At 71.0% G+C, this 55704-nt stretch carries 52 protein-coding genes and 1 riboswitch (2 of these 53 only partly in view); of the genes, 23 read left to right on the top strand and 29 right to left on the bottom strand.

The genetic code is table 11. From position 1 onward, the window contains the following. On the top strand, positions 1-1918 hold the 3' portion of the coding sequence (locus tag AB0I94_RS01305; RefSeq protein WP_363307294.1) for an MMPL family transporter. Its footprint begins 275 nt before the window's first position; only the last 1918 of its 2193 coding nucleotides appear in the window; its start codon lies off the left edge, out of view; the stop codon is at positions 1916-1918. Between the two features lie 114 nt (positions 1919-2032). On the opposite strand, the gene AB0I94_RS01300 is transcribed toward AB0I94_RS01305, so the two are convergent. The 5 genes from AB0I94_RS01300 to AB0I94_RS01280 form a co-directional block, all read right to left on the bottom strand. Further along, the gene (locus AB0I94_RS01300; protein ID WP_363307293.1) at positions 2033-3028 is read right to left on the bottom strand and encodes an NAD-dependent epimerase/dehydratase family protein; all 996 of its coding nucleotides are present in this window, start codon (positions 3026-3028) and stop codon (positions 2033-2035) included. Positions 3029-3113: 85 nt separating this feature from the next. Then, the gene (locus AB0I94_RS01295) at positions 3114-3704 is read right to left on the bottom strand and encodes a winged helix-turn-helix domain-containing protein (protein WP_363307292.1); all 591 of its coding nucleotides are present in this window, start codon (positions 3702-3704) and stop codon (positions 3114-3116) included. Between the two features lie 88 nt (positions 3705-3792). Further along, positions 3793-3993 (bottom strand): hypothetical protein, encoded by a 201-nt coding sequence (locus AB0I94_RS01290; protein WP_363307718.1) that lies wholly within the window; start codon positions 3991-3993, stop codon positions 3793-3795. A gap of 50 nt (positions 3994-4043) precedes the next feature. Next, the gene (glnII, locus tag AB0I94_RS01285) at positions 4044-5063 is read right to left on the bottom strand and encodes a glutamine synthetase (protein WP_363307291.1); all 1020 of its coding nucleotides are present in this window, start codon (positions 5061-5063) and stop codon (positions 4044-4046) included. Between the two features lie 176 nt (positions 5064-5239). Then, positions 5240-5608, bottom strand: a complete 369-nt coding sequence (locus tag AB0I94_RS01280) for an arsenate reductase family protein (RefSeq protein ID WP_363307290.1) — start codon at positions 5606-5608, stop codon at positions 5240-5242. A gap of 152 nt (positions 5609-5760) precedes the next feature. On the opposite strand from AB0I94_RS01280, the gene AB0I94_RS01275 reads away from it, so the two are divergent. Continuing rightward, positions 5761-6066 carry a hypothetical protein gene (locus AB0I94_RS01275; protein WP_363307289.1) on the top strand — a complete coding sequence of 102 codons (306 nt, stop codon included), beginning with the start codon at positions 5761-5763 and terminating at the stop codon, positions 6064-6066. A gap of 69 nt (positions 6067-6135) precedes the next feature. Next, entirely contained in the window at positions 6136-7056 is a 921-nt protein-coding gene (locus tag AB0I94_RS01270; RefSeq protein WP_363307288.1) for an alpha/beta fold hydrolase, read from the top strand. Positions 7057-7137: 81 nt separating this feature from the next. On the opposite strand, the gene AB0I94_RS01265 is transcribed toward AB0I94_RS01270, so the two are convergent. Further along, positions 7138-8280, bottom strand: coding sequence for a haloacid dehalogenase-like hydrolase (locus AB0I94_RS01265; RefSeq protein WP_363307287.1), 1143 nt, complete (start codon positions 8278-8280; stop codon positions 7138-7140). A gap of 217 nt (positions 8281-8497) precedes the next feature. Between AB0I94_RS01265 and AB0I94_RS01260 the strand changes: the two genes are divergently transcribed. The 5 genes from AB0I94_RS01260 (at position 8498) to AB0I94_RS01240 (ending at position 12974) form a co-directional block, all read left to right on the top strand. Further along, positions 8498-9364: a helix-turn-helix domain-containing protein gene (locus tag AB0I94_RS01260; RefSeq protein WP_363307286.1), complete on the top strand. Its 867-nt coding sequence runs from the start codon at positions 8498-8500 to the stop codon at positions 9362-9364. Positions 9365-9369: 5 nt separating this feature from the next. Further along, a complete protein-coding gene (locus AB0I94_RS01255) occupies positions 9370-9849 on the top strand; it encodes a VOC family protein (RefSeq protein ID WP_363307285.1) in 480 nt (159 codons plus the stop codon). Between the two features lie 7 nt (positions 9850-9856). After that, positions 9857-10043: riboswitch (cobalamin riboswitch) on the top strand. Positions 10044-10141: 98 nt separating this feature from the next. Then, complete coding sequence (locus AB0I94_RS01250; protein WP_363307717.1) at positions 10142-11161, top strand: ABC transporter substrate-binding protein; 1020 nt, start codon at positions 10142-10144, stop codon at positions 11159-11161. Beyond that, complete coding sequence (locus tag AB0I94_RS01245) at positions 11158-12195, top strand: iron chelate uptake ABC transporter family permease subunit (protein ID WP_363307284.1); 1038 nt, start codon at positions 11158-11160, stop codon at positions 12193-12195. The genes AB0I94_RS01250 and AB0I94_RS01245 overlap by 4 nt, the downstream gene beginning before the upstream one ends. Further along, positions 12192-12974: an ABC transporter ATP-binding protein gene (locus tag AB0I94_RS01240; protein ID WP_363307283.1), complete on the top strand. Its 783-nt coding sequence runs from the start codon at positions 12192-12194 to the stop codon at positions 12972-12974. The genes AB0I94_RS01245 and AB0I94_RS01240 overlap by 4 nt, the downstream gene beginning before the upstream one ends. A gap of 106 nt (positions 12975-13080) precedes the next feature. Here the strand turns inward: AB0I94_RS01240 and glnA are convergent, their stop codons facing one another. Continuing rightward, positions 13081-14490: a type I glutamate--ammonia ligase gene (glnA, locus tag AB0I94_RS01235; RefSeq protein WP_363307282.1), complete on the bottom strand. Its 1410-nt coding sequence runs from the start codon at positions 14488-14490 to the stop codon at positions 13081-13083. Positions 14491-14707: 217 nt separating this feature from the next. Here glnA and AB0I94_RS01230 point away from each other — a divergent pair, with 217 nt between their 5' ends. Continuing rightward, positions 14708-15175: an RDD family protein gene (locus AB0I94_RS01230; protein WP_363307281.1), complete on the top strand. Its 468-nt coding sequence runs from the start codon at positions 14708-14710 to the stop codon at positions 15173-15175. A gap of 100 nt (positions 15176-15275) precedes the next feature. Here the strand turns inward: AB0I94_RS01230 and AB0I94_RS01225 are convergent, their stop codons facing one another. From AB0I94_RS01225 to lipB, 4 genes are all read right to left on the bottom strand, one after another. Then, positions 15276-15977 (bottom strand): DUF4191 domain-containing protein, encoded by a 702-nt coding sequence (locus AB0I94_RS01225; RefSeq protein ID WP_363307280.1) that lies wholly within the window; start codon positions 15975-15977, stop codon positions 15276-15278. 30 nt (positions 15978-16007) lie between these two features. Continuing rightward, the gene (locus AB0I94_RS01220; RefSeq protein ID WP_363208335.1) at positions 16008-16211 is read right to left on the bottom strand and encodes a hypothetical protein; all 204 of its coding nucleotides are present in this window, start codon (positions 16209-16211) and stop codon (positions 16008-16010) included. Positions 16212-16542: 331 nt separating this feature from the next. Beyond that, positions 16543-17508 (bottom strand): lipoyl synthase, encoded by a 966-nt coding sequence (locus tag AB0I94_RS01215; protein ID WP_190081291.1) that lies wholly within the window; start codon positions 17506-17508, stop codon positions 16543-16545. A gap of 137 nt (positions 17509-17645) precedes the next feature. Next, entirely contained in the window at positions 17646-18530 is an 885-nt protein-coding gene (lipB, locus tag AB0I94_RS01210; RefSeq protein ID WP_363307279.1) for a lipoyl(octanoyl) transferase LipB, read from the bottom strand. A gap of 220 nt (positions 18531-18750) precedes the next feature. Between lipB and AB0I94_RS01205 the strand changes: the two genes are divergently transcribed. Then, positions 18751-20196, top strand: a complete 1446-nt coding sequence (locus AB0I94_RS01205) for a regulator (RefSeq protein ID WP_363307278.1) — start codon at positions 18751-18753, stop codon at positions 20194-20196. 84 nt (positions 20197-20280) lie between these two features. Here AB0I94_RS01205 and AB0I94_RS01200 read toward each other — a convergent pair whose 3' ends face one another. The 3 genes from AB0I94_RS01200 to AB0I94_RS01190 form a co-directional block, all read right to left on the bottom strand. Next, the gene (locus AB0I94_RS01200; RefSeq protein WP_363307277.1) at positions 20281-22404 is read right to left on the bottom strand and encodes a family 20 glycosylhydrolase; all 2124 of its coding nucleotides are present in this window, start codon (positions 22402-22404) and stop codon (positions 20281-20283) included. A gap of 293 nt (positions 22405-22697) precedes the next feature. Continuing rightward, positions 22698-24038 (bottom strand): NAD(P)/FAD-dependent oxidoreductase, encoded by a 1341-nt coding sequence (locus AB0I94_RS01195; RefSeq protein WP_363307276.1) that lies wholly within the window; start codon positions 24036-24038, stop codon positions 22698-22700. Positions 24039-24300: 262 nt separating this feature from the next. Further along, entirely contained in the window at positions 24301-25236 is a 936-nt protein-coding gene (locus AB0I94_RS01190) for a TIGR01777 family oxidoreductase (protein WP_363307275.1), read from the bottom strand. A gap of 62 nt (positions 25237-25298) precedes the next feature. Between AB0I94_RS01190 and AB0I94_RS01185 the strand changes: the two genes are divergently transcribed. Together AB0I94_RS01185 and AB0I94_RS01180 are read left to right on the top strand one after the other, a co-directional pair. Continuing rightward, entirely contained in the window at positions 25299-25787 is a 489-nt protein-coding gene (locus AB0I94_RS01185) for a GNAT family N-acetyltransferase (RefSeq protein ID WP_363307274.1), read from the top strand. 117 nt (positions 25788-25904) lie between these two features. Next, positions 25905-27038: a PP2C family protein-serine/threonine phosphatase gene (locus AB0I94_RS01180; protein ID WP_363307273.1), complete on the top strand. Its 1134-nt coding sequence runs from the start codon at positions 25905-25907 to the stop codon at positions 27036-27038. Positions 27039-27065: 27 nt separating this feature from the next. On the opposite strand, the gene AB0I94_RS01175 is transcribed toward AB0I94_RS01180, so the two are convergent. Beyond that, positions 27066-27752 carry a TetR family transcriptional regulator gene (locus tag AB0I94_RS01175; protein ID WP_363307272.1) on the bottom strand — a complete coding sequence of 229 codons (687 nt, stop codon included), beginning with the start codon at positions 27750-27752 and terminating at the stop codon, positions 27066-27068. A gap of 145 nt (positions 27753-27897) precedes the next feature. Here AB0I94_RS01175 and AB0I94_RS01170 point away from each other — a divergent pair, with 145 nt between their 5' ends. Beyond that, the gene (locus tag AB0I94_RS01170; RefSeq protein ID WP_363307271.1) at positions 27898-28683 is read left to right on the top strand and encodes an SDR family NAD(P)-dependent oxidoreductase; all 786 of its coding nucleotides are present in this window, start codon (positions 27898-27900) and stop codon (positions 28681-28683) included. An 81-nt stretch (positions 28684-28764) separates the two neighbouring features. Continuing rightward, entirely contained in the window at positions 28765-29631 is an 867-nt protein-coding gene (locus AB0I94_RS01165; protein WP_363307270.1) for a peptidoglycan recognition protein, read from the top strand. Between the two features lie 50 nt (positions 29632-29681). On the opposite strand, the gene AB0I94_RS01160 is transcribed toward AB0I94_RS01165, so the two are convergent. Next, positions 29682-30206: a DUF4240 domain-containing protein gene (locus tag AB0I94_RS01160; RefSeq protein WP_363307716.1), complete on the bottom strand. Its 525-nt coding sequence runs from the start codon at positions 30204-30206 to the stop codon at positions 29682-29684. 154 nt (positions 30207-30360) lie between these two features. On the opposite strand from AB0I94_RS01160, the gene AB0I94_RS01155 reads away from it, so the two are divergent. After that, a complete protein-coding gene (locus AB0I94_RS01155) occupies positions 30361-31332 on the top strand; it encodes an SDR family oxidoreductase (RefSeq protein ID WP_363307715.1) in 972 nt (323 codons plus the stop codon). 56 nt (positions 31333-31388) lie between these two features. Further along, on the top strand, positions 31389-32360 hold the full coding sequence (locus AB0I94_RS01150) for a YafY family protein (RefSeq protein ID WP_363307269.1): 972 nt from the start codon (positions 31389-31391) through the stop codon (positions 32358-32360). A 116-nt stretch (positions 32361-32476) separates the two neighbouring features. Here the strand turns inward: AB0I94_RS01150 and aceE are convergent, their stop codons facing one another. The 6 genes from aceE to AB0I94_RS01120 form a co-directional block, all read right to left on the bottom strand. Then, positions 32477-35173, bottom strand: a complete 2697-nt coding sequence (aceE, locus tag AB0I94_RS01145) for a pyruvate dehydrogenase (acetyl-transferring), homodimeric type (protein ID WP_363307268.1) — start codon at positions 35171-35173, stop codon at positions 32477-32479. A 289-nt stretch (positions 35174-35462) separates the two neighbouring features. Beyond that, entirely contained in the window at positions 35463-36086 is a 624-nt protein-coding gene (locus AB0I94_RS01140; RefSeq protein WP_363307267.1) for a GntR family transcriptional regulator, read from the bottom strand. A gap of 150 nt (positions 36087-36236) precedes the next feature. Further along, on the bottom strand, positions 36237-38048 hold the full coding sequence (gene sucB / locus AB0I94_RS01135; RefSeq protein WP_363307266.1) for a 2-oxoglutarate dehydrogenase, E2 component, dihydrolipoamide succinyltransferase: 1812 nt from the start codon (positions 38046-38048) through the stop codon (positions 36237-36239). A gap of 99 nt (positions 38049-38147) precedes the next feature. Beyond that, positions 38148-39536 carry a dihydrolipoyl dehydrogenase gene (gene lpdA, locus AB0I94_RS01130; RefSeq protein ID WP_363307265.1) on the bottom strand — a complete coding sequence of 463 codons (1389 nt, stop codon included), beginning with the start codon at positions 39534-39536 and terminating at the stop codon, positions 38148-38150. A gap of 302 nt (positions 39537-39838) precedes the next feature. Next, entirely contained in the window at positions 39839-41380 is a 1542-nt protein-coding gene (locus AB0I94_RS01125) for a leucyl aminopeptidase (protein WP_363307264.1), read from the bottom strand. 168 nt (positions 41381-41548) lie between these two features. Then, positions 41549-42331 (bottom strand): adenosylcobinamide-GDP ribazoletransferase, encoded by a 783-nt coding sequence (locus AB0I94_RS01120; RefSeq protein WP_363307263.1) that lies wholly within the window; start codon positions 42329-42331, stop codon positions 41549-41551. Between the two features lie 313 nt (positions 42332-42644). Here AB0I94_RS01120 and AB0I94_RS01115 point away from each other — a divergent pair, with 313 nt between their 5' ends. Then, positions 42645-43403 (top strand): hypothetical protein, encoded by a 759-nt coding sequence (locus AB0I94_RS01115; protein ID WP_363307262.1) that lies wholly within the window; start codon positions 42645-42647, stop codon positions 43401-43403. Here the strand turns inward: AB0I94_RS01115 and AB0I94_RS01110 are convergent. Genes AB0I94_RS01110 through cobT form a run of 3 tightly spaced genes read right to left on the bottom strand, consistent with a single transcriptional unit; the run spans position 43349 to position 47093 of the window. Then, complete coding sequence (locus AB0I94_RS01110; protein ID WP_363307261.1) at positions 43349-44083, bottom strand: hypothetical protein; 735 nt, start codon at positions 44081-44083, stop codon at positions 43349-43351. The two genes, AB0I94_RS01115 and AB0I94_RS01110, sit on opposite strands and share 55 nt — an antisense overlap. After that, entirely contained in the window at positions 44080-45828 is a 1749-nt protein-coding gene (locus tag AB0I94_RS01105; RefSeq protein ID WP_363307260.1) for a phosphatidylglycerol lysyltransferase domain-containing protein, read from the bottom strand. The genes AB0I94_RS01110 and AB0I94_RS01105 overlap by 4 nt, the downstream gene beginning before the upstream one ends. A 56-nt stretch (positions 45829-45884) precedes the next feature. Then, a complete protein-coding gene (gene cobT / locus AB0I94_RS01100; RefSeq protein WP_363307259.1) occupies positions 45885-47093 on the bottom strand; it encodes a nicotinate-nucleotide--dimethylbenzimidazole phosphoribosyltransferase in 1209 nt (402 codons plus the stop codon). A 241-nt stretch (positions 47094-47334) separates the two neighbouring features. Here cobT and AB0I94_RS01095 point away from each other — a divergent pair, with 241 nt between their 5' ends. Then, positions 47335-48072, top strand: a complete 738-nt coding sequence (locus AB0I94_RS01095) for a class I SAM-dependent methyltransferase (RefSeq protein WP_363307258.1) — start codon at positions 47335-47337, stop codon at positions 48070-48072. Positions 48073-48081: 9 nt separating this feature from the next. Here AB0I94_RS01095 and AB0I94_RS01090 read toward each other — a convergent pair whose 3' ends face one another. Further along, complete coding sequence (locus AB0I94_RS01090) at positions 48082-49281, bottom strand: bifunctional adenosylcobinamide kinase/adenosylcobinamide-phosphate guanylyltransferase (RefSeq protein WP_363307257.1); 1200 nt, start codon at positions 49279-49281, stop codon at positions 48082-48084. Between the two features lie 90 nt (positions 49282-49371). On the opposite strand from AB0I94_RS01090, the gene AB0I94_RS01085 reads away from it, so the two are divergent. Beyond that, entirely contained in the window at positions 49372-49596 is a 225-nt protein-coding gene (locus tag AB0I94_RS01085; RefSeq protein ID WP_363307256.1) for a hypothetical protein, read from the top strand. Between the two features lie 54 nt (positions 49597-49650). On the opposite strand, the gene AB0I94_RS01080 is transcribed toward AB0I94_RS01085, so the two are convergent. The 3 genes from AB0I94_RS01080 to AB0I94_RS01070 all read right to left on the bottom strand — a co-directional run bounded on the left by AB0I94_RS01080 (position 49651) and on the right by AB0I94_RS01070 (position 52286). Continuing rightward, a complete protein-coding gene (locus AB0I94_RS01080) occupies positions 49651-50706 on the bottom strand; it encodes a trypsin-like peptidase domain-containing protein (RefSeq protein WP_363307255.1) in 1056 nt (351 codons plus the stop codon). A 171-nt stretch (positions 50707-50877) separates the two neighbouring features. Next, positions 50878-51585, bottom strand: a complete 708-nt coding sequence (locus AB0I94_RS01075; protein ID WP_363307254.1) for a class I SAM-dependent methyltransferase — start codon at positions 51583-51585, stop codon at positions 50878-50880. 74 nt (positions 51586-51659) lie between these two features. Further along, positions 51660-52286: a DUF3043 domain-containing protein gene (locus AB0I94_RS01070; protein ID WP_363307253.1), complete on the bottom strand. Its 627-nt coding sequence runs from the start codon at positions 52284-52286 to the stop codon at positions 51660-51662. A 267-nt stretch (positions 52287-52553) separates the two neighbouring features. Between AB0I94_RS01070 and AB0I94_RS01065 the strand changes: the two genes are divergently transcribed. From AB0I94_RS01065 to AB0I94_RS01050, 4 genes are all read left to right on the top strand, one after another. Further along, positions 52554-53348, top strand: coding sequence for a PspA/IM30 family protein (locus AB0I94_RS01065; protein ID WP_363307252.1), 795 nt, complete (start codon positions 52554-52556; stop codon positions 53346-53348). A gap of 51 nt (positions 53349-53399) precedes the next feature. After that, entirely contained in the window at positions 53400-53678 is a 279-nt protein-coding gene (locus AB0I94_RS01060) for a hypothetical protein (protein ID WP_363307251.1), read from the top strand. Between the two features lie 216 nt (positions 53679-53894). Beyond that, a complete protein-coding gene (locus AB0I94_RS01055; RefSeq protein ID WP_363307250.1) occupies positions 53895-55133 on the top strand; it encodes a sensor histidine kinase in 1239 nt (412 codons plus the stop codon). Further along, a protein-coding gene (locus AB0I94_RS01050) for a response regulator transcription factor (RefSeq protein WP_363307249.1) crosses the window boundary here: on the top strand, positions 55130-55704 show its 5' portion. The gene runs 106 nt beyond the window's last position; the window shows 575 of its 681 coding nt (coding positions 1-575); its start codon is at positions 55130-55132; the stop codon falls past the right edge of the window. Before AB0I94_RS01055 ends, AB0I94_RS01050 begins: the two co-directional genes overlap by 4 nt.

The raw sequence follows: 55704 nt of genomic DNA, 5'->3' as shown, positions 1-55704 counted from the left end.
GGCGCTGACCGCGACCGGCGAGACACGGGAGATGCAGGCGCCGCTGCCCTCCGAGGACGGCAAGGACGCGCTGCTCCGTTTCGAGATGAAGGGCAAGTCCGACGAGGCGACCGACCGCGTCCAGCCGGTGCTCGACGCCGTCCAGAAGGCGAAGGACGAGGGGGTCTCACACGGCATCTCCGTCTACCAGTTCGGGGACGCCAGCTCCGAGAAGCAGCTCAGCGACCTGCTCTCGGACGACCTCACCAGGGCCGAGTTCACCGCTGTGCCGCTGGCGCTCGGCATCCTCCTGGTCGCCTTCGGTGCCGTGGTCGCGGCGCTGCTGCCCGTAGGGCTCGCGCTGACGGCGTGCGTGGCGGCCTTCGGCCTGCTCTCGCTCGCCAGCCACCAGCTGCACCTCTTCGAGACGACGTACTCGGTGATGTTCCTGATGGGCCTCGCGGTCGGCGTCGACTACTGCCTGTTCTACCTGCGGCGCGAGCGGGACGAGCGGGCGGCCGGACATGACGCCGAGACCGCGCTGCGGATCGCGGCGGCCACCAGCGGGCGCGCCGTCCTTGTCTCAGGACTGACGGTGATGGTCGCGATGGCGGGCATGTTCCTGTCCGGACTCCTGCTCTTCAAGGGCTTCGCGGTCGCCACGATCCTGGTGGTGTTCGTGGCGATGCTGGGCTCGGTGACGGTGCTTCCCGCGCTGCTCTCCGCGCTCGGCGACCGGATCAACGCGGGACGCATCCCCTTCCTCAACCGCAAGGGCAAGAAGGGCACGCACGCCAGCGGCGGCATCGCGGGCAAGCTCCTTCGCCCCGTCCTCGCCAAGCCGAAGTTCTTCGCCGCCGCTTCCGCGGTCCTGCTCCTCGCGCTCGCGGCTCCCGCGCTCGGCATGAAGACCGAACAGCTCGGCCTGGAGAAGCAGTTCGGCTCGGACGCCCCGCTGTCGGTCTCGTTCCGCGAGATCACCGACGAGTTCCCCGGCGGCCCCGCGCCGGCCCAGGTGGTCGTCAAGGCGGACGACGCGGGCGGCATCGAGTCGAAGGAGATGCGGGACGCGCTGGCCGCGGTGGTACGGGAGGCGGGCAAGGGCGCCGAACTCACGGTCCACAAGAGCGCCGGCGTGGCCGAGATCGACGTACCGCTGCCCGGTGACGGCAGTGGCGCGGAGTCCAAGAAGGCGCTGGGCGAGCTGCGGGACGACGTGGTCCCCGCCGCCTTCGACGGCCTGGACGCGGACGCGTACGTCGGCGGCGACCTCGCCTCGTCCGAGGACTTCAGCGACCAGCTCAGCAAGGGCATCGTGCCGGTGTTCGCCTTCATCGCGGCGGTGACGTTCCTGCTGATGCTCTTCAGCTTCCGCTCCGTGGTGATCGCGGTGACGTCCATCGGCCTCAACCTCCTCTCGGTGGGCGCCGCCTACGGCGTGATGACCGCGGTCTTCCAGCACGGCTGGGGCGCGGAGCTGATCGGCTCCGAGCAGGTGGGCGCGATCGAGAACTGGATGCCGCTGTTCGTCCTCGTGGTCCTCTTCGGCCTGTCGATGGACTACCACGTGTTCGTCGTCTCGCGGATCAGTGAGGCGCGGGACCGGGGCCTGGACAACCGGGCGGCGATCCGCGAGGGCATCACACGGACCGCGGGCGCGGTGACGGGTGCGGCGGTGATCATGGTGGCGGTCTTCGCGGTCTTCGGCACCCTGTCCATGCAGGACATGCAGCAGATGGGCGTGGGCCTCGGCGTGGCGGTGCTGCTGGACGCGACGGTCGTGCGGATGGTGCTGCTGCCGTCCCTGATGACGCTCCTGGGCGAGCGGAACTGGCGTACACCGCGGTGGCTCTCGTGGTTGCCGAAGGTCTCGCACGGCGAGGAGCCGGCCCCCTCGGCCGAGGGGGCGCCCCGGCCGGTCCCTTCGGCCGTGCGGTAGCTCTTCGGGGCGTACGGGGGCGTACGGGGGCGTACGGGGGCGTACGGGGGCGAACGGGGCGGCGGCCGGACTGGAAACCTCCAGTCCGGCCGCCGCTCCGTCACTCGTCCCCCGTCAAAGGCCCAGCGCCTTCGCCTCCACCTCGGGGTCGACGCCCTTCGCCCCGCGGTCGTGGCGCTGCGGGGCGACCCCGCCGAGGGACCGCATCCAGGTCCACGTGTCCGCGATCGTCTCCGCCACCGGCCGCGCACGCAGCCCCGCGGCCACCGCCTTCTCCGTCGAGGTGCGGTGCATGGTGTCGTGCAGTTCGCCCGGCGGGAGCCACACCGGGAGCTGCGACCACGGCTCGATGCCGTGCTCCGCGATCACCGCGGGATCGGTCCACCGCAGCTCCACGTCGGCCGCGCCGGCCACGGCCACGCACGCCTCCAGGAACTCCTCCATCGTGGTGTGCGCGATGGGGGAGATGATGTTGTACGGGCCGTGGAGACCCGCGGAGGCGGCGTCCAGGACCCACTCCGCGAGGTCCCGCACGTCGATGTACTGAAGGTCCAACTCCTTCGGCCCCGGCGCCAGTACGGGCCCGCCGCGCGCGACCCGGTTCAGCCACCACGGCAGCCGCCCGACGTTCTCGTACGGACCGAGGATCAGCCCGGCACGGGCGAGCACCGTGCGCTCGGCCCCGAACTCCGCGACCGCCGCGAGCTCCCCGCCCCGCTTGTTCTCCGCGTACGCCACCGAATCCGCGTCGGGATCTCCCTCGACCAGCGGGTAGTCCTCGTCCGAACCCGCCACCCCCGGATACCGGTACACGGAGCCGCTCGACACGTACACATACCGTCCGGCGCGCCCCGCGAGCAGCCGCGCCGACTCCCGCACCACACGCGGCGCCTCCGACCAGGTGTCGACGACGACGTCCCACTCGCCGTCGGCGGCGGCGAGCGCGTCCAGGCCGCCCTCCGCCGTACGGTCGCCGAACAGCGACACCGCACCCGCGGGCGCCTCGTGCTGCCCGCGGTGGAAGACCGTCACCTCCCAGCCACGCGCCAGCGCCGCCTCGACGACGCCCCGTCCCACGAACTGCGTACCACCCAGCATCAGAAGTCTCATGACGGAGACTCTGCACGCTCCGAGCCACCGGGGGAACCGGATTCTGCTGGCGGCAGAGCCCGGCCCACCCCCGGGAAACCCGAGGTCAGCGGGGCGCCGGCGGCGCGTACTTGTAGCCCACCCGCCGCACCGTCTGGATCGTCTGGCGGTGCTCGGCGCCCAGCTTGCGCCGCAGCCGCGCGATGTGGACGTCCACGGTGCGCCCGTCGCCCACATGCCCGTACCCCCACACCGTGTGGACCAACTGGTCGCGCGTGTGCACCCGGTGGGGATGGGCCACGAGGTGCGCGAGCAGCTCGAACTCCAGATACGTGAGGTCGAGGGGGCGGTCGCCGACCCGTGCCGCACGCTGCACGGCGTCGATCCACACGGGACCGCCGGACACCGGCTGCGACGGCTCGGGCCGCAACAGCTCGGGCTCGGTGGCGCGGGGCTCCTGCCCGGCCGGTACGAGGACCAGGTAGCCGATCATCGGCGGCTGTCCCGGCAGCGTGGGCAGCGTGTGCTGGGGCGCGGGCAGCCAGGTCGCGCCCGGCGGCAGGAAGTCGGTGAGCTGCGCCACCTCGTCCGGCGCGACGGCTCGCAGCCGCCCCCGGCCGGGGGCGGCCTGCGGCGGGGCGGTGGCGGTGGCGGCGGTCGAAGCGGTGGATACCGGGAAGGAACGGGAGTTCGCCATGGAAGTCAGCTCTTTCGCGCGAAGGAGTCGTCAGTCGTCGAGGACGTACGTACGTCGTGCGCGTCAGGCGAAGGCCGGGTGAACGGCTTTAGCGGGCCTGCGCGTTCATCGCGCGGCAACACACCCGGTCGAAGTCATGGTGCTGACGGGAAGGCCAGAACGGCTCCAGGTCGTGGTGACGACCCGTCGCGGTGTTCCCGTGGCTGTCCATGACCCCATTGAAGCAGACGGGAGAGTCGGCGGTCGTTCCCTCTCGCACGCTGGTACGCGGAAGGGGGCGCCCACCGATTCGGTGGGCGCCCCCTTCCGGAACGTGCGAGGCACGTGCGAACACCGCGATCAGACCTGGCCGGCCTTCTCCAGGGCGGTGCAGCACGTGTCGACGATCAGCCGCGTCACGACGTACGGGTCGACGTTCGCGTTCGGGCGGCGGTCCTCGATGTAGCCCTTCTGCTCCACCTCGACCTGCCACGGGATGCGGACCGACGCGCCGCGGTCGGAGACGCCGTAGCTGTACTCGTTCCACGGGGCGGTCTCGTGCAGGCCGGTGAGACGATCGTCGATGCCCGCGCCGTAGTTCTTGACGTGGTCCATCGGCTTGGAGCCCTCGCCGAGGGACTCGGCGGCGGTGATGATCGCGTCGTAGCCTTCGCGCATCGCCTTCGTCGAGAAGTTCGTGTGCGCGCCCGCGCCGTTCCAGTCGCCCTTCACCGGCTTCGGGTCGAGCGTGGCCGACACCTTGAAGTCCTCGGCGGTGCGGTAGAGCAGCCAACGGGCGATCCACAGCTGGTCGGAGACCTCGAGCGGCGCGAGCGGGCCGACCTGGAACTCCCACTGGCCGGGCATGACCTCGGCGTTGATGCCGGAGATGCCGAGGCCCGCCTTGAGGCAGTTCTCCAGGTGCGCCTCGACGATGTCACGGCCGAAGATCTCGTCGGCGCCGACACCGCAGTAGTAGCCGCCCTGCGCGGCGGGGAAGCCGCCGACGGGGAAGCCGAGCGGGCGGTCGCCCTCGAAGAAGGTGTACTCCTGCTCGATGCCGAAGATCGGCTCCTGCGAGCCGAACCGCTCCGCGATTTCGGCGAGCGCGGCACGCGTGTTGGACTCGTGCGGCGTCATGTCCGTGTTGAGGACCTCGCACAGCACGAGTACGTCGTCGCCGCCGCGGATCGGGTCCGGGCAGCTGAAGACCGGCTTGAGGACGCGGTCGGAGGCGTGACCCTTGGCCTGGTTGGTGCTGGATCCGTCGAAGCCCCAGTTCGGGAGCTCGGCACCGTCCGTCATGATCTTCGTCTTCGAACGGAGCTTGGCGGTCGGCTCGGTGCCGTCGATCCAGATGTACTCAGCCTTGAAGGTCACGGGGTCCATCCTCTAAACGCTCGGTACGGCGCAGAACGTGCGGGTGCTGCGGTGCCGTGGTGATGCCGCGCAGCCTGCCAACGCGCGATTTCCCGTCCATTGCTCGCATGTGAACCCCGTGTTACCTGCGGTGGTTGTGGCCCAGCTCACTTGATGACGGTGGCCATGACGGCGGCCTACCGGGACATCGCGTCCCGCACCGCCTCCTCCGTGCGTCCCACCACCGCGGTGCCGTCGTCGGCGGTGATGATGGGCCGCTGGATGAGCTTCGGGTGCTCGGCGAGCGCGGTGATCCAGCGGTCGCGGCCGGAGGCGTCGCGGGGCCAGGCCTCGCGGTCCTTGAGGTTCAGCTCCTTGGCGGCGTCCTCCTGGGTGCGCGTGATGTCCCACGGCTCCAGGCCGAGCCGCTCCAGAACGCCGCGGATCTCCTCCTCGGTGGGGACGTCGTCCAGGTAGCGGCGGACGGTGTAGTCGGCGCCCTCCGCGTCGAGCAGCGTGAGCGCGCCACGGCACTTCGAGCAGGCGGGATTGATCCAGATCTCCATGCCGTACACGCTACCCGCGACTCACCCGCGACCCACCCGTCACACGGCCTCAAACACCGTCTGGCCAGCGGCGATTGTCAGTGCCGAGCAGTAGAATTGAAGCAATGTTCGAGGGTTCCCGACGGGGTCCTGATCGCGACAGGAGGATGCCTGTGCCCGCTGCCGCACTCACATCGAAATCGAAGCGCAACGCTTCCCGGCCCGTGCTGATCGACCCGACGTACGCACCACTGGAGAAGCGACCGCTCCCGGCCGGCCGGCCGCGCGAGTGGTACATCACGCACAACCGGCGCCTGAAGGCCATGCGCCTGGCGATAGCCCTGCTCGACTCGGGCGTCTATCTGCCGAACCAAGCCGGCAACACCAGGATCCGCAGCATGGCGGAGGACGTGGGAATCCATCCGCCGTCGGACATCACCTGCCACATGGTGCGCGCCCTGATGCGGTACAGCCGCTGAACCGACGTGCGCGGGCGTACGGGCGGGGCCCAAGGGCCGCCGCCCGTACGCGTGGTTCATGCTGTCCGCATGACTCAGCCGGAATCCGCCCCCACCCAGCAGGAGCCCGCGGACGAGCTGCCGCTGCTCGTCACCGCCCGACTCCCGGACGGTGCCCGGTTTCCCGTCCGCGGCCTGCGCGGGAGCGAGGCCTCGCCGCGCCCCGCGCCGGCCGTCCTGACCCTCCCCGCCATGGGAACCCCCGCCCGCTACTACCGCGCGTTCGCACGCCAGTTGCACGCCGAGGGCCTCACCGCCCTGACCGTGGACATGCGGGGGCAGGGGGAGAGCACACCGCGTGTGACGGACGCGGACGCCCTCGACCACGGCTACGGCACGATCGTGGAGCAGGACCTCGCCGCCGTCGTCGACGCGATACGCGCCGAACTGGGCGCGGAGCCACCGCTGTACCTCCTCGGCCACAGCATGGGCGGCCAACTCGGCCTGGTGTACGCGGCGTTGGGGAAAGGGCCCAGCGTCGACGGGGTCGCCCTCGTCGCCTCGGGCTCCGTCTGGTTCCGGGCGTACGGCCCCCTGCGCGGGCCCCTGCTGCTCGTCGGCGAGCTCTTCGCCGCGGCCACGTCGACGCTGCTCGGCCGGTGGCCGGGCGCCCGGCTCGGCTTCGGCGGCAACCAGCCCAAGGGCGTCATGCGGGACTGGGCACGCCAGGTACGTACGGGCCGCTACTCGTCCCCCGGCTCCCCGCACGACTACGAGGCGGCCCTGCGCACCCTCACGCTGCCCGTCCTCGCGGTCTCCGTCGAGGGTGACACCTTCGCCCCCGTGGCCGCCCTCGACCACCTGCTCGGCAAGGTGCCCGCGGCCCGCGTCACCCGCCTGCGGTACTCCGTGCGCGAGGCGGGCGCCCGCCTCGACCACTTCGTGTGGACGCGGGCGGGAGAAGCGCTGGCCAAGAGGGTGGCGGCATGGGCGGTGGCGGGCGGATGCTGAGGAGCCCGGGGGCGCGTGGGGGATCGCCTGCGGCAGTGAGGTCTTGAGGGCCAAAGGGAGTGCCTCCGGCCCCGCGACCGCCTAGCGGATCTCGTCCGGCACCACGGTCAGCCACCGCTTGTCGGCGGTCACCCGCTGCCCCAACTCCCGCTGCCGGTCGGCGTTCTTCCGCTTCATCCCGTCCAGCTCCTTCATGTACGAGTCCTTGCGGTTGACCCAGACCCGCGCACCGCCGTGCTCCACGTCCGCCGAGTGGAACAGCATCGGGCCGTCGCTCTTCGGGGTGTCGCCGGCCACCAGGACGGGCTTCTTCCACTCGTCGATGTACGTGTTGATGGCCGCGGGCTTGCCCTGGTACCAGGTGAGCGGCGCCCACAGGTTCGGCGTCAGCTCGTGCTTGGCGAGCTTCTTCTGGTCGAAGCGGCCCTCCGCGATCTCCTTGCGGGAGCTGGTGACCTCACCGGTCTTGCGGTCCTTGAGCTGCAGGCCGACGCCTATGACGTTCTCGGGCTTCACGTCGTAGCCGTACTTGGGGTCGGAGAGGACCATGCGTACGAGATCCTCGCTGGCCGCGCTGACGACGTACACCTCGATCCCGTGCTTGCGCAGCGACGCGTGGAGCTCCTGCATGCCGGTGAAGAACTCGGGCGGCTTCACCTCGGTCTTCGTCAGCTTGCCGTCCTCGTAGTACTCGGCGGGGATCGGCTTGCCGTGGGCGAGGAGTTCGTCGACGTACCCCTTGAGCTCCTTCAGCGTGAAACCGGAGAAGATCTGCGCGACCCACGGGTAGCAGACCTGGTCATCGACCTCGCAGAGCCGGTTGTAGTAGCTGTAGAGGCTCTCCTTGTGCTTCGCCGTGTCCTTGAAGGGGATGATCTTCAGCGACGGGTCCATCGTCTTGCGCGTCAGCACCCCCTTCATCTCCAGGAAGGGCAGGAGTGACTCCTCCAGGTCGTTGCGGTACGTCGTGTTGTCCGCGTCGAAGACGGCGTACGCGCCCTTGTGGTCGTTCTTCGCGATGACCTTGCCCAGCTTCTTCGCGACCGGCTTGGGCCAGTGCTTCAGCTCGGACGTCGCGATCTTCGCCGTCCTCGCCGTCTTCGCGGAGGCGTCGGAGGCCGTCGCGTCCGTGCTCGGCCAGAGCGCCGTGCCCGCGAGGACCGCCGCGGTGAGCGCGCCCGCCGTGCCGATGACGGCCGGCTTGCCCTTTACCTTTGATGCCATGGTTCTGTGCCCCCTGAGAGCGGTCTGCGCCCCGTCCGGAGCGGCGGGTCATCGTATGAGGTCACACCGCGGATTCCCATGATCGATATCACTGGACGGAACGGGCATGGGACCTCTGCGCACGGGTAGGGGAAGCGGACGCCCGCTACTCCTTCGGTCCCGTTCCGGCACGCCCGCGCGCCTGCTTCGGAGCGTCGCCCAACGCATACTGGAAGGCATGGAGAGCGTCTCCCGGGAGTTCGTGCGGGCCAGCCCGCGGCTCGACGGCATGGTGGTGTCCGCCGTCGGCTACCGCACGCGGGGCGAGCGGCCCGGCCTGCACCGCGGCCTGCCGTCCCCGTACCTGACGCTGATCTTCTCCCTCGACGGCCCCGTCGTCACCGGCCCCACCCCCGAGCAGGCGGGCGGCCGCGACGCCGACCGCACGGACATCGTCCTCGGCGGCCTCCACCAGTCCCCGGCGTACGTCGTACGGCCCGAGCACGAGGCGGGCATCCAGCTCGCCGTGCACCCGCTCGCCGCCCGCGCCCTGCTCGGCGTACCGGCCGCGGAACTCGCCGGTGAGCTGGTGACGCCCGGCGCCGAGGTGCTGGGGCGCCGCGCCGCGGATCTGCGGGAGCTGCTGTGCGAGCAGGGCGGCTGGGAGGAGCGGTTCGCCTCGCTGACCGCCTACTTGAGGCAGCGCGCCGCGTCCGACGCCTCCGGCGGCTCCGTACGGCCCGAGGTCGCCGAGGCCTGGGCCTGGCTGGCCCGGCACCAGGGGACGGGCACCCTGCGCGGGCTCTCCCGGCATGTCGCGCTCAGCGAACGGCGCCTCACCACGCTCTTCCGCGCCGAGACGGGCCTGAGCCCCAAGCAGGCAGGGCGCCTGATGCGTTTCCAGCGCGCGCGGAACGCCGTCGTACGCCCCGTCGCGGCGGGCGCCGCCCCCGACCTGGCCCGCGTCGCCGCCGACTGCGGCTACTACGACCACTCCCACCTGGTGCGGGACTTCCGGCAGTACACCGGCGCAAGCCCCAGCGCCTGGCTGGCCGAAGAGTGCCGGAATATCCAAGCCGGGAGCTATGGCGGGGGCGAAGAGTAGGAGCCATGAACACCACCGAGAAGCAGCAGAAGCCCCAGTCCGCCTCCACCGCTACGCCCGCCACCACCGCCACCTCCGCCGGGCGCGCCCCCGATGTCTGGCCGACCCTCCAGGCGCATGACGCCCCCGCCCTGATCGACTTCCTGGTCGGCACGGTCGGCTTCCTGCGCACCGCCGTCTACGAGGACGGCGACCGGGTGGCCCACGCCGAGCTCGACTGGCCCGAAGGCGGCGCGATCATGCTCGGCTCGTACGACGAGAAGTCCCAGGCCTGGTGCCTGAAGCCGGGCACCTTCGGCGCGTACGTCGTCACCGACCGCGTGGACGACCTCTACCAGCGGCTCAGCGCCGCGGGGGTCGAGATCATCCGCGAGATCGAGGATCAGCCGTACGGCAGCCGGGAGTTCGGGATCGCCGACCCCGAGGGCAACAAGTGGTCCTTCGGCACCTACCGCGGCGCACCGAGGCCCGAGCAGCCGTCCTGACCTCGCGTGATAGCTTGCGCACGCCAGTCAACCCACACCAGGGCCAGGGAATCCGGTGCGAATCCGGAACTGACGCGCAGCGGTGAGGGGGAACGGGCGGGGCCACGGCCACTGGGCGTCCACGGACGCCTGGGAAGGCGCCCCGCCCGGCCGATCCCCGAGTCCGAAGACCTGCTGGCACCTTCGTCCGCACACCGGGCGGCGGAGGTGACGAAGCAGGCCAGGCTCCGCGTATGAGCCGTGAGACTCAAGGGATCGTGTGTCCTCCACCGCCCGTCGTGTACGTGTCCCCATGCTCATCGGCGTGGCCCTCGCCACCACGCTGACCTCCTGCGGAGGCAGCCCGTCGACCGCTTCCGGCGGGGGCGGGAAAGCCGCGGGCTACCCGCTGACTCTCGCCTCCTGCGGCCAGCAGGCGGAGATCGAGGCGCCGCCGCGGCGGGCCGTCTCCCTCGACCAGGGCTCCACGGAGATCCTGCTCTCCCTCGGCCTCGCGGACCGCATGGCCGGCACCGGAACCTGGACGGACCCGGTGCTCGAGGGGCTTGAGAAGGACAACGCCAAGGTCGACCGGCTCGCCGACAGCTACCCCTCCTTCGAGAAGGTCCTCGCCGAGGAACCGGACTTCGTCACCGCCTCCTTCCTGGCGACGGTCAGCAAGGGCGGCGTCGCCGACCGCGCCAAGTTCGCCGAACTCGGCGTACCCGCCTATGTCTCGCCCTCCGACTGCGCGGGCAAGGACAACAGCGGCGACGGCGACGGCAGCCGCGTCAAGACGCTGACCATGGACACCGTCTACGGCGAAGTACGGGCCCTGGCCAAGGCCTTCGGGGTCGAGAAGCGCGGCGAACGCCTGGTCGCGGACCTCAAGAGCCGGGTGGCGAAGGCCACCAGGACCATCAAGGACACCGACGCGTCCGACACGACGCTCCTCTACTGGTTCGCCAACTCCGACGCCCCCTACATCGCGGGCTGCTGCGGAGCACCGGGCATCATCACCCGCGAACTGGGCGTGAAGAACGTCTTCGACGACACCCGCGAGGAGTGGCCCCAGATCAACTGGGAGACGGTGGCCGACCGCGACCCCGACGTCCTGGTCATCGGCGACCTCACCCGCAAGTCGCAGACGGCCGAGAGCGCGAAGAAGAAGATCGAGTTCCTGGAGTCCAACCCGGTCACCAAGAACCTCACCGCCGTGAAGAAGAAGCGGTACGTGCTCCTGAGCGGCCAGGCCATGAACCCCACGATCCGCACGGTGGACGGCGTGGAACAAGTCGCTGACGCGTTGCGCGAGTTCGGGCTCGCCAAGTGAGGGGTGCCGTCGGCGTCCCGGGCGGCATACGTCACGTCGCGCTCTGGACGGCGGGGGTCGCCGCCCTCGCGCTCTCCGTGGCCGTGGCCGTCACCATCGGCCCCGCCGACATCTCCGTACCGGACGTGTGGTCGGCGGTCGCGGCGCACCTCGGCCAAGGAGAGGCGAAGCTGACGCCCATCCGGGACGGCATCGTCTGGAACCTGCGCATGCCGCGCACGCTCCTCGCGGCGGTCTGCGGCGCGGGCCTCGCGGTCTGCGGAACCGTCCTCCAGTCCCTGCTGCGCAACCCGCTCGCCGACCCCTTCGTGCTCGGCGTCTCCTCGGGGGCGTCCACGGGCGCGGTCGCGATCGTCGTCCTGGGGATCGGCGGGGGAGCGGTGTCGGTCTCGGCGGGCGCCTTCGTCGGGGCCCTCGTCTCCTTCGCGCTCGTGCTGCTGCTCAGCCACAGCCTGGGCGGCAGTGCCGACAGGGTGGTCCTGTCCGGGGTGGCGGCGATGCAGCTCTTCTCCTCGCTCACCTCGTTCGTGATCCTGACGTCGGGCGACGCGGAGACGACGCGGAGTGTCCTGTTCTGGCTGCTCGGCTCGTTGAGCGGGGTGGGCTGGACGGACGTCTGGCTGTGTGCGGCGGTGCTCTTCGTGGCCCTCGCCGTCTGCCTGACGCAGGCCCGCACGCTGGACGCGTTCGCGTTCGGCCAGGACGCGGCGGCGACGCTGGGCGTCCACGTGGCCCGTGTCCGTCTCGTACTCCTCGTCACCACGGCCCTGCTGACGGCGGCGCTGGTCAGCAGCGCGGGCGCCATCGGTTTCGTGGGCCTGGTCCTGCCGCACGCGGCCCGCGCCCTCGTCGGCTCCGGGCACGCACGCCTGCTTCCGGTCACGGCGCTCGCGGGCGCGGTGTTCCTCGTGTGGGTGGACACGCTGGCCCGCACGGTCCTCGACCCCCAGGAGGTCCCCGTCGGCGTGGTGACGTCCCTGATCGGCGTCCCGGCGTTCGTCCTGGTCCTCTACCGCACGAGGAAGACGCCATGACCCCGCACACCGGCTCCGGCCTACGGGCGGACCGCGTCACCAGGACAGCCGCCGGTCACCTCATCATCGACGGGGTGACCCTGGCCCCGCCCCCCGGAGCCACGGTCGGCCTGCTGGGCCCGAACGGCTCGGGCAAATCAACTCTGCTGCGCATCCTGGCGGGCGTGCTGGCCCCGACATCGGGAGTGGTCACGCTGGACGGCGACCCGCTGCGTGACGTGGGCCGCCGCACGGTGGCACGCAGGGTGGCGGTGGTGGACCAGGAGGCCACCACGCAGGTCGAACTGTCGGTGGAGGAGGTCGTACGCCTGGGCCGCATCCCGCACCGCAGGGCATGGTCCCCGCCCACGCCCGAGGACGACGAGGCGGTCCAGGAAGCACTGACCCGCACGGGCCTGACCGACAGGGCGGCCCAGTCCTGGCACACACTTTCCGGCGGCGAACGCCAACGGGTCCAGATAGCGAGGGCCTTGGCCCAGGCCCCCCGGGAACTCCTCCTGGACGAACCGACGAACCACCTGGACATCCAGCACCAGCTCGACCTCCTGGCCCTGGTCTCGGACCTCCCCCTGACCAGCGTGATAGCCCTGCACGACCTGAACCTGGCGGCCATGTTCTGCGACCACGTACTGGTCCTGCGCGAGGGAGCGGCACACGCGTCGGGCACACCGACCGAGGTGCTCACGGAGGAACTGATAGCGAAGGTGTACGGAGTCCGAGCCCAGGTCACCCACCACCCCACGGAACCCCACCCCTCCATCCGCTTTTTGCGCGCGTGAGCCCCACGACGAAGGCCGTCGGCCGTGTCCTCCCGGGAAGGGGGAACACGGCCGACGGCCCGAAGACGTCCCAGGGGAGCGAAGACCGCTCTGACCTGTGGCGTTCTTAGATGTCGAAGTACAGCTCGAACTCGTGCGGGTGCGGGCGCAGCTGGATCGGGGCGATCTCGTTCGTCCGCTTGTAGTCGATCCACGTCTCGATGAGGTCGGGGGTGAAGACACCGCCGGCCAGGAGGTACTCGTGGTCCGCCTCGAGGGCGTCGAGGACGGCCGGGAGGGAGGTCGGGACCTGGGCGACGCCCGCGTGCTCCTCGGGGGCCAGCTCGTAGAGGTCCTTGTCGATCGGCTCCGGCGGCTCGATCTTGTTCTTGACGCCGTCGAGGCCGGCCATCAGGAGCGCCGAGAACGCCAGGTACGGGTTCGAGGACGGGTCCGGCGCGCGGAACTCGACGCGCTTGGCCTTCGGGTTCGAGCCCGTGATCGGGATGCGCATGGCCGCCGAGCGGTTGCGCTGCGAGTAGACCATGTTGACCGGGGCCTCGAAGCCCGGAACCAGGCGGTGGTACGAGTTCACCGTCGGGTTCGTGAAGGCGAGCAGCGAGGGGGCGTGCTTGAGGATGCCGCCGATGTAGTAGCGGGCGATGTCCGACAGGCCCGCGTAGCCCTGCTCGTCGTAGAAGAGCGGGTCGCCGCCCGCCCACAGCGACTGGTGGACGTGCATGCCCGAGCCGTTGTCACCGAAGATCGGCTTCGGCATGAAGGTCGCGGTCTTGCCGTTGCGCCAGGCGACGTTCTTCACGACGTACTTGAAGAGCATCAGGTCGTCGGCCGCGGCGAGCAGCGTGTTGAACTTGTAGTTGATCTCGGCCTGGCCGGCCGTGCCGACCTCGTGGTGCTGGCGCTCGACCTGGAGGCCGTTCTTGTCCAGCTCCAGGGAGATCTCGGCACGCAGGTCGGCGAAGTGGTCCACCGGCGGGGTCGGGAAGTAGCCGCCCTTGTAGCGGACCTTGTAGCCACGGTTGTTCTCGACCGCACCGGTGTTCCAGGCGCCGGCCTCGGAGTCGATGTGGTAGAAGCTCTCGTTCGCCGACGTCTGGAAGCGGACGTTGTCGAAGACGTAGAACTCGGCCTCGGGACCGAAGTACGCGGTGTCCGCGATGCCGGTGGACGCGAGGTAGGCCTCGGCCTTCTTGGCGATGTTCCGCGGGTCACGGCTGTACTGCTCGCCCGTGATCGGGTCGTGGATGAAGAAGTTGATGTTGACGGTCTTGTCGCGGCGGAAGGGGTCGACCCGGGCGGTCGACAGGTCCGCGCGCAGCGCCATGTCGGACTCGTGGATGGCCTGGAAGCCGCGGATCGACGAACCGTCGAAGGCGAGCTCCTCGTTCGGGTCGAACGCCGCTGCCGGGATCGTGAAGTGCTGCATCACTCCGGGCAGGTCGCAGAACCGGACATCTACGAACTTCACGTCCTCGTCCGCGATGAACTTCTTTGCGTCGTCGGCGTTCTGGAACATCCAACTCCTCCTACTCCCGGCCCCCAGCGGGGACGGGGTTGCAGCTCGTTGTGCGGCCAGTGCGGTGGCACACGCTGGGACCCGACCATAGGGACGGGGGATTTCTCAAGCATGACCCATTTGTTTCGCCGAAGTTAACCGAGGCGGGTTCGGGCCAGGTGTCATTCGCCCTACCCCGCCCGTCCTCGTACGAAATCGGGCGCAGTACCGTGGACGGGTGGACAACAGGCAAGCAATCGGATCGTGGCTCTCCGGCCCTCGTGCGGCGGCGGAGGAAGCGGGTGTCGACTTCGGGTATCGGGGCGAGCAGCTCGGCCTGCCGGAGGAGGGGCCGGGATCGATCGCGCGGCCCGGACGGCGCATGGGCGCCGTCATCATCGACTGGGCCTTGTGCATGCTCATCGCATACGGCCTGTTCGCTCGCGGTGACCAGCAGGCGATGGGCAACTGGGCGCTGGGAATCTTCTTCGTCATGAACGTTCTGACGGTCGGCACGGTCGGCTGCACTCCCGGCAAGGCGCTCTTCAGGCTGCGGGTCATCGCCGAGGGCGGCGGCCGGCTCGGCATCGGCCGTGTCCTCGTCCGCAGCGTGCTGCTCTGCGTGGCCGTCCCGGCGCTGATCTGGGACCGCGACGGCCGCGGCCTGCACGACCGTCTCGGCCGCGCCATGCAGGTACGGATCTGAGCTCGTACGAACCTCGAAGGCGAACGAACCTCGAAGGCGAACGAACGAAGGCCCCGGAACCGATCGGTTCCGGGGCCTTCGTCGACGTAGAGACGGGGAGCTAGCGCATCTTCGGGCCACCGCGAGGCATGCGCATGCCCTTCGGCATCGGCCCCTTCGGGAGCGGCATGTTGCTCATCAGGTCGCCCATCGCGCGCAGCCGGTCGTTGGTCGCCGTGACCTGCGGGCCCTGGAGGACGCGGGGCAGCTTCAGAAGCGTCGTACGCAGCTTCTTCAGCGGAACCTGGCCCTCGCCGGTGCCGACGATGACGTCATGGACCGGGACGTCCGAGACGACACGCGCCATCCGCCTCTTCTCGGCGGCCAGCAGGCTCTTCACCCGGTTCGGGTTGCCCTCGGCGACGAGCACGATGCCGGCCTTGCCGACCGTGCGGTGCACGACGTCCTGGCTGCGGTTCATCGCCACCGCCGGAGTCGTCGTCCAGCCACGGCCGATCTTGTCGAGCACCGCGGCCGCCGCACCGGGCTGGCCCTCCATCTGCCCGAAGGCCGCACGCTCAGCCCTGCGCCCGAAGACGATCGCCATCGCGAGGAAGGCGAGCACGAAGCCGAGAATGCCGAGATAGATCGGGTGACCGATCAAGAAGCCGATCGCGAGGAAGGCACCGAAGGTGACGATCCCCACAGCCGCGATGACAAGACCGATCCGCGGATCGGCCTTGCGGGTCATCTTGTAGGTCAGGGCGATCTGCTTGAGTCGCCCGGGGTTCGCGGCGTCCGCCGCGGTTTCCTTCCTCGCCATGCCGTGAAGTCTACGTGTCCCTGGAAGTGACTACGACGTGCGGGTTGTCATCGCCTCTTCGAGCACACGCAGCGCCTCTGCCCGGTCCTTGGCGCGACGCCGGTCGTCGAGCACGGACGTCCAGGCGTTGCGGCGAGCGGTGCGCTGACCGCTGCTCATGAGAATCGACTCGACGGCGCGCAGTGCGTCGGTGACGGACGGGATGGCGGTGGCGCGTACGGGCGCGGCCTGCATGGTGGGGCCCTCCTGGGCGGCTATGGGTAGCACTGGGCTATGGGTAGGGCTGTACGTGGGGTGATTCCAGGGTCACTGATTGGTGTTACCAGGGCGTGACTGACCGGTCAAACACGGATGAAGCCTTGACGCCGGGCCGCAAAACGCTGACGCGGCCGCCACGGTCGCCCTCACCTGCGGGGACCTCGGCAGCCGCGCCATATCGGCCACTACTCGTCAGTAGCCGCTTGTGCGTAGATTCACACAGTCGGGCCCTTCGCGGCGAGCCGACTCGGTGGGGTCAACGCGAAGGGACCAGCGGGGAATCAGGGGAGGAATCAGTGCGGAAATATCACACGGCCTGCGAGGCGACGTACGCCCCGCGCTTCTCGATCGCCATCTGGTAGAGCCGCCCCGCGCGGTACGAGGAGCGGACCAGCGGGCCCGACATGACGCCGGAGAAGCCGATCTCCTCGGCCTCCTCCTTCAGCTCCACGAACTCCTGCGGCTTGGCCCAGCGCTCCACGGGGTGGTGGCGCGGCGTCGGACGCAGGTACTGCGTGATCGTGATGAGCTCACAGCCCGCGTCGTGCAGCGCGTGCAGCGCCTCGCTGATCTCCTCGCGCTCCTCGCCCATGCCGAGGATGAGGTTCGACTTGGTGACCAGGCCGGCCTCACGGGCGCGGGTGATGACCTCGAGCGAGCGCTCGAAGCGGAAGCCGGGACGGATCCGCTTGAAGATGCGCGGCACGGTCTCCACGTTGTGCCCGAGGACCTCGGGGCGCGAGGAGAAGACCTCGGCCAGCTGGTCGGGGTCGGCGTTGAAGTCGGGGATGAGCAGCTCGACCTTGGTCTGGCCCTCCGCGCGTTCCGCCGTCATCGCGTGGATCTGGCGCACGGTCTCCGCGTACAGCCAGGCGCCGCCGTCGTCCAGGTCGTCGCGTGCGACGCCGGTGATCGTGGCGTAGTTCAGGTCCATCGTGACGACGGACTCACCGACGCGGCGCGGCTCGTCGCGGTCGAGAGCCTGCGGCTTGCCCGTGTCGATCTGGCAGAAGTCGCAGCGCCGCGTGCACTGGTCGCCGCCGATGAGGAAGGTGGCCTCGCGGTCTTCCCAGCACTCGTAGATGTTGGGACAGCCCGCCTCCTGGCAGACCGTGTGCAGGCCCTCGCTCTTCACGAGGTTCTGCATCTTCGTGTACTCGGGGCCCATTTTCGCCCGAGTCTTGATCCACTCGGGCTTGCGCTCGATCGGGGTCTGGGCGTTGCGGACCTCAAGGCGCAGCATCTTGCGTCCGTCCGGTGCGACTGCGGACACATCGGCTCCCTGTAGCTTCGATTCTTCGGCGCACACCAGGGTACGCCCGTGATGTCGTTGGGCTGACGTTCGGCCAACCTCCGGCCGACGGGGTGCATTCCCCCCGAGCCCCGGTTGTCCTCGGTTGCCCCGGTTGTCTAGGCGGTCGCCTTCTCGACTTCCGGGTTCTCAACCGTCCTGCCGACCATCGTCCCGGCCGATGTCCCGACCGCCGACCCGGCCGTCGTCTCGGCCGTCTTCTCGACGGCCCGCGGCTTGAGCTCCGCGTTCTCGAGGACCTCCCGCAGGTGCTTCTCGGCGACGGGCAGGACGTCGGCGATCGTGATCTCGCGGCCCAGCTCGTACGAGAGGGACGTCACGCCCGCGTCGCGGATGCCGCAGGGGATGATCTTGTCGAACCAGGTGTTGTCCGGGTTCACGTTCAGCGCGAAGCCGTGCATCGTCACGCCCTTGGCGACACGGATGCCGATGGCCGCGATCTTGCGGTCCTCGCGGCGCTGGCCCGCGTTGGACGGGGCGTACTCCGGGCCGTTGAACCGGGCGTCGAACTCGTCGTCCTGCAGCCGGGGGTCGAAGTCGAGGTTCAGACCGCCGAGCGCCGGACGCCGCTCCACCGGATCACCCAGGACCCATACGCCACTGCGGCCCTCGACGCGGGACGTCTCCAGGCCGAATTCCGCACACGTACGGATAAGCGCCTCTTCCAGACGGCGCACATGTGCTACGACGTCCACCGGGCGCGGCAGCTTCTGGATCGGGTAGCCCACGAGCTGTCCCGGACCGTGCCAGGTGATCTTGCCGCCGCGGTCCACGTCGACGACGGGGGTGCCGTCCAGTGGGCGCTCGTTGTCCTGCGTGCGGCGGCCCGCGGTGTAGACCGGCGGGTGCTCGAGCAGCAGACACGTGTCGGGCAGCTCGTCGGCGAAGCGGGCGGCGTGCACGCGGCGCTGCTCGTCCCAGGCCTCTTGGTACTCGACCGAATCGGGGCCGAAGCCCAACCGGACGAACCGAAACTCACTCACGGCAAGTGCCTCCCTAGAACCTGCACCGTGCACATATCGCGCCCCCAGCCACTGTACGGGCAGCGGATTCTCGTCAGTCGTCCGGTCAATCCTCACACGATCGGATGAATGCGGGTCGAAGGCCGCGATGAGGGCGGTGAAGGCCGTTACATTCACGCCGTTCACAGAGCCATAAGGGCTGCTCAAGGCAACGCCCGAAAGGCAGGAGACCGCACAGCTGATGACGGAACGACCTCCGCAGCGCACCCCCAACCGCCAGCTAGCCGCGCTCATCTCAGAAGCCGGGTTCTCCAACGCGGGGCTCGCGCGCCGCGTCGATCAGCTGGGCCTCGAGCACGGTCTCGACCTGCGGTACGACAAGACATCGGTGACCCGCTGGCTGCGCGGGCAGCAGCCGCGCGGCACCACCCCCGCCCTCATCGCCGAGGTCTTCACCCGGCGGTTGGGCCGCCGCCTCTCCGCGCAGGATCTCGGGCTCGACGCGTGTGCGCCGGTGTACGCCGGGCTCGAGTTCGCGGCGAGCCCCGAAGAGGCGATCGACATCGTCGGCGGGCTCTGGCGCAAGGACTCGGGAAGCCACGCCGAGCTGCGGAAGATCGCCTTCACCCCGGCAGGCCTCGTCGTCCCCAGCAGGGACTGGCTGATCGGGCGTGCCGACGACCGGGTGAGCCGCGGCGACTACGCGCAGGGCGGCGCCCGCGTCCCCACGCAGGGCCGTCCAGCCATACCGCGCCAGCGCAAGGAGCCCGAGCGGGGCGTCGGGGCCAAGGTGACCAGCGGCGACATCTCGGCCCTGCGCTCCGTCGGCGAGCTCTTCCGGGCACTCGACCACGCGTACGGCGGCGGGCACGCCCGGCAGGCACTCGTGCGCTATCTGGAGCACGAGGCCGAGCCGATGCTGCGCGGCACCTACGGCGAACAGGCCGGCCGGCGGCTCTTCGCGGCCGCCGCGGACCTCACCCGCCTCGCGGGCTGGACCTCGTACGACATCGCGGCGCACGGCCTCGCCCAGCGCTACTACGTCCAGGCGCTGCGGCTCTCGCAGGCGGCGGGCGACCGCGCCTACGGCTCGTACGTCCTGGTCACGATGAGCCGCCAGGCCGTCTACCTCGGGCACGGCAGAGAGGCCGTACAGCTGGCGCGGGTGGCCCAGCAGGGCGTCGGGTCATCGGCGCCGCCCGTCGTGCAGGCCCTGCTGCACTCGGTCGAGGCGCGTGGCCACGGGGTGCTCGGCGAGGTACGGGCGTGCACGGCGTCGATGGTGCGGGCCGAGCGCGCCCTGGAGACGGCGCGGCCGGGCGACGAAGTCCCCCACTGGGCGCGGTTCTTCGACGAGGCGCAGCTCGCGGACGAGTTCGGGCACTGCCACCGCGACCTCCAGCAGTACCGCGTGGCCGCCCAGCACGCGGAGCGCTCGCTCCAGTTGCGCGCCCCCGGGTACGCCCGCAGCCGCCTCTTCTGCCGGGTGGTGCTCGCTTCCTCGCGTCTTGCCCTGGGCGAGCTCGAGCAGGCCTGCCAGCTGGGCGCGGAGGCGGCGCAGGCCGCCGGTGAGATGCGGTCGGTGCGAGCGGTCGAGTACGTACGCGACTTCGAGCGGCGGCTTGAGCCGTACCGCGACGCGGCGGCGGTGCGCGGGTACCGGGACCGGGTGGCGGCGCTGGGGTGACCTCAGAGGGTGCTGTGTAAGGGGCGGGCCTGCGCAGGCCCGCCCCTTACCTGTGTGCTCGACATCTGCGTGCTCGGCCGGGGCTCAGCGCAGGCGCGCTACCTCGTCCGGGGACAACGCCTCGTCCCATGTGGTGAGTTCGTCGAGATCGCCCCGCAGGCTCGCCTTCTCCGTCCCGATGGAACGCAGGGGCAAGGGGATCGACGCCTCGATGGACCCGACCCGCTTCCCGTCGGCGTACAGCGTGGTGCGGCCCGGCGAAGTCACCCATGTCAGCCGCGTCCAGCGGTCCAGCGCCAGCGTGTGGTCGAAGCTGAAGTCGACCGCCCCGTACCGCGTGAAACCGACCTTCCCGGAGCCGTGCTGCATCAGCTTCAGCGCGCCCGCCTTGGAGCTGAGCAGCACCTGGTCCCCGGTCCTGGCCGTCGGGCGGACGTGCACCGACACGGTCCACGGCTCGGCGACGTCGAGACCGCCGAAGCCCACGCCGTCCCGGTCGGAGTCGAAACGCCATGCCTGGCCGCGCACGCCCTGCACGGGGGTGGGGTTGTCGATGATGTACGAGGTGCCGGGGAGGCCGCCCGCCACGTCCTCGGCGAAGATCGTGTTGCCGGGACTGCCCGCGTACGTCCAGCCGCTGGGGTACGAGGCGTCGTCGAACGTCCAGTGGTGGCTCGGCCGGCCCTCCACCCGGGGCGGTACCGGCGCGGGCGTCATGCCCGGCGGGTGGCCGATGCGGGCGGCCCTGGCCCTGAAGTCGGCGAGGGTGTCCGGCGTCGCGGACTTGTTCCAGGTGCGGTCGGCGAGGATCGCGCGGGGGCCCGCCATGTGCTGCTCGAAGTAGCCGTCGTCGGCCCAGAAGTTGTAGTCGGCCCAGTTGGTGACACCGGAGCCGAGCATGTCGGGCTCGGTGTTCGGCGCCCAGCCGTCGTACATCCAGGGCTCGTCCGGATACAGGTGGTGGTAGTTGTTCGGGGTGTCGTAGAACGGGCCGATGGCGATCTCGTCGTGGCCGGGGATCTCCGGCTCGGCGCCCGTGCCCTCCCAGGTGAGGAAGACGACCGGGTCGTGGACCTTCTGCCGGGGCGCGTCGAGGTGTTCGGAGCCGTTGTAGACGGCGGTGCGCTTGCCGTGCGAAGCGACCACGTCGTCAAGGGTGTTGATGTAGCGGTTGAGGAGGTCGCCGAGGGTGTCCACCTCCGGGCTCGTGGCCAGGTGGCTCTTCACGCGAGGGCACTCCGCGAGCTGTCCGGGGACCTCCTCGGCGCCGATCGAGAACAGTGGCGCGTCGAACCAGCCCGCGAACTCGTCGACGATCTCCTTCGACTTCGCGATCGCCTTCTCGCTGGTCATGTCGATGATCCAGTCGGGCGTGAGGTGCGAGTGCGTGTGGGCGCCCGTGCACGCGCCGGCACCGGACCCGAAGCCGATGCCGAAGGTCTCACTGATCACGGTGGCGTGGCCCGGAAGTTCGAGGCCGGGCATCAACTGGACGTGGTGGCGGGCCGCGAAGGTCTTCAGGCGCTCGATGTCGGCGCGGCTGTAGCTGTGGTCGGGGTCGGCGAGGCCGGGGAACTTCGGGCTGTGCAGGCGGAATCCCTCGGACTCGGAGAGGTGCAGGAAGAGCGTGTTGAGCTTCTGGTCGCCCATCTTGCGGATCAGGTTCTCCAGGTAGGACATCTTCCAGTACTTGCGGCCCGCGTCCAGATGGACCATGCGGACGGCCTGCGCGGGGCGGTCGATGGAGCGGGCGCGGGGGACGGCACGGTGGTCGTCGGCCGTGGAGCGCAGGAGCTGGAGGAGGGTGCGGGTGCCGTAATAGAGGCCGTGGGTGGACGCGGCTTCGATGCGGATGGGGCCCGCGCTGTCGAAGCCGTAACCCTCGGCTCCGAGGTTCCCCTTGTCGGTGAGGCCGAGCGTGATATCGCCGACGGCCGGTCGGCCCGTGTGGGCGATCCGGGGCGTGATGCCGGTGACCTGTTTGATCTCCGTACGGAGCTGACCGGCGAGCTTGCGTACGGACTGGCGTGTGGGGCCGGGGAATTCACTGCGGCCGGCGGGGAGCGCGGTGGTGGATCCGGCGCGCGGGTCGATCAGGATGCGGGTGCGTTCGGTGAGCTTCGTACGGCCGTCCAGTGCGGTCCAGTCGGTGGGCCGGGGGACCACGGACGGCACCTCGGCCCCTGCGGCTGCTGCGGTGGTCGGCAACGATAGACCTCCCATGAATAGGCCGAGGATGAGCGATATCACCGGGATGGTGCGACGCACGTGAGTCCTCCCGCGGCTTGGCGATCCGGTGGGACCGTAGCCGTGGGGTACCGGTGTGGCAAGGGAAGGTGCAGGGGGTGAGCGAGGTTCGTGGGGTCGTACGAAGAGGGCGCTCGGGAAAGGGGAAGCCCCCGCGTGGGGGTACGGGGGCTTCCAGGGGGTGGCTCATAGATCGGATGGGTGGGCCGGTGGGAGTAGGTGGGAGTCGAAAGGTGGGTGGGGGCGGCAGGGGGTCAGGCGGCCACCGGCAGGTGTCCCGACCCGTGCGCCGGGTCCACGCCGAAGTCGGCGAGTGCGGCCCGCGCCGCTCGGCGGCCGGAGTGCAGGGCGCCCTGCACCGTGCTGGTGTCCCGGTGGTCGCCGCACACGTAGAGCCCCGAGAGCAGCCGCACAGGGCGGCGCAGATCGTGCGGCGGCGGCATCGCGGGCACCGCCTCGCGGGTGTGATGGACGGCGAGGGATTCCCAGCGGGCGGTCGACGTGCCGTACAGCTCGGCGAGGTGGGCGAGGACGGCGCGCTCGTCCGGCGGCGGCCCGAGGACCGCCGACGAGATGAGCGCCCGGCCCGCGGGCGCGCGCGACGGGTCGACGTGGCTGACGACCGCCGTGTGCGCGACCGGGCCCGAGCGGTCGGCGTCGAGCAGCAGCGCGGGCTCGGCGAGTGGTGACTCGGGAGCCGCGTGGTGCAGCATCGTCAGCTGGTGGAAGGACGGCACACGCAGGCCGGGCAGCAGTTCGGCGGCGGCGCGTGCGTCGGTGGCCAACAGGACGGCACGGCAACGGACGTCGCCGTGGTCGGCGGTGGTGACGGAGGTCGTGGAGACGGCGGTGACGCGTACGCCGGTGCGGACCGTCCCCGGTGGCAGCGCGGCCGACAGGAGCTCGGGCAGTACCTCGGCGCCGCCCTGGGGCAGGCACAGGCGACCGCGCGCGAAGGAGTGCAGGGCGAGGTCGGCGCATCGGCTCGACGTCGTGAGGTCCGGGTCGCACAGAAGCGCGGAGAGCAGCGGGCGCAGGAAGCCGGTGACGGTGCGCACGGGCAGGCCGCGGGCGAAGAGGGCCTGGGAGGCGGGGAGTTCGGGGCGGGCCAGGAGGCGCTTCGGGTCTGTCGCCGCGAGCCTCGCGAGTGCCGCGCCGAGGCGGGCCTGGTCGAGCGCGCCGCCGAGGGGCGCGGTGCGGGGCGCGGTCCGTGCCGTTCGCGGGCCCCTGGGGGCGCTTGCGAGGGCGCGCGCGGCGGTGAGTGCGCCCCTTGCGCGCCGGGGGCTCGTGGGCTCGACGGCGCGGTGGTGCCTGCCCTCGCTGTGCACCAGGACACCGGGCACGAAGGGCCGCAGTACGAGGGCGTCGAGCCCCGGCGTGTGACGCAACTCGGGGTACGACGTGGTGAGCAACTGCCCGATCCTGTCGAGCCGGAACCCGTCGATTTTCTCCGTCGACATGCGCCCGCCGACGTAAGGGGCGGCTTCCAGGACGACGGTCGTCACACCAGCACTGGTCAGCTGGTGGGCGGCCGACAGTCCGGCGACTCCAGCTCCCACGATGACGACATCCGCATGGTGCCCAGGCTCTAGCACGTGCCCCTCCCCGAGGTTGCGCGGCTGCTGGGGACGTCATGCCCTCAACAGGGCTTCGGAATCACCGAGTACCGCACGAGGGTAGGAGCGCGAACGGTCAGGGGCAGTCGCGCATCGACCGAGCACGGTCGCACGCCGGTCGCACAGCGAGCGCACGCCGGTCGCTGACGATCGCACGACGATCGGAGAAGGGAAGAGCATGGTCGGGGCGTGCCGCTCTCAACGCAGCACAAGCGATGAGGAGTTGCCCGCCGCGGGCCGTCTACCGCAATGCCGCGCGGAGCGTCTCCTCGATGCCCGGAAACGCGAACGAGAAGCCCGACTCCAGGAGCCGGGTCGGCAGGACCCGCTGGCTGCCGAGCACGTCACCGGCCATCTCGCCGAGCACGACGCGCAGCGCGGGACCGGGCGCCGCGAAGAGCGTGGGCCGGTGCAGCACCCGCCCCATCGCGGCCGTCACCTCGCGGTTGGTCAGCGGGTCGGGCGCCGTCAGATTGACCGGCCCCGCCAGCGACTCCGTGTCGAGCATGTGCCGCAGCGCGGCCACCGTGTCGTGCAGCGACACATAGCTCCAGTACTGCCGGCCGTCGCCGAGGCGTCCGCCGAGCCCCGCCTTGAACAGCGGGAACATCCGCTGCCAGGCCCCACCCTCGCGCGCCACCACCAGGCCGTTGCGGGAGAAGACCGTACGGATGCCCGCCGCGTGCGCCGCGGCGGCCGCGCCCTCCCACTCCACGCACAGGGACGGCAGGAAGCCCTCTCCGGAGGGAGCACTTTCGTCCACCGCGCGCTGACCGGTGTCTCCGTAGTAGCCGATCGCGCTCGCGCTCAGGAACACCCGGGGCGGCTCGTCCAGTGAGGCCGCCGCCTCGGCGAGCGTCGCGGTGCCGAGCACCCTGCTGTCGCGGATCTCCTGCTTGTAGGCGGCCGTCCAGCGGCGGTCGCCGATCCCGGCTCCCGCCAGATTGACCAGCGCGTCGCAGCCCGCGAGCCCAGCTGTGTCGACGTACCCCTTCTTGGGGTCCCATCGGACCTCGTCCTTCGTACGAGGTGCCCGGCGCACCAGCCGCACCACCTGGTGACCGTCGTCGGTCAGGGCGCGTGTCAGCGCCGTACCGATGAGGCCGGACGCACCGGCCACGGCGACACGGGACCGCCGCGACGAAGGGGCTGACTGCTCGGAATCGGTGGGCTCCATGAAGCCATCCTGCCCCGGAAACCCGCGGAGAGGCGTCAGGCGGCCGTCGTACAGTGACGCCCATGCAGGACACGCACATACGTACCGCTCTGCCGGACGACGAAGAAGCCCTCGGCCGCATCGACCGTGCCACTTGGTCGACCCTGCACGCGGTGCAGCCGGCTCCGCAGCCTCCCTACCCGCCGTTCTTCAGTGAACGCTTCGGGCCGCACGACCACTTGGTCGCCGAGCTGCACGGTGTGGTGGTCGGCTACATACGGCTCGGTTACCCCACCTCCGTCCTGGCCAACGCCCACGTGCGCCAGATCCTCGGCTTCGCCGTCGCGGACGAGGCACGCGGCAAGGGAGTGGGCCGCCGTCTGGTCAGGGCCGCGGTGGAGGAGGCCCGCCGCCAGGGCGCGCGGCGCATCACGTTGCGGGTGCTCGGCCACAACACTCCGGCCCGGACGCTCTACGCCTCCGAGGGCTTCGTGGTGGAGGGGGTGCTGCCGGGTGAGTTCTTCCTCGACGGCGCGTACGTGGACGACGTGCTGATGGGACGCGCGCTCTGACGCTCCCGGGGGGCCGCCACGCCCCCGCCCGGGGCTTGCCACCCGACGGACCGGCCCGGCGTGCGGCGGGCACGCGCGCGTAGGAGCGTGGAATGGCCGACCGGAAGGAGCGAACCGATGTTCAGGGTCGCTGCTGCCAGTCGGCGGGACCGGGAGGAGCCCGGCTGGCTGCGCGGCGCGCCGCGGCCCCCCTGGGTGCGCTGGCCCCCGCCCGTGCTCCTGGTCGTGATCTGTGTCATCCAGCTGGCCACTCCGGAGACGGTCGACCTCAGCTTCCTGCTCGCCGCCGTGCCGCCGCTGGCAGCGCTGGCCTACTGCGCCACCGCCACGGGTCTCTTCGGTGCCACCGTGGTGCTGCTGTTCTACCTGCCGGGCTTCGGGCTCGGCCGCCCCGGGGAGAGCGATGAGCTGACGGTCGCCTTCGTGGCGCTGCTGAGCGTGGTGTTCGCCTGGGTACGCAGTCGGCGTGACACCCAGCTCGTCACCGTCCGCACCGTCGCGGAGGCCGCCCAGTTCGCCGTCCTGCCGCCACTTCCGGAGCGGGTGGGCCCGGTGCGCTGCGCGGGCCTCTACCGCGCGGCCCAGGGCGGGACGCTGGTCGGCGGCGATCTCTTCGACGTGCGCAAGGGGCCAAGTGGCGTACGGGCGCTGGTCGGCGACGTGCAGGGACACGGCCTCGCGGCCGTCGGCACGGTCGCGGCGCTGCTCGGTGCCTTCCGGGAGGCAGTGCTCGACCAGCCCGACCTGGAGGGGGTCGCCGCCCGGCTCGACCGGCGCCTCGTGATCGACTCCGAGGAGGCCGAGGACGCCGAACTCTTCGCCACCGCCGTGCTCCTTGAATTCCGGGGCGACGCCGCTGAGCTGCGCTTCGTCTCCTGCGGCCACCCGCCCCCACTGCTGCTGCGGGGCGAGAGCGTCGAGGAGCTCGCCGTGGCGCCGGGTGCTCCGCTGGGTCTGGGGATCGCGGGTGTCGCCCCGCCCGAAGAGGCAACCGTGGCCCTGCGGCCCGGCGACCGGCTGCTCGTGGTGACCGACGGGGTGACCGAGGCGCGGGACGGGACCGGCGCCTTCTATCCGCTGGCCGAGCGCCTTCCGGGGCTCTGCGCCGACCTGCGGGACGACCCGGCCGCGATGACGTCCGCGGTCTGGAAGGACCTGGTGCGGTTCTCCGGCGGGGTCGGGGACGACGTGGCCCTGCTGGCGTTCTCGCTGGACCTGGAGCCGAACGCGCCGCTGGATCCGGAACCGTAGCCCGGACGCCGCTCGGGGGGGCCGGCCTCAGGCATCGCCCTGCCGGGCGGCCAGGAGCCGCAGCCCGCCCGTCAGTTCGCGCAGGCAGCGCACAGCGAGGACGGCGGGGGAGCCGGGCCCCTCGGTGGGCGCGTCCCCCGCGGCCCAGGTCTCCAGGGCCAGGCGGATGGCGTCGGTGGCGGCCGCGGCTGCCAGGCGTACGTCCAGCTCGTCGGCGTCGTCCCCGGCCAGGCGGGCCAGCACGGGCACGAGCTGTTCCTCGGACTCCTGGTTGACGCGGTACCAGACGGCGCGCAGCGCGGGGTCGTCCTGCGCGGCGCGCAGCAGACCGCGGGTCCACTCCAGGGCCTCGGCCGCGCGGTCGTCCGCCGCGGTCAGCGCGTCCGCGATGGACCGCTCCAGGGCCGTCGGTACCCCGGCGGCCGGGTCGAGGGCCGCCAGATGGGCCCGCCACTCGGCGGCGCCGCCCGCCAGGAGCGGGGCGACCGCGTCCTGTTTGTTGCGGAAGTACCGGTAGAAGGTGCGCAGCGCCACTCCGGCCCGGCCCGCGATCTCCTCGGCCGTGGTGCCGTCCGGGCCGCGCTCGGCGAAGAGCTCGGCCGCGGCGCGGGCGATGTCGAGCTGCGTGGCCGCCTTACGGCGCTCGGTCAGCGAGGGCTGGGGCGGCTGCGGGGGCCGCGGAGGCTGCGTTGACTGCGACGGATGGGTGCTCACCCCCGCAGCCTACGCGGGATCACCACCCTGATACATGAATTGTCGTGATGGCAAAACGTGCCAGAGAGGCGTACATTGAAATCAGATCGGGAAAGCCGGGTCCATGGACGGGTCCGGGAGCCCGAAGTCGAGCGGAGGCATTCTCATGAACCGGTACGCAGGTCGTCGTGCACTCGTCACCGGCGGTGGCTCGGGCATCGGGCAGGCCACCGTCCTTCGGATCCTTGAGGAGGGCGGCAGGGTCGTGGCCGCCGACGTCAGCGAGACGGGCCTGAAGGACACGTCCGAGAAGGCGGGCGCCGCGGCTGACCGCCTCACCACCCTGGTGGTCGACATCGCGGACGAGACCTCGGTGCGCGAAGGCGTCGCCGCCGCCGTCACCGCGCTCGGCGGCCTGGACGTGCTGGTGAACGCGGCAGGTGTGCTCCGCTCCTCGCACACGCACGAGACCAGCCTGGACTCCTTCAACCACGTCATCCGGATCAACCTGGTGGGTACGTTCCTGGTGATCCGCGAAGCGATCCCGGCGCTGCTCGCGGGCGAAGGCGCCGCCGTCATCAACTTCAGCTCCACCTCGGCGATGTTCGCCCACCCCTACATGGCGGCGTACGCGGCCAGCAAGGGCGGCATCCAGTCCATGACGCACGCCTTGGCCAGTGAGTACGGCAAGCAGGGAATCCGCTTCAACTCCGTTCAGCCCGGCTCCATATCCAGCGGCATGACCGACGGCAGCGGCGCCAGCAGGCAGAGCGTGGGTCCCGGTCTGCCCGAGGACGCCGACATGAGCCTGTTCGTGAAGCTGGCCCCCGCCATCGGCCAAGGCTTCGCGGGGCCGGAGTCGGTGGCCTCGGTCGTCGCGCTGCTCGGCTCGCGGGACGGCGAGTTCATCACCGGCACCGAGGTCCGGGTCGACGGCGGTACCCACTTCTGAGCTGCCGCCCGTTCGCCCGGTTGTCACCCGATTGGCGGAGCGCGGATCGCGGGTGGAGGGGGTGGGCCGGAGAGTCGGAGCATGTGTGCCTTCCGTGGGATGTCCGCGGCGCGCGTTCCGACGGTGGTGCGTGCGGTGCTGGGCTGCGTGCCCGGAGCCGCGGCCGTGGGGCTCCTGCTGTTGTGTGCGTGGTCCGTGGGACCGGAGGTGTCGGGGGCGCCGGTGCGGGCGGGCGACGGTGCGGTGGCGTTGGCCGGGCTCGGCGAGCGGGCAGGCGTGACCGGGCGGCATCCGAGGATGCCGGCGGCCGCGGCGCCGGTGCGCAGGGCGGTGGGGCATCCCGCGGCGCGGCCTCGCGTGGTGCCGCGCGCCGAGTGGCTGGCCGACGCGGCGGGGGAGCCGCCGCCCGCCCGGTACGCCGAGCGGGTCCGGGCGGTGTTCCTGCACCACACGGACACCCCGAACAGCTACGACTGCGCCGACGCCACGCGCACCATCCGCCATCTGTACACCGGTCAGACCGGGGGGAGACAGTGGGACGACATCGGCTACAACTTCCTCGTCGACCGGTGCGGGACCGTCTACGAAGGGCGCGCGGGCGGCATCGAGAGAGCTGTCGTAGGGGCGCACACGCAGGGCTACAACAAGGGCTCGGTGGGGATCGCGGCGATCGGGACGTTCACGGCGGGGACCCCTGTGCCGCGGGCCATGACCGACGCCCTGGCCGGGCTGATCGCGTGGAAACTCGGGCTTTCGGACGTGGACCCGCGTTCCACGGTGCGGCTGGTCTCCACGAACAGCCTCAGCAGGTATCCGGCGGGGGCGGTCGAGCCGTTCAGTGCGGTGTCAGGGCACCGCGACGGGTACTCCACCTCCTGTCCGGGAGCGGCGCTGACGGCGGCGCTCCCGGCGATCAGGGAGAAGGCCGCACGGCTGCAGAGCCGATAGGAGGCACGTCCGGGGCAGGGGGCGAGTCAGGGCCCGATGGCGGCTTCTCTTCAGTCGATCTCGGCGAAACGGTCCCACAGCTTCGGGTAACGCTGCGCCATCGCCGCTTCGTTCTCGAAGTCGAGCGGTGTGCCCTGCGGCTCCGGAGGGGCGGGAGCGATGCCGAGGTCGGGGGTGACGACGCCGGTGAGCTGCTCGTAGGCCTCGTCCGCCGCGTAGCCGAGCTCCTCGCCGTCGCCGTCGATGTCCTCGTCGAAGTCGTCGAGGAGATCCGCGAGCGAGTCCGGGTCGTGCAGGGCCCCCTCGAAGACCTCGCGCCCCTGCCCGATCAGCCAGCAGCGGAAGTAGTCGAAGGCGTCGTCGCTGGCGCCGCCGAGGAGAATCCAGGAAGCGCCCCACAGATCCCAGCGGTAGGCACGGTTGTAGCGCGCCTCGAAGTGACGGGCGAAGTCGAGCACCATGTCCGGCTCGAGCTCGAGGAGTTTCTCGGTGAGCAGGTCGGCATGGTCCTCGGGGTCGCCCTCGGCGGCCACGCGGGTACGGTCCACGATCTCCCAGAACTCCGTCTCGTCCATCACGGGACAAGCATCGGTCCTGAGGGGTGGGTACGCACGCGGAGTGCGGCGGATGCGACTGTCTCGTTATGCGTGCACATGCCCGTGGAAAACCCGACAGCAGGTGTCGGCATTGGGTGGCAGCCTCGACGTCATGAAGAGCGGAGAGGAAGTCATGGACAGCGAAGAGACGGACGGCACGCACGCAGGCGCGCACCCCCTGGCCGGAAAGGTCGCCCTCGTCGCCGGCGCCACTCGCGGCGCGGGCCGGGCCATGGCCGTGGAGCTCGGCCGCGCCGGAGCCACCGTGTACGCGACGGGCCGTACGACCCGCGCATACACCAGCGAGGTCGGCCGCACCAAGGAGACCATCGAGGGGACCGCGGAGCTGATCACCGAGGCGGGCCGGGAGGCGGGCGGACCCGGCACCGGGATCGCCGTACCCACCGACCATCTGGAGCCCGAGCAGGTCGAGGCCCTCGTCGGCCGGATCGACCGTGAGCGGGGCCGCCTGGACGTCCTGGTCAACGACATCTGGGGCGGTGACGTCCACGTCGAGTGGGACAAGAAGATGTGGGAGCACGACCTCGGCAAGGGGCTGCGCCTGATGCGCCTGGGCATCGAGACCCACATCGTCACCAGCCGGTACGCGCTGCCGCTGCTCATCAAGAACCCCGGCGGCCTGGTCGTCGAGGTCACCGACGGCACCGAGGAGTACAACGGCCCCAACTACCGCAAGCCCTTCTACTACGACCTCGCCAAGGCGGCACCACTGCGAATGGCTTGGGGCCTGGCCGAAGAGCTCAAGGAGTACGGCTGCACGGCGCTCGCCCTGACCCCCGGCTGGCTCCGCTCCGAGGCGATGCTCGACACGCACTTCAAGGTCCCCGAGGAGAACTGGCGGGAAGGATGTGAGCAGAACCCGCACTTCGCGATCTCCGAGACCCCGACGTTCGTGGGCCGGGCCCTGGTCGCCCTCGCCTCCGACCCCGAAGTGGCCCGCTGGAACGGGGCGTCGCTCTCCAGCGGCGGTCTCGCCAAGGAGTACGGCTTCACGGACGTAGACGGTTCGGCACCGGACGCCTGGCGTTACATCACGGAGGTCGACCAGGAGAGCAAGACCGCGGACGTCACCGGTTACCGCTAGGGCCTGGTCCCTCAGGTTCGAGTGGGCGCCCCCGGGCTGACGGCATCATGGGGGGCATGCGCGCTGCACGCCTCATCAAGATGGTGCTTCTGCTCCAGGCCCGCCCCTCCATGACCGCCGCCGAGCTCGCGGGCGAGCTCGAAGTGTCCGAGCGGACCATCACGCGGGACGCCCAGGCCCTTTCGGAGGCGGGCGTCCCGGTGTACGCGGAGCGGGGCCGGGGCGGCGGCTACCGTCTCATCGGCGGCTACCGCACCCGGCTCACCGGGCTCGGGCGCAGCGAGGCGGAGGCCCTGTTCCTGTCCGGAGTGCCGGGCGCGCTGCGCGAGATGGGCCTGGAGGATGCGGCGTCGGCGGCCCGCCTGAAGGTGTCGGCGGCGCTGATGCCCTCGGTGCGGGACGCCTCGCAGAGCGCCTCGCAGCGGTTCCACCTGGACGCGCCGGGCTGGTTCAAGGAGACGCCCGCCCCCGAGCTACTGCCCCCGATCGCGGACGCGGTGTGGGACGACCGGCGCGTCACCGCCCGCTACCGACGCCAGGACGCCGAGGTGGAACGGGAGTTGGAGCCCTACGGCCTCGTGCTCAAGGCCGGGGTCTGGTACCTGTGCGCACGGGGGTCCGACACAGGTTCGTTCCGGGTGTACCGCATCGACCGGTTCACCGCGATCGCCGCGGGCGACGACCGCTTCGTACGCGACGAGGAGTTCGACCTGCCGGGCTTCTGGGAGGAACGGGCCGCGCAGTTCGCGCGGGCGATCCTGCGCTCCGAGGTCGTGCTGCGGCTCTCCGAGGCGGGCGTGCGCCAGCTCCCGTACGCCACCGACTCCGCGTCCACCCAGGAAGCACTGGAGACAGCGAGCGCCCCGGACGAGGAGGGCTGGGTGACGCTGACCCTCCCCGTGGAGAACGAGATGGTGGCGTACACGCAGCTCATGTCGCTGGGCCCGGAGGTGGAGGTTCTGGAGCCGAAGGCGCTGAGAGAACGTTTCGCGAGAGCGGCACACCAGATGGCTGATCGCTACCGGTAACCGGGTGGGCGGTCGGGAAGGAATCCGCCGCGAAGCGGCGGGCCCGAAAACGCAACCGCACACGGGAACGGGCCCCCGCCACCAGGCAGGGACCCGTACCCACATCAAGCCGAAGGCTACAGACCGTACTTCGCCCGGGCTTCCTTCACCGCGGAAGCCGGCACCTCACCACGACGGGCAAGCTGTGCGAGCGACGCCACGACGATCGACTCCGCGTCGATGCCGAAGTGGCGACGGGCCGCGTCACGCGTGTCCGACAGACCGAAGCCGTCCGCGCCGAGCGACGAGTAGTCCTGCTCGACCCACTGCGCGATCTGGTCCGGCACCTGCCGCATGTAGTCGGAGACCGCGAGCACGGGACCCTGCGCGCCTTCGAGCGCGCTGCGCACGTACGGGGTGCGCTCCTCGCCGCGCAGGATCGCCTCGTCCGCCTCCAGGGCGTCGCGGCGCAGCTCGGTCCAGGAGGTCGCGGACCACACTTCGGCGGCCACGCCCCACTCCTCGGCGAGCATCTTCTGCGCGGACAGGGTCCAGTGGATGGCCGTGCCCGAGCCGATCAGCTGGATGCGCGAGGCGTTGGCCGCGGGGGAGAGCCCGGCGGACTCGGCCGTGTTGAAGCGGTAGAGGCCCTTGATGATGCCCTCGTCCACCCCCGCGGGTTTCGCGGGCTGCGGCATCGGCTCGTTGTAGACGGTGAGGTAGTAGAAGACGTTCTGGTCCTCACCGGGGGCCGCATCGCCGTACATCCGGCGCAGACCGTCCTTGACGATCGCCGCGATCTCGTAGGCGAACGCCGGGTCGTACGACATGGCGGCCGGGTTGGTCGCGGCGATCACCGGCGAGTGGCCGTCCGCGTGCTGCAGACCCTCACCCGTCAGCGTCGTACGGCCGGCGGTGGCGCCGACGAGGAAGCCGCGGCCGAGCTGGTCGCCGAGCTGCCACATCTGGTCGGCGGTCCGCTGCCAGCCGAACATCGAGTAGAAGATGTAGAACGGGATCATGGCCTCGCCGTGCGTCGCGTACGACGACGACGCGGCGATGAAGTCCGCCATGGACCCGGCCTCGGTGATCCCCTCGTTGAGGATCTGGCCGTCCTTCGCCTCGCGGTAGTACATGAGCTGGTCGCGGTCGACCGGCTCGTACGTCTGGCCCTTCGGCGAGTAGATGCCGAGCGACGGGAAGAGCGACTCCATGCCGAAGGTGCGCGCCTCGTCGGGGACGATCGGCACCCAGCGCTTGCCGGTCTCCTTGTCGCGGATCAGGTCCTTGACGAGGCGTACGAAGGCCATGGTCGTCGCGATCGACTGCGAGCCCGAGCCCTTGTCGAAGGAGGCGAACGCCTTGTCGGCCGGGGCGGGCAGCGGCGCGAGCGGCTGCGTGCGGCGGGCCGGGGCCGGGCCGCCGAGGGCCGCGCGGCGCTCCTGGAGATAGCGGACCTCGGGGGAGTCGGCGCCCGGGTGGCCGTAGGGCACCTGGCCGTCCACGAACGCGCTGTCCGGGATCGGCAGCTCGAGGAGCTCGCGCATGTCCTTGAACTCGTCCACCGTGAGCTTCTTCATCTGGTGGTTGGCGTTCTTGGACTCGAAGCCCTTGCCGAGCGTGAAGCCCTTGACCGTCTGCGCGAGGATCACGGTCGGCGCGCCCTTGTGGGTGAGCGCCGCACGGTAGGCCGCGTAGACCTTGCGGGCCTCGTGGCCGCCGCGCGAGAGGTGGAAGCACTCGCTGATCTTGTCGTCGCTGAGCAGCTTGCCCAGCTCGACGAGGGCGGGCTCGGCGCCGAAGAAGTGCTCGCGGATGTAGGCGGCGTCACGCGTCGCGTACGTCTGGAACTGCGCGTCCGGTACCTCGCGCAGGCGGCGTACGAGGGCGCCGTTGGTGTCGAGCTGGAAGAGCTCGTCCCAGGCGTTGCCCCACAGGACCTTGATGACGTTCCAGCCGGCGCCGCGGAACTGGGCCTCCAGCTCCTGGACCACGCGGAAGTTGGCGCGGACCGGGCCGTCGAGGCGCTGCAGGTTGCAGTTGATGACGTACGTGAGGTTGTCGAGACCCTCACGCGCGGCGAGCGCGAGGGCTGCCGTCGACTCGGGCTCGTCCATCTCGCCGTCACCGAGGAACGCCCACACGTGCGAGGCGGAGACGTCCTTGATGTTGCGGTTGGTGAGGTAGCGGTTGAAGCGCGCCTGGTAGATCGCCGACAGCGGGCCAAGACCCATGGAGACGGTCGGGAACTCCCACAGCCAGGGGAGGCGGCGGGGGTGCGGGTAGGACGGCAGGCCGTCGCCGGCCGACTCACGGCGGAAGTTGTCGAGCTGCGCCTCGTTCAGGCGGCCGTCGAGGAAGGCGCGGGCGTAGATGCCGGGGGAGGCGTGGCCCTGGATGTAGAGCTGGTCGCCGGAGCCGTCCCCCTCCTTGCCGTGGAAGAAGTGGTTGAAGCCGGTCTCGTACAGCCAGGCCGCCGAGGCGAAGGTGGCGATGTGGCCGCCGACGCCGTACTTGCTGCCGCGGGTCACCATCGCGGCCGCGTTCCAGCGGTTCCACGCGGCGATCCGCTGCTCCATCTCCTCGTCGCCCTCGATCGCCGGCTCGGCGGAGGTGGGGATGGTGTTGACGTAGTCGGTCTCAAGGAGCTTGGGCAGCGCCAGGCCCGCGCCCTCGGCGCGCTCCAGCGTGCGACGCATCAGGTATGCAGCACGGTGCGGCCCGGCCGCCTGGGTAACGGCGTCCAGGGAGGCCTGCCATTCGGCGGTCTCCTCGGGGTCGCGGTCCGGGAGCTGGTCGAGCTCGCTCGGCTGGATTGCGGAGGGGTCGGTCATGTCGCCGCCTTCCTGAGTCGGAGGGGGTCCCCTGTTCGGTAAGGGGTGGGGGTGCCCTAGGTCTTTGGCAGGACAGGGCGTGAAGCTCTGATGTGAGCCCGTCGGAGACTGTAACTCCGTGATCGATGATCGATCAAAGGGTTGAAGGCGAAAACTGCTTCATATTCAGAAAGTAGGCATCCGGTGCCATCAATGCGGGCACGCGGTGCCTTCGATTTGAAGGATCACCGCAGGTGAGAGCACGTATGAGCGGCTCGGTCACGGATGAGCGCGAGCCCTTTGGAGCAGCTCAGGCGCGCGGCGCGCAGCCCAGCACGTGGGCTTTCACCAGCTCCGCGATCGCGGGATCCCGCCGCTGGAAGGCCGAGACCAGAGCCTCGTGCTCCTCGGCGTACGACTGCTGCACCGTCCCGAGCCACCGGATCGAAAGCGCCGTGAAGACCTCGATGCCGAGACCCTCCCAGGTGTGCAGCAGCACGGAGTTGTCCGCGGCCCGGACCAGCTCCCGGTGGAAACCGACCGTGTGGCGTACCTGAGCGGTGCCGTCGGACGCCCGGTCCGCCTCGTACAAGGCGGCGACATGGGGTTCGAGGGCCGAGCAGTCGTCGGCCAGGCTCTCCGCCGCGAGCTCGGCGGCGATGGCCTCCAGGCCCGCACGGACGGGGTAGCTCTCCTCCAGGTCCGCGGCGGTCAAGTTCCGTACACGTACGCCCTTGTTGGGCGCCGACTCGATGAGCCGCAGCGTCTCCAGCTCCCGCAGCGCTTCCCGTACGGGGGTCTGCGAGACCTCCAGCTCCACGGCGATCCGCCGCTCCACGATCCGCTCGCCCGGCTGCCAGCGCCCGCTGACGATCCCCTCCACGATGTGCTCGCGGATCTGTTCGCGCAGCGAGTGAACGACGGGCGCGGTCATGTGGGCTCCTCCGGCGGGGGCAGCGCCCCAGGGCGTGGTGACCCCTAGACAATACGGCGACGCCCCCGCTCGGAAACCTCCGAACGGGGGCGTACGTGCTGATGAGACGAGTCTTACAGCCCTGGGGCCGTAGAACTACGGGCCGTAGAACTACAGGCCGAGCTCGACCTCGAACTCGCCGGCCTCAAGGATCGCCTTGACCGTGGTCAGGTAGCGGGCGGCGTCCGCGCCGTCCACCAGACGGTGGTCGTAGGAGAGCGAGAGGTACGTCATGTCCCGGACCGCGATGGTCTCGCCGAGGTCGGGGTGGTTGATGACGACCGGACGCTTCACCGTGGCACCGATGCCGAGGATGGCGGCCTGGTTCGGCGGCACGATGACCGTGTCGAACAGGGCACCGCGCGAACCGGTGTTGGAGACCGTGAAGGTGGCGCCGGACATGTCGTCCGGGGTGAGGCCACCGCCACGGGCCTTGCCCGCGAGCTCGGCGGTCTTCTTGGAGATACCGGCGATGTTCAGGTCGCCCGCACCCTTGATGACCGGCGTCATCAGACCCTTCTCGGCGTCAACGGCGATGCCGATGTTCTCCGAGTCGAAGTACGTGATGGTGCCTTCGTCGTCGTTGATCCGGGCGTTGACGACCGGGTGGGCCTTCAGCGCCTGGGCGGCGGCCTTGACGAAGAACGGCATCGGGGAGAGCTTGACGCCCTCACGGGCCGCGAACGCGTCCTTCGCCTTGGCGCGCAGCTTCATCAGCTTCGTGATGTCGACCTCGACGACCGAGGTCAGCTGGGCCTGCGAGTGCAGCGCCTTCATCATGTTGTCGCCGATGACCTTGCGCATGCGGGTCATCTTGACCGTCTGGCCGCGGAGGGGAGAGGCCTCCAGGGCCGGGGCCTTCGAGGCGGCACGGCCCCCGGCAGAACCAGCGGCGGGGGCCGGGGCGGTCTTCTTGGCCTCGGCGGCCGCGATGACGTCCTGCTTGCGGATGCGGCCACCGACGCCGGTGCCCTTGACGTCCGACAGGCTCACGCCGTTCTCGTTGGCCAGCTTGCGGACCAGCGGCGTGACGTAAGCGCCGTCGTCCGCGGGGGAGGCCGGAGTGGCAGGTGCGGCGGGGGCCGCGGGCTGAGCCGGGGCGGCGGGCTGGGCGGGGGCGGCCGGAGCCGGAGCCTGAGCGGCCGGAGCCGCGGGCTTGGCCGGAGCGGCGGCGGGCGCGGCAGGCTGCGCGGGAGCCGGGGCGGCCTCCTGCTTCGGGGCCTCCTGCTTGGGGGCCTCCTGCTTCGGGGCCTCCTGCTGCGCGGGGGCGGCCGGGGCCTCCTCCTTGGCGGGAGCCGGAGCGGCACCGGGGGCGCCGATGACGGCGAGCTTGGCGCCGACCTCGGCGGTCTCGTCCTCGCCCACGACGATCTCGAGCAGCACGCCCGCGGCCGGGGAGGGGATCTCGGTGTCGACCTTGTCCGTGGAGACCTCGAGCAGGGGCTCGTCCTCCGCGACCTCCTCGCCGACCTCCTTCAGCCAACGGGTGACGGTGCCCTCGGTGACCGACTCGCCCAGCGCGGGCAGCGTGACGTCGGTACCGGAGGCGCCACCGGCCGGCGCGGCCGGAGCGGCAGGGGCCTCGGCGGCGGGAGCCGGAGCCGCGGGGGCTTCGGCGGCCGGGGCCGGGGCCTCGGCCTGCGCGGGCTCGGCGGCCGGAGCGGACTCGGCAGCGGGGGCGCCGCTGCCGTCGTCGATGACGGCCAGCTCGGCGCCGACCTCGACGGTCTCGTCCTCGGCGACCTTGATGGAGGCCAGGATGCCCGCGGCAGGGGAGGGGATCTCGGTGTCGACCTTGTCGGTCGAGACCTCGAGCAGCGGCTCGTCGGCCTCGACGCGCTCGCCTTCGGCCTTCAGCCAACGGGTGACAGTGCCCTCGGTGACGCTCTCGCCGAGCGCCGGAAGGGATACGGAAACCGCCATGGTTTCAGTTGCTCCTTACGAAAAATTGGGGCCTCCCCTGCTCGAGCGTAGTCGAGAGCTGGGGAAGGAAGTCTGGTCGTCGCGCCCGAAACTGAAGGGTCAGTCGTGGGAGTGCAGCGGCTTGCCCGCGAGGGCCAGGTGAGCCTCGCCCATCGCCTCGTTCTGCGTCGGGTGGGCGTGGATGAGCTGGGCGACCTCGGCGGGCAGCGCCTCCCAGTTGTAGATCAGCTGGGCTTCGCCGACCTGCTCGCCCATGCGGTCGCCGACCATGTGGACGCCGACCACGGCACCGTCCTTGACCTGGACGAGCTTGATCTCGCCCGCGGTCTTGAGGATCTTGCTCTTGCCGTTGCCCGCCAGGCTGTACTTGAGGGCGACGACCTTGTCCGCGCCGTAGATCTCCTTGGCCTTGGCCTCGGTGATGCCCACGGAGGCGACCTCGGGGTGGCAGTACGTCACCTTCGGCACGCCGTCGTAGTCGATCGGGACGGTCTTGAGACCGGCCAGGCGCTCCGCCACCAGGATGCCCTCGGCGAAGCCGACGTGCGCGAGCTGGAGGGTCGGCACCAGGTCGCCCACGGCCGAGATGGTCGGGACGTTGGTCTGCATGTACTCGTCGACCAGGACGTACCCGCGGTCCATCGCGACGCCCTGCTCCTCGTAGCCGAGACCGGCGGAGACCGGGCCGCGGCCGATGGCGACGAGCAGCACCTCGGCGTCGAAGGTCTTGCCGTCGGCGAGGGTCACGCGGACGCCGTCCTGCGTGTACTCGGCCTTCTCGAAGAAGGTGCCGAGGTTGAACTTGATGCCGCGCTTGCGGAACGCGCGCTCAAGAAGCTTCGAGGAGTTCTCGTCCTCGACGGGCACGAGGTGCTTGAGGCCCTCGACCACGGTGACCTCGGAACCGAAGGACTTCCACGCCGAGGCGAACTCGACGCCGATGACGCCGCCGCCCAGGATGATCGCGGACTTCGGCACGCGGTCCAGGGTGAGCGCGTGGTCCGAGGAGATGATGCGGTTGCCGTCGATCTCCAGGCCCGGCAGCGACTTCGGCACGGAGCCGGTCGCGAGCAGCACGTGGCGGCCCTGGACACGCTGGCCGTTCACGTCCACGGAGGTCGGGGACGACAGCTTGCCCTCGCCCTCGATGTACGTCACCTTGCGCGAGGCGATGAGTCCCTGCAGGCCCTTGTAGAGGCCCGAGATCACGTCGTCCTTGTACTTGTGGACGGCCGCCATGTCGATGCCCTCGAAGGTGGCCTTCACGCCGAACTGGTCGGCTTCGCGTGCCTGGTCGGCGATCTCGCCGGCGTGCAGCAGCGCCTTCGTCGGGATGCAGCCGTTGTGCAGGCAGGTGCCGCCGACCTTGCCCTTCTCGATCAGGGCGACGTCCAGGCCCAGCTGCGACGCGCGCAGTGCCGCGGCGTAACCGCCGCTACCGCCGCCGAGGATCACTAGGTCGAAAACGGTGCTGGCGTCGTTCGCCACGTCACGTCCTCCATGCATGTGCGCCGTACGCCGGACCCCTTTTCTCGGGGGACGACCGGTCTGTCGGCTGGTATCGGCCGCTCTTGTTTCGGCCCTGTGGTGGGGGCCCTGTCCTGCCGAGAACCCATCTTCGCACTTGTCGGCGAGAGGTGGGACGGCGGGCCGGGCTGTGAGACGTCTGATTCGCCACGTCGGGGCGTTACCCAGGCGTATGAACGTACGGATTTCGTTGAGGGCGAAATCAGGCAGGGCCCGGACATCTGGATGTCCGGGCCCCGACCCGCGTACGACAGATCAGCAGGTCAGCCCAGGTCACCCGCGGCCGTGCGCTCGGCGAGACGGACCAGGGTGCGGACCGCGGTGCCGGTGCCGCCCTTGGGCGTGTAGCCGAACGGGCCGCCCTCGTTGAAGGCCGGGCCCGCGATGTCCAGGTGCGCCCAGGTGATGCCCTCGCCGACGAACTCCCGCAGGAAGAGACCGGCCACCAGACCGCCGCCCATGCGCTCGCCCATGTTGGCGATGTCGGCGGTGGGGGAGTCCATGCCCTTCTTCAGGTGCTCGGGCAGCGGCATCGGCCAGGAGGGCTCGCCCGCCTCCTCGGAGGCGTCGTGGATCGCGGCGCGGAACGCGTCGTCGTTGGCCATGATGCCGAAGGTGCGGCTGCCGAGCGCCATCATCATCGCGCCGGTCAGCGTGGCCACGTCGACGATCGCGTCGGGGTTGTCCTCGGAGGCCTTCGCGATCGCGTCGGCCAGGACCAGGCGGCCCTCGGCGTCCGTGTTGAGCACCTCGACGGTCTTACCGCTGTACATGCGCAGGACGTCGCCGGGGCGGGTCGCCGAACCCGACGGCATGTTCTCGGCGAGCGCCAGCCAGCCGGTGACGTTCACCTCCAGGCCCAGGCGCGCGGCGGTGACGACGGCGGCGAACACGGCGGCGGCACCGGCCATGTCGCACTTCATGGTCTCGTTGTGACCGGCGGGCTTCAGCGAGATGCCGCCCGAGTCGTACGTGATGCCCTTGCCGACGAAGGCGAGGTGCTTCTTCGCCTTGGACGACGTGTACGAGAGCTTGACCAGGCGCGGCGGGGCGTCCGAGCCGACGCCGACGCCGAGGATGCCGCCGAAGCCGCCCTTGGTGAGCGCCTTCTCGTCAAGGACCTGGACCTTGATGCCGTGCTCCTTGGCGGCCGCGGTGGCGACCGCGGCGAAGGCCTCCGGGTTCAGGTCGTTGGGCGGGGTGTTGATGAGGTCGCGGGCGCGGTTGAGCTCCTCGGACAGGGCGGTGGCACGCTCGACGGCGGCCTTGTAGGCCTTGTCGCGGGGCTTGCCGCCCAGCAGGGCGATCTCGGCGAGCGGACCCTTGGCGTCCTTGGCGCCCTTGCCGTTCTTGCCGTTGGCGGAACCATTTTCCTTGTACGCGTCGAAGGAGTACGCGCCGAGCAGCGCGCCCTCGGCGATCGCACCGGCGTCCTCGGCGTCCTCGGCGGGCAGCGCGAACGCGGCCTTCTTCGAGCCGGACAGGGCGCGCGCGGCGGTACCGGCGGCGCGGCGCAGGGCGTCGGTGCCGTACGTCTCGTCCTTCTCCGGCACCGTGCCGAGGCCGACCGCGAGGACGACAGGAGCCTTGAAGCCGGAGGGCGCGGGCAGCTTGGTCACCTCGCCCTCGGCGCCCGAGGCGCCGAGGGTCTCCAGGACGGACGCGAGCTTGCCGTCGTACGCCTTGTCCACGGCCTCGGCGCCCGGCGCGACGACCGGACCCTTGGCGCCCTTCGCGACGCCGACGACGATCGCGTCGGCACGCAGGCCGGACGCGGCGGCAGTGCTGAGAGTCAGAGCAGTCACGGTGGTGAATTCTCGCTTCCGTTGAGTTCCTTGGCCGATGGGGTGGGTCGGCCCGCCCGGCGCCAGCCTAGAACGGGCCGGAAAGGCACCGGACATGAGCCTACGCGCGTCGCGCCCATTCGATCGTGTCGGCGCAGATTCATCCGTACGTGGCGCCGCATCTACGTTTCACGAGAGGGCGAGGACGACCAGGACCGCCGTGGCCGCTGTCTCGGCGAGCGCGCCGAACACATCGCCGGTGATGCCCCCGAAGCGGCGGACGCAGTGCCGCAGGAGGAGTTCGGCGGCGCACACCGCGAGCACGACGGCTGCCGCGTACCGCACGGCCTCGTACGCCCCGAAGGGCACGGCGGAGGTCGCGGCCACGGCGGTGACGAGCGCCGCCGCGAGCAGAGCCGCGCCTTGGGGAACCGTTCCTGCCACCGCCGCTCCGAGCCCCTCCGGGCGGGCCGGTGGGACGCCTTTGCGGGCGGCCAGAGTGAGGGCGAGGCGGGCCACGGCCGCCGAGACGACCGCGGCGAGCGCGCCCCGGGTCCAGGAGACGTCGTACAGCTGGAAGAGGACGGCCACTTGGGCGAGCAGGACGAAGAGCAGCGTGATGACGCCGAAGGGGCCGACGTCGGACTGCTTCATGATGCGCAGGGCCTGGTCGGCGGGTTTGGCGCTGCCGAGACCGTCGGCGGTGTCGGCGAGGCCGTCGAGATGGAGGCCGCGGGTCAGCGCGGCGGGGGTTGCGGCGGTCGCTGTGGCGGCGAGCAGCGGGCCCGCGCCGAGAGCCATGAGCGCGCCGCCCAGCGCTGCGGCGCACAGGCCTACCACCAGCCCGGCGAGGGGGGCGCAGAGCATCCCGCCGCGGGCGGCCTCGCGGTCCCAGCGGGTGACTTTGACCGGGAGCGCGGTGAGGGTGCCGAAGGCGAAGCGGAGGCTGTCGGCGGGGGAGGTTCGGGACACCGCGGAAGAGTACCGGGGCTGGCGCCCGGCTGAACCGTCCTCTCCAGCCCCCGCCCGAGCCGGCCCCGCACCGAACAAGCCTTTCCCGCCCACCCTCCCGATTGCCCGCAGTCGGCAGCGAGACGCGAGGGGACGTGTCGGTTTGTCCGCCCGGAGCACGGCTCGCGGCGCTCCGGCGCCGAAGCACAAAAGCGGCCCCCGGACGATAGCGAGGACGGACATACCGGCGCGGCCCCGCCCCCACAGACGAACCGCCACCGCACCAAACGGAGCCGCGGGTGCGCCCCCGCTGTCCGCAGCCCAGGATGGCCCCATGGCCGATTGGTGGGCGAGGAACGTCACGGAGCCGGGGAAGCTCCCGCTGCTCGCGGCCCTGCTCTCCTTCGTGGCCACCTTCCTGATCACCCGGACCATCACCCGCCTGATCCGCGCGGGCAAGGGCCCTTTCCGGAACATCAGCTCGGGGGACGTCCACGTCCACCACGTCGTACCGGGCATCTTCCTCATGCTCGTAGGCGGCTTCTGGGCCGTCGCCGCAGGCAGGCACAGCCTCGCCTCGATGTTCGCCGCCGTCATCTTCGGCATCGGCGCCGGTCTCGTGCTCGACGAGTTCGCCCTGATCCTCTACCTGGACGACGTCTACTGGAGCGAACAGGGCCGCAAGAGCGTCGAGGTGGTGATGCTGACCGCGGCCCTGGTGGTGCTCGTGCTCACCGGCTTCACTCCGTTCGGCGTGAACGACCTGACGCCCGAGGAGCGCGGCAACCGCGCGGGCTTCGCCCTGAACATCGCGGTCAACTGCTGCTTCGCCCTGGTCGCCCTGGCCAAGGGAAAGCTGCGAACGGCTCTCATCGGCATGGTGATCCCGCTGGTCGCGCTGGTGGGCGCGATCCGCCTCGCCCGCCCCGGGTCGGCGTGGGCCAGGCGCTTCTACCGCGACCGGCCCCGCGCCCGTGCCCGAGCGGGCCTGCGCGTCTTCCACCACGACCGCCGCTGGGCGGGCCCGCGCCGCAAGGTTCAGGACTGGATCGGCGGCAGACCCGACCCGGAACCGGCGCGCCCACGCCGCTGAAGCACCTCCGAGCAGCCGCACAGCACCAACACCGCCGCGATCGCCGCCAGATGCTCCTTGCCCGCCAGGTTGTTCTTGACGAACACCTCGGCCACCATCGCGGCGATCACGAGCCCGCCCGTGAGCCAGGCCCGGTAACGCCAGCAGACGTAGACCGCGAGCCCGACCACGGCGGCGGAAGGACCGGTGTCGACGACCTGCGCGTCGGACGCGGGGAGCCCCAGCGGACTGTCCGGGCCCCACGCGATGCCCACGCGCGCGTAGAGCGTGCCCGCGAGGGTGGCCGCGTAGCCGATGACGAGCGTGCGCCGCCGGCCGACGCAGATCTCCGCGATGCCGAACACCAGCAGGATCTGCGCGAGCGCACCCCAGACGGGCAGGTCGAGCGCGGGCACGAAGAGCGAGAGCGGGGTACGCAGCAGGGCGAGCCAGAGCGGGTCCTCGGCCCGTACGGAGCCGATGTTCTGTACGACCTGATAGCCCCAGGGCTGGTTCTGCGTGAACTGGAGGAGGGCGGTGAGGCAGACGGCGGCCACCGTCATGGGGGCAGCCCGCCACCGCCGCTCAAGGACGCCGTCCCGCACGGCGGCGTACAGCGGGCCCCATTCGGTACGGGCCAGACGAGTCGGGCGGCTCGGTCGGGTCGGTCGGGTCGGACGGCCCCCGGCCAAGGAACTCATCGTCGGGACTCCAGATGCTTGCGGTGCAGCGACTTCGGCAGGCCCGGCGCTTCCAGGAAGCCCTCCGCGCGGGCCGACGCGATGCCGATGCGCGGCAGGTCCGCGCTCTTCTCGAAGAGAAGGAAGCGGGGCTCCCAGATCGGGCGGTACTTCGCGTTGGCGCGGTACAGCGACTCGATCTGCCACCACCGCGAGAAGAAGGTGAGCAGCGAGCGCCACAGCCGCAGGACCGGGCCCGCGCCGAGCCGCGAGCCACGTTCGAAGACCGACCTGAACATCGCGAAGTTGAGGGACACCTGAGTGATCTTGATCTCGGCGGCGCGCTGGAGCAGTTCGATGACCATGAATTCCATCAGGCCGTTCTCGGAGTCGCGGTCACGCCGCATCAGGTCGAGCGAGAGCCCGCGCGGCCCCCAGGGCACAAAGGAGAGGACCGCCCGCAACTCACCGTCGCCGTCCCGGCATTCGAGCATCACGCACCGCCCGTCCGCGGGATCGCCGAGCCGCCCGAGGGCCATCGAGAAGCCCCGCTCGGTGGCCCCGTCACGCCAGTCGTCGGCGCGTTCGAGCAGGTACGCCATCTCATCGGCCGGGATGTCCTCGTGGCGCCGGATCCGCACCTCGTAACCGGCCCGCTTCACCCGGTTGTACGCCTGACGGACCGTCCGCATGGCCCGTCCCTCCAGCGTGAACTCAACGGTCTCGACGATGGCTTCGTCGCCCAGTTCGAGCGCGTCGAGCCCGTGCCGGGCGTAGATCGTGCCCGCCTCCTCGCTCGCGCCCATCACGGCGGGGATCCAGCCGTGCTCGCGGGCGTCGGCGAGCCAGGGTTCGATGGCGCCGGGCCAGGCCTCCGGGTCCCCGATGGGGTCACCGGAGGCCAGCGAGACGCCTCCGACGACCCGGTACGCGACGGCGGCCTTGCCGCTCGGTGACCACACGACGCTCTTCTCGCGACGCAGCGCGAAGTAGCCGAGGGAGTCGCGTTCGCCGTACTTGTCGAGCAGTTCGCGCAGCTGCCGCTCGTCGTCCTCGGTGAGCGGGTCGACCGCCTTGCGCGAGCGGAACGCGGCGTACAGGACGGCCAGCAGGAGCAGCGTGCTGAGCACGTTGATGGTGACGTTGACCCAGCCGGGCGTGGCGACGCCCTCGAACCGCCGGTCGTCGGCGGCCAGCGAGACCAGGCGCATCGTGCCGTAGCGCCAGCGGTCGAGGAAGGACGAACGGTAGTCGTCGCGCGCGTTGTTGGTGACGGTGACCAGAAGCGCGGCGATCAGTGAGGTCACGAGGAGCCCGCCGACCGCGACGGCCGCGGCGAGCTTCGGGTTGGAGCGGTCGCCCTTGGCGTAGAACTCCCGCCGCCCGACGACCAGCGCGGCGACGAAGGCGGCGGTCAGGACGAGGGAGATCCAGTTCTGCGCGTACCGGCGGATCTCCGGGAAGACCATCGCGAACGCGAAGAGAAGCAGAAAGAGCCCGCTGAGCACAAGGTTGAGGATCCAGGCGGCGCGTTTGCGGCGGCGCATCGTGATCGCCAGGAACATCGTGAACGCACCGGAGGCGAAGCCCGCGGTGAGCAGATACGGCGTGAAGTAGTTCTCGGTGTTGTGCCGCCGCAGATCCTGCCCCAGGGAGACCCAGACCGCGCTCAGGAAGTTGATGAAGGTGACGGCGCGGAGGTACCAGACGCTGAAGGCCGCGGCGAGACGCTGACGGCGCCCGGCAGCAGTTTGCTCATCTCCCATGAAAAGGGATCATATGGGGCATGCCGGGCCGTCTTCGGCTGTGTGCGGCCGCGCCGCTACTCGGGGGCGGTCTCGCCCTTGGGGCCGGTCTCGCCCTTGGGGCCGGTCCCGTCCTTGGGGTGGGTCTCAGGCTCCGAGTCGGTCTCAGGCTCCGAGTCGGTCTCAGGTTCCGAGTCGGTCTCGGGCTCCGAGTCGGCCTCGGGCTTCGGCTCCGGCTCCGGCTCGCGCTCGGGCAGTTCGGCGGAGAGCGCCGCGGCGGCGCGCACCAGCGGCAGGGCGAGCAGCGCGCCCACACCCTCGCCGATCTGTACGCCCTGTTCGAGCACGGGGTCGAGCGCCATCCGGTCCAGGGCCTTGGCCTGCGCGGGCTCCCCGCTGTTGTGCCCCGCGAGCCACCAGTCAGGCGCCCGGAAGGCGACCCGCTGGGCCACGAGGGCCGCGGCCGAGGCCACCACGCCGTCCAGGACGACCGGCGTGCGCCGCACCGCGCACTGCAACAGGAACCCGGTCATGGCGGCGATGTCCGCCCCGCCCACCGTCGCGAGCAGCTCAAGCTGATCCCCGAGGACGGGCCGCGCCCGCCGCAGCGAGTCCCGTACCGCCGCGCACTTGCGCATCCACGCGAGGTCGTCGATCGGCGCGCCGCCCCGCCCGGTCACCACGGACGCGTCGGTCCCGCACAGCGCGGCGACCAGGGTCGCCGCGGGCGTCGTGCCTCCGACGCTCACATCGCCGAGCACGACCAGGTCGGTCCCGGAGTCCGCCTCCTCGTCGGCGACGGCCATCCCGGCGCGCACCGCGGCCTCGGCCTCCTCCGTCGTCAGCGCGTCCTCGATGTCGACGCGGCCCGAGCCGCGCCGCACCCGGTACCCCGCCACCTCGGCGGGAAGCTCGGCCGGGTCGCAGTCCAGGGCCATGTCGACGACCCGGACGGGCACGTCGAGGCGGCGGGCGAGGACGGACACGGGGCTCGCGCCCAGGAGTACGGCACGGACGAGTTCGGCCGCGCCGCCCGCGGGCCGCGCGGACACGTCGAGTCGAGCGACCCCGTGGTCACCGGCGAAGAGGATCACGCGCGGCCGCTCGATCGGCTTGACCGGCACCGATGACTGGGCCGCGGAGAGCCACTCGGCCAGCTCGTCGAGGCGGCCGAGCGCCCCGGGCGGCACGCTCTGCCGTTCCCTGCGCTCCTCGGCGTCGCGGCGCACCCCGCCGTCGGGCCGCTCGATCAGGTCGGTGAAGTCGTCGAGATTCAGCGAGCTCATTCGCCGAACAGTACCGGCAGGGCCCGGGCCCTGACCGGACGGCCCGGCGGCAGGCATCCCGCGCGGGCCGGACCAGCGGGACGCGCCACCTCCACGGTGTCGTTGCGCCGGTGCCGATGATCCCTTACGTACCGTTTGAGGCGGTTTGTCGAGCTACTCGCGCGAGCACCACCCGCCCTGTCCGCCCGATTCGCACCGCCCGCACCACCCGCACCACCCGACAGAGGAGCCCGCCACGCCCATGGACGCCGCCCAGGCCGCCGCCGCTCAGGTCGAGAAGATCCTCACCGTGCCGCGCTCCACCCGCCGCCACCAGGCACGGGCCCGCGCGATGGGCCGGTTCATCGAGCCGGAGGCCTGGCTGGACATCGACACCGGGCTCGGTCACTTCCCCGCCGTCGCACAGGAGGTGCACCCCTACACCGCCTTCGACGGCCTCGACCTCACCGCGCGCGTGGAGGAGGGCCGCAGGGCAGGCCGCGTGGAGGAGGCCCACCGCGGGCTGCTCGCCGACCTGGCCCCGAAACTCGCGGGGCGCTACGACGCGCTGAGCATGTTCCACTACCTGGAGCGCAGCGCCGACCCGCGCATCGAACTCATCGCCGCCCGCACGGTGTTGCGGCCCGGCGGCCACCTGATGATCGAGGTCCCCGCCCCGCGGAGCCGGTACGCCAGGTTCCTCGACACGGGATGGCTCAGGCCCGTGCCCTACCACCGCATCCCGCTCGCGGCCCTGCACGTCGAGCTGGAGAGCCTCGGCTACACCGTGGTGGCCACCGACCGGCGTGCGCCGCACATCCCCTTCGACCTGGCCGCGCGGCTCGCCGTCACCCTCGGCCGCGTCCGTGCCGCGGCCCGCGTCGCGGTGCCGCTCCTGGCCGCGGCGGCCCTGGCCGACCGGATCCTCGCCCCGCTGGTCAGCCGCACCCGCCTCTCGAACGCCTACCGGATCATCGCCCGCCGCGACGCCACGGCCTGAGCGGCCGGTTCAGCCGCGCAGGGTGAGCGCCTGGCCCGCCACGACCATCAGGACGTGCTCGCACTCCGAGGCGAACGCCGCGTTCAGGCGGCCCAGTTCATCGCGGTAGCGCCGGCCGGACGCGGTCGCCGGGACGATGCCGGAGCCGACCTCGTTCGACACGGCGACCACCGTGCGCAGGGTGGCGCGCACCGCGTCCGTAAGTTCGGTGACCCGCTTGCGCAGCGCCCGCTCGCCACCGCCCGCCCATTCGGCGTCGTCCCACGCGTTCACCTCGTCCATGGCGTACGTCAGCCACAGCGACAGGCAGTCGATGAGCAGGGGAGGGCCGTTCTCGGTGAGCAGGGGCACGAGGTCACAGGTCTCGGCGGTGCTCCACGACCCGGGCCGACGTTCACGGTGGGTGCTCACCCGGCGCGCCCACTCGGAGTCGCCGTTCCTGGTGCCGCCCGTGGCCACGTAGAGCACCTCGGGGAAGGCCTCCAGGCGGCGCTCGGCCTCCACCGACTTCCCCGACCGGGCGCCGCCGAGGACGAGGGTGCGGCGCGGCACGTCGGGTACGTCCTCATAGGCGCCGACCACCAGCGTCGTCCCGTCCGGCACGGCCCGCGCACCGGCGGCGGCCAGCCTGCGGGCCAGCTCCGCGCCCGGCGGCGCCTCATGACCCAGATGGACGGCGACGACGTCCGTGGTGGGCCCGATCGCCCCGGTGGCCCGCAGCCGTGCCAGACCGTCCGGACGCCCGACGACGTCGGCGACGACCATCTCGTACGCGGGCTGCTCGTCCGGCAGCCCGGCGGGCGCACCGCCCGGCGGCAGGTACAGCAGCCGCTCCCCGTCCGGGCCCGCGACCTCGTACCCCGTGCCGGGGTGGTCCATCGCCACCGCGCGCACCCGGTGCCCGGTGAGCAGCGCGAGCTCCCGCCCGTCGGGCACCCGGCCCGGCCGCGGCAGGCCTGCCGGCACCTCCACCGAGGGGCCGTCGTGCGGATGGGAGAGGAGCACCTGGCGCACACCGCCGAGCGAGTGCCCGGAGCGGGCGGCCGCGAAGGCCGCGCCGGGAGTGAGGTCGAGCAGCAGGACGCCGTCCACCAGGAGAGCGGTGGCGGCGCGCGCCGCGTCGCCGAGCGCGGTCGCACAGGCCGCGCAGGGACAGCCGGGGCGGGGCAGGCCTTCGGGGGCGCCGGTGCCGAGCAATGTCAGTTCCACAGGAAGATCCTCCCGCGTCACCGCGAGCGCCGCTCGCCCGGCTAGGCTTCCAAGGGCTTCACACAGCTGTCGGACCATCGGGAGGCTGGCATGGCGGCATGGACGTGGCGGTTCGAGAAGGCGGACGGGACGGAGGTCCAGCCCGCTCTGACGCCCGAGGAGTTCACGACTCAGGGCGATGCGGAGTCGTGGATCGGCGAGTTCTGGAAAGAGCTCGTCGAGGGCGGCGCCGACCAGGTGTCGCTCTTCGAGGACGCGAACAAGATCTATGGGCCGATGAGCCTGCACGCGCAGGACGCGGCGCAGGGTGAGTGACGCCTGAGGAACGCGAGGGGGCGCCGGCATCGGCCGGCGCCCCCTCGCGCGTCCCTACATCTCGCCCAGCGTGACGTCCGCGGTCGTCTCCGAGCCGTCCCGTACGTACGTCACCCGCGTCTTCTCGCCCGGCTTCTCCCCGGCGAGGGCCTCGGAGAGCGAGGTGATCGTGGTGATCTCGAGGTCGCCCAGCTTGGTGATGATGTCGCCGTTCTCCAGGCCCGCCTTGGCCGCGGCACCGCCCTTTCGCGCGTCGACGACGGCCACGCCCGCGGGCTTGTAGTCGTCGCCGAGGACCGTGCGTCCCGTGATGCCGAGCGCGGCCCGCCCCGAGTCGGTGACCTTGCCGTCCTTGACGATCTGGTCGGCGATGGTCTTCACCATCGATGACGGGATCGCGAACCCGATCCCCGGCGCCGCGCTGTCGCCCATCTGCGGGTCGGTCGCGGCGAGCGTCGGAATGCCGATGACCTCGCTGTCCAGGGTGACCAGGGCGCCTCCGCTGTTGCCCGGGTTGATCGCGGCGGACGTCTGCACCATGTTCGCGATGGTGGCCCCGGCGGCGGCACCCTTCGCGCGGGGTTCGCTGACGGTCCGTCCGGTGGCGGAGATGATGCCCTGCGTGACGCTGGACGACAGGCCGAGCGGTGACCCCATGGCGAGCACGATCTGCCCGACCTCGGCCTTCGTGGAGTCCGCGAACTTCGCGGGCTTGAGCCCGCTCGGCGGGTTGTCGAGCTTGATGACGGCGAGATCCTGCTCGGGGTAGGTGGCGACCAGTCTCGCGGTGAGGGCCTGCTCCCCCGTGGCCGTCGTGACCTTGAAGGTCTCCTCCTTGCCCACGACATGGGCGTTGGTGACGACGTGGCCCTTGCCGTCGTAGACGACACCGGAGCCGAGGCTCTCGGAGGCGTCGATCTGGACGACCGACGGCAGGACGTCCTCGATCACCTGCTGGTAATCGTCCTGCAGATCGGCCTTGGCCATGGGCGCGGCCTGAGTGGTGGACTCATCGGAGTCTCCGGAACCGGGGCTTGAGCAGCCGGCGACGAGGAGCGCGGAGGCAAGGGAGGCGGACACGGTGATGGCACGGATACGCGAGGCATTCATGCCCCGAGTGTCACGTTGGCCCCGATATGCCGCCCTGAAATAGACCGCCGATCAGGGGGTCGCGGTTCGTTTCTGACGGTGTGGGAAGCGTCCTGGCTCCTGCCCACCCGATCGGCTGCGGGGTGCTCGGGTGGGTGGGCGGGAAACATCCGCCGCGAAGTGGCGGTTCAGTCAGTCCCGCACGCCGCAGACGTGCAGCAGAGCGGCCACCCGCCGATACGGATCCGTACGTCCCGCTCGCTCCTCGGCGGCAAGCAGCGCCGCCAACTCCGCGTCCTGGGGCGGAACGGCATCGTCCGAAGCCTGGTCGGTGAAGACCCGTACCCCGTACCAGGCATGCAGCGGCGCCGCGATCCCCGCGAGCGAAGCCGAAACGGCGTCGAGCCGATCGGCCCGCGCCTCGAGGCCGAGCCGGTTGCGGTACAGGGTGGAGTCGAAGGCGGCCATCGCCCCGGCCCAGTCCCCGGCCAGACCCGGCCGCATGGCCAGCGCGTCGGCGTTCCGCACGAGGAGGGAGAGCAGGCCGCCGGGTGCCAGCATCCGGGCCAGGCCCGCCAGCAGCGCGTCAGGCTCCTCGACGTACATGAGGACGCCGTGGCACAGCACGACGTCGAAGCTGCCCGGAAGGAAATGCACCCCTGTCTCGCGCCCGTCGCCCTCGACGATGCGCACCCGGCCCTGGATCCCCTCGGGCTCGGCACCGAGCGCGGCACGCGCCGCGGCCACCATCGCCGGATCCTGCTCGACGCCGGTCACCTTGTGCCCGGCGCGGGCGAGCCGCAGGGCCTGCGTGCCCTGGCCCATGCCCACGTCGAGCACCCGCAGCCGCTGCCCCACGGGGAAGCGCCCGGCTATCTGCTCGTCGAGCTGCCGGGTCACCAGCTCCTGGCGTACGGCGTTACGAAGGCCGCCCAGCTTCTGAAGCCACGCGGCGGCCCCGCCGGCGAATCCGCTCAGGGCCGCTCTCCGCGCTTGACCTGAGGCTTCGGCAGGCGCAGACGGCGCATCTGGAGCGTACGCATCAGGGCGTAGGCAACGGCGCCCTTCTTGCTCTCGCTCGGGAAGCGCTCGTTCAGGCGCTTCTTCAGACGCACCGCCGTCGTCACCGAGTCCACGATGATCAGGACGATCACGAAGAGCCAGAGCAGCAGCGCGATGTTCTGCAACTGCGGGATGCGGACCATGCTCAGTACGAGAATGATCACCGCGAGCGGCAGGAAGAACTCGGCGATGCAGAACCGCGAGTCGACGAAGTCGCGCGCGAACTTGCGCACGGGTCCCTTGTCGCGGGCGGGCAGATAGCGCTCGTCACCGCTGGCGAGCGCCTGACGCTGCTTGTCCATCTGGACGCGGCGCTCATTGCGCTGGCGCTTGGCCGCCTCCTTGCGCGTCACAGGCGTGTTGGCCACGCTGCGGCGCTGAGTCTGGGCCTCACTGCGCTTGGGCGTGGGGCGGCCCTTCGGGGCCTCGGGGTCACGGGGCTGCTGGGAGTCGGTCACCGGGGCCTTGGCTACCGGGGCCTTCTCGTCCTTGGATCGGCTACGGAACACAAAACCCAAGGGTACGGGGTGCGGGGGCATGGACCCCCGCCGGACGGGGAACGATCCGGCAACACCGGGCGTCTTGAATGTGCGGCTAAGGGGACGTTCCGTGTGGTTTACAAGCGGTTTTCGGGTGGTTCCCGGGGGTGCACCTACTCCCTACGCCTGAGCCCGGCCGGACACAGTCGTCCTTGGGGATGAGCGCATCCGCACGCGAACAGTGCGGTAATGGATGCAGGGCCCGTACTGTGGGTTCTGAGCAGTACCTGGAGCTGGAAGTCCGTCAGAAGGGGGCGCGCGAAGCCCATGAGCGGTGTCATGAAGCGTATGGGGATGATCTTCCGCGCGAAGGCGAACAAGGCCCTTGACCGGGCCGAGGACCCGCGCGAAACCCTCGATTACTCGTACCAGAAACAGCTCGAGCTGTTGCAGAAGGTGCGCCGCGGTGTCGCCGACGTGGCGACCTCGCGCAAGCGCCTGGAGCTGCAGCTGAACCAGCTTCAGAAGCAGTCCTCCACCCTTGAGGACCAGGGTCGCAAGGCCCTCGCCCTCGGCCGTGAGGACCTGGCCCGCGAGGCGCTCTCGCGCCGTGCGGCGCTGCAGCAGCAGGTGACCGACCTGGAGACGCAGCACCAGACGCTCCAGGGCGAGGAGGAGAAGCTCACCCTCGCGGCGCAGCGCCTGCAGGCCAAGGTCGACGCCTTCCGCACGAAGAAGGAGACGATCAAGGCCACGTACACCGCCGCGCAGGCGCAGACCCGGATCGGCGAGGCCTTCTCCGGCATCTCCGAGGAGATGGGCGACGTCGGCATGGCGATCCAGCGCGCCGAGGACAAGACCGCGCAGCTCCAGGCGCGGGCGGGTGCGATCGACGAACTGCTCGCCTCCGGTGCTCTCGACGACTCCTCCGGGCTCGCCAAGGACGACATCCAGTCCGAGCTGGATCGCCTCTCCGGTGGTACTGATGTAGAGCTGGAACTGCAGCGTATGAAGGCGGAACTGGCTGGGGGCTCGACGTCGAAGCAGGCCATCGAGCCGGGTCAGGGTCAGCCCCAGGCCCAGCAGCAGCCGCAGGACACTCCGCGCTTCGACAAGCAGTAGTCCGGTAGGTCCTACGCAGCAGCCACACCGCTCACGTCCGAGGAGGGCGACATGATCGTACGGATCATGGGGGAGGGGCAGGTGAAGCTGGCCGACAGCCACTTCACCGAACTGAACAAGCTGGACGACGAGTTGCTCGCCGAAATGGAGAGCGGCGACGAGTCCGGCTTCCGCCGGACGCTGGGCGCTCTGCTGGACAAGGTCCGGGAGCTGGGTACGCCGTTGCCCGACGACGCGCTCGAACCCTCGGAGCTGATTCTCCCCGGGCCGGACGCGACGCTGGACGAGGTCCGGACGATGCTCGGCGACGACGGCTTGATCCCGGGCTAGACCGCCGCTTCGCGGCGGAATTCCCCAGCGGGTGCCGGGCGAGCCGGAGAACTGGATGCGGGGTGATCGGGTGGGTGGGCGGGAAAGATCCGGCGCGAAGCGCCGGGACAGGACAGCCGCGAAGACGAGGCCGAGCCGGGACTCCGGCAACGCCCCGCAGAGGCGAGCCGTTCAGACCGGTCCCAGCAGCCCGCAGGGCCCCGTACCGTTCAAGGCGTGACCACTCTCGTGCGAGGCCGTTGCTGGGCCAAGGCGCACCCCCTGGCTGTGGACGGGACCCTCGCGGCCGCCGTCCTCGTGTGCATGGTCATCGGCTCCTTCGTCGAGCCGTACGGCCATGACGGCGGCCCCACGTGGGGCACGCGCACCCCGGGCGCCCTCAGTCTCGTCCTGATGCTGCTCGGCGCCTGCGCGCTGATCTTCCGCCGCCGGGCCCCCTGGATCGTGCTCGCGGCGACCTGCACCTTCACCGTCGCCGACCTGATCACCGGGGAGTTCCGCGGAAGCGTCGTCATGAGCGCGGTCATCGCCCTGTACACCGTCGCCGCCACCACCAACCGCCCCACCACCTGGCGCGTCGGCGTGATCACCATGACGGGCCTCACCGGTGTCGCGATGCTGACGGGACCGCTGCCCTGGTACGCCCAGGAGAACCTCGGCATCTTCGCCTGGACCGGCATGGCCGCGGCCGCCGGTGACGCCGTCCGCAGCCGCCGCGCCTTCGTGGACGCCATACGCGAGCGCGCCGAACGCGCGGAGCGCACCCGCGAAGAGGAGGCCCGGCGCCGCGTCGCCGAGGAGCGGCTGCGTATCGCCCGAGACCTGCACGACGTGGTCGCCCACCACATCGCCCTCGTCAACGTCCAGGCGGGCGTCGCCGCGCACGTCATGGACAAGCGGCCGGACCAGGCGAAGGAAGCCCTCTCCCACGTACGCGACGCCAGCCGCTCCGCGCTCAACGAACTGCGCGCCACCGTCGGCCTGTTGCGGCAGACCGGCGACCCCGAGGCACCCACCGAGCCGGCCCCGGGCCTGGCCCGTCTCGACGACCTCGTCGAGACCTTCCGCCACGCGGGCCTTCCCGTGGAGACGGCCTGCGAGGACACGCCGGCCGACCTGTCCGCGGGGGTGGACCTGGCCGCCTACCGCATCATCCAGGAGGCCCTCACGAACGTGCAGAAGCACGCGGGAGTGGGAGCCAAGGCCGAGGTCAGCGTCATCCGGGTGGGGCCGAACGTCGAGGTCACGATCCTGGACGACGGCGGGGGCGAGAAGAAGGAGCCGGGCGACGAGAGCGACGGCGGCGGGCACGGCCTCCTGGGCATGCGCGAGCGCGTCAGCGCCCTGAACGGCCGCTGTACCGCGGGACCCCGCTACGGCGGCGGCTTCCGCGTCCATGCGATCCTGCCGGTCACGGCAACGCCGGTCAGCCCGGCAGAGGGAGGGACCGCGTGACGATCCGGGTGCTGCTCGCCGACGACCAGGCCTTGCTGCGCAGCGCGTTCAAGGTGCTCGTCGACTCCGAGCCCGACATGGAGGTCGTCGCCGAGGCGTCGGACGGCGCGGAGGCCGTCGAGCTCGCCAAGGCCAGGGCCGCGGACGTCGTCCTGATGGACATCCGCATGCCCGGCATGGACGGCCTCGCCGCCACCCGTCTGATCAGCGCCGACCCCGAGCTCGCCCACGTGCGCGTGGTCATGCTGACGACCTTCGAGGTCGACGAGTACGTGGTGCAGTCGCTGCGCGCAGGCGCCTCCGGCTTCCTCGGGAAGGGCGCGGAGCCGGACGAGCTGCTCGGCGCGATCCGGATCGCGGCCGCCGGCGACGCCCTGCTCTCCCCGGCGGCGACGAAGGGCCTGATCGCCAAGTTCCTCGCCCAGGGCGGGAGTTCGGACGGGGACGACGAGGTGCGCGGCGAGCGGCTCGACGCGCTCACCGGGCGCGAGCGCGAGGTGCTGATCCAGGTCGCGGGCGGCCACTCGAACGACGAGATCGCCGAGCGCCTGGAGGTCAGCCCGCTCACCGT

Origin of the sequence: Streptomyces sp. NPDC050147, from assembly GCF_040660195.1 — a bacterium.
Lineage (GTDB): Bacteria > Actinomycetota > Actinomycetes > Streptomycetales > Streptomycetaceae > Streptomyces.
This window is presented reverse-complemented; position numbering and strand designations above follow the sequence as displayed.

What these genes read in the sequence shown, in the direction of transcription:
- AB0I94_RS01255 (WP_363307285.1), top strand. Translation starts at nt 9,370, where the DNA reads ATGAACACCACCGAGAAGCAGCAGAAGCCCCAGTCCGCCTCCACCGCT.
- AB0I94_RS01095 (WP_363307258.1), top strand. Translation starts at nt 47,335, where the DNA reads ATGGACGCCGCCCAGGCCGCCGCCGCTCAGGTCGAGAAGATCCTCACC.
- AB0I94_RS01115 (WP_363307262.1), top strand. Translation starts at nt 42,645, where the DNA reads ATGGCCGATTGGTGGGCGAGGAACGTCACGGAGCCGGGGAAGCTCCCG.
- AB0I94_RS01085 (WP_363307256.1), top strand. Translation starts at nt 49,372, where the DNA reads ATGGCGGCATGGACGTGGCGGTTCGAGAAGGCGGACGGGACGGAGGTC.
- sucB (WP_363307266.1), bottom strand. Translation starts at nt 38,048, where the DNA reads ATGGCGGTTTCCGTATCCCTTCCGGCGCTCGGCGAGAGCGTCACCGAG.
- AB0I94_RS01180 (WP_363307273.1), top strand. Translation starts at nt 25,905, where the DNA reads ATGTTCAGGGTCGCTGCTGCCAGTCGGCGGGACCGGGAGGAGCCCGGC.
- glnA (WP_363307282.1), bottom strand. Translation starts at nt 14,490, where the DNA reads ATGTTCCAGAACGCCGACGACGCAAAGAAGTTCATCGCGGACGAGGAC.
- AB0I94_RS01265 (WP_363307287.1), bottom strand. Translation starts at nt 8,280, where the DNA reads ATGGCATCAAAGGTAAAGGGCAAGCCGGCCGTCATCGGCACGGCGGGC.
- AB0I94_RS01280 (WP_363307290.1), bottom strand. Translation starts at nt 5,608, where the DNA reads ATGGAGATCTGGATCAATCCCGCCTGCTCGAAGTGCCGTGGCGCGCTC.
- AB0I94_RS01260 (WP_363307286.1), top strand. Translation starts at nt 8,498, where the DNA reads ATGGAGAGCGTCTCCCGGGAGTTCGTGCGGGCCAGCCCGCGGCTCGAC.
- AB0I94_RS01170 (WP_363307271.1), top strand. Translation starts at nt 27,898, where the DNA reads ATGAACCGGTACGCAGGTCGTCGTGCACTCGTCACCGGCGGTGGCTCG.
- AB0I94_RS01250 (WP_363307717.1), top strand. Translation starts at nt 10,142, where the DNA reads ATGCTCATCGGCGTGGCCCTCGCCACCACGCTGACCTCCTGCGGAGGC.
- AB0I94_RS01205 (WP_363307278.1), top strand. Translation starts at nt 18,751, where the DNA reads ATGACGGAACGACCTCCGCAGCGCACCCCCAACCGCCAGCTAGCCGCG.
- AB0I94_RS01060 (WP_363307251.1), top strand. Translation starts at nt 53,400, where the DNA reads ATGATCGTACGGATCATGGGGGAGGGGCAGGTGAAGCTGGCCGACAGC.
- AB0I94_RS01155 (WP_363307715.1), top strand. Translation starts at nt 30,361, where the DNA reads ATGGACAGCGAAGAGACGGACGGCACGCACGCAGGCGCGCACCCCCTG.
- AB0I94_RS01240 (WP_363307283.1), top strand. Translation starts at nt 12,192, where the DNA reads ATGACCCCGCACACCGGCTCCGGCCTACGGGCGGACCGCGTCACCAGG.
- AB0I94_RS01110 (WP_363307261.1), bottom strand. Translation starts at nt 44,083, where the DNA reads ATGAGTTCCTTGGCCGGGGGCCGTCCGACCCGACCGACCCGACCGAGC.
- AB0I94_RS01300 (WP_363307293.1), bottom strand. Translation starts at nt 3,028, where the DNA reads ATGAGACTTCTGATGCTGGGTGGTACGCAGTTCGTGGGACGGGGCGTC.
- cobT (WP_363307259.1), bottom strand. Translation starts at nt 47,093, where the DNA reads ATGAGCTCGCTGAATCTCGACGACTTCACCGACCTGATCGAGCGGCCC.
- AB0I94_RS01185 (WP_363307274.1), top strand. Translation starts at nt 25,299, where the DNA reads ATGCAGGACACGCACATACGTACCGCTCTGCCGGACGACGAAGAAGCC.
- AB0I94_RS01150 (WP_363307269.1), top strand. Translation starts at nt 31,389, where the DNA reads ATGCGCGCTGCACGCCTCATCAAGATGGTGCTTCTGCTCCAGGCCCGC.
- AB0I94_RS01225 (WP_363307280.1), bottom strand. Translation starts at nt 15,977, where the DNA reads ATGGCGAGGAAGGAAACCGCGGCGGACGCCGCGAACCCCGGGCGACTC.
- AB0I94_RS01140 (WP_363307267.1), bottom strand. Translation starts at nt 36,086, where the DNA reads ATGACCGCGCCCGTCGTTCACTCGCTGCGCGAACAGATCCGCGAGCAC.
- AB0I94_RS01295 (WP_363307292.1), bottom strand. Translation starts at nt 3,704, where the DNA reads ATGGCGAACTCCCGTTCCTTCCCGGTATCCACCGCTTCGACCGCCGCC.
- AB0I94_RS01070 (WP_363307253.1), bottom strand. Translation starts at nt 52,286, where the DNA reads ATGCCCCCGCACCCCGTACCCTTGGGTTTTGTGTTCCGTAGCCGATCC.
- AB0I94_RS01080 (WP_363307255.1), bottom strand. Translation starts at nt 50,706, where the DNA reads ATGAATGCCTCGCGTATCCGTGCCATCACCGTGTCCGCCTCCCTTGCC.
- AB0I94_RS01220 (WP_363208335.1), bottom strand. Translation starts at nt 16,211, where the DNA reads ATGCAGGCCGCGCCCGTACGCGCCACCGCCATCCCGTCCGTCACCGAC.
- AB0I94_RS01065 (WP_363307252.1), top strand. Translation starts at nt 52,554, where the DNA reads ATGAGCGGTGTCATGAAGCGTATGGGGATGATCTTCCGCGCGAAGGCG.
- AB0I94_RS01270 (WP_363307288.1), top strand. Translation starts at nt 6,136, where the DNA reads ATGACTCAGCCGGAATCCGCCCCCACCCAGCAGGAGCCCGCGGACGAG.
- aceE (WP_363307268.1), bottom strand. Translation starts at nt 35,173, where the DNA reads ATGACCGACCCCTCCGCAATCCAGCCGAGCGAGCTCGACCAGCTCCCG.
- AB0I94_RS01190 (WP_363307275.1), bottom strand. Translation starts at nt 25,236, where the DNA reads ATGGAGCCCACCGATTCCGAGCAGTCAGCCCCTTCGTCGCGGCGGTCC.
- AB0I94_RS01165 (WP_363307270.1), top strand. Translation starts at nt 28,765, where the DNA reads ATGTGTGCCTTCCGTGGGATGTCCGCGGCGCGCGTTCCGACGGTGGTG.
- AB0I94_RS01105 (WP_363307260.1), bottom strand. Translation starts at nt 45,828, where the DNA reads ATGGGAGATGAGCAAACTGCTGCCGGGCGCCGTCAGCGTCTCGCCGCG.
- AB0I94_RS01160 (WP_363307716.1), bottom strand. Translation starts at nt 30,206, where the DNA reads ATGGACGAGACGGAGTTCTGGGAGATCGTGGACCGTACCCGCGTGGCC.